Source organism: Pseudomonas sp. WC1, assembly GCF_050586565.1.
In the GTDB taxonomy this organism is placed as follows: domain Bacteria; phylum Pseudomonadota; class Gammaproteobacteria; order Pseudomonadales; family Pseudomonadaceae; genus Aquipseudomonas.
Window position 1 is genome coordinate 1 of sequence record NZ_JBOBDQ010000041.1, and the last position, 52078, is coordinate 52078.

At 66.0% G+C, this 52078-nt stretch carries 48 protein-coding genes and 1 riboswitch; of the genes, 28 read left to right on the forward strand and 20 right to left on the reverse strand.

Annotation, left to right across the window (positions count from 1 at the left end):
• Nucleotides 1-51: 51 nt before the first annotated feature.
• Nucleotides 52-402, forward strand: coding sequence for a hypothetical protein (locus ACQ4OD_RS18020; RefSeq protein WP_046855051.1), 351 nt, complete (start codon nucleotides 52-54; stop codon nucleotides 400-402).
• Between the two features lie 25 nt (nucleotides 403-427).
• Here the strand turns inward: ACQ4OD_RS18020 and ACQ4OD_RS18025 are convergent, their stop codons facing one another.
• On the reverse strand, nucleotides 428-880 hold the full coding sequence (locus ACQ4OD_RS18025; RefSeq protein ID WP_430944692.1) for an Lrp/AsnC family transcriptional regulator: 453 nt from the start codon (nucleotides 878-880) through the stop codon (nucleotides 428-430).
• Between the two features lie 110 nt (nucleotides 881-990).
• Here ACQ4OD_RS18025 and ACQ4OD_RS18030 point away from each other — a divergent pair, with 110 nt between their 5' ends.
• Both ACQ4OD_RS18030 and ACQ4OD_RS18035 read left to right on the forward strand, forming a co-directional pair.
• The gene (locus ACQ4OD_RS18030) at nucleotides 991-1605 is read left to right on the forward strand and encodes a LysE family translocator (RefSeq protein WP_139670035.1); all 615 of its coding nucleotides are present in this window, start codon (nucleotides 991-993) and stop codon (nucleotides 1603-1605) included.
• A gap of 61 nt (nucleotides 1606-1666) precedes the next feature.
• Nucleotides 1667-2134, forward strand: a complete 468-nt coding sequence (locus tag ACQ4OD_RS18035; protein WP_139670037.1) for an FAD/FMN-containing dehydrogenase — start codon at nucleotides 1667-1669, stop codon at nucleotides 2132-2134.
• An 18-nt stretch (nucleotides 2135-2152) separates the two neighbouring features.
• Here ACQ4OD_RS18035 and ACQ4OD_RS18040 read toward each other — a convergent pair whose 3' ends face one another.
• A complete protein-coding gene (locus ACQ4OD_RS18040; protein WP_430944693.1) occupies nucleotides 2153-2902 on the reverse strand; it encodes an SIR2 family NAD-dependent protein deacylase in 750 nt (249 codons plus the stop codon).
• A gap of 127 nt (nucleotides 2903-3029) precedes the next feature.
• On the opposite strand from ACQ4OD_RS18040, the gene ACQ4OD_RS18045 reads away from it, so the two are divergent.
• The 4 genes from ACQ4OD_RS18045 to ACQ4OD_RS18060 all read left to right on the forward strand — a co-directional run bounded on the left by ACQ4OD_RS18045 (nucleotide 3030) and on the right by ACQ4OD_RS18060 (nucleotide 5449).
• Nucleotides 3030-3242 carry a PLDc N-terminal domain-containing protein gene (locus ACQ4OD_RS18045; protein WP_031315336.1) on the forward strand — a complete coding sequence of 71 codons (213 nt, stop codon included), beginning with the start codon at nucleotides 3030-3032 and terminating at the stop codon, nucleotides 3240-3242.
• Between the two features lie 90 nt (nucleotides 3243-3332).
• Nucleotides 3333-3752, forward strand: coding sequence for a RidA family protein (locus tag ACQ4OD_RS18050; RefSeq protein WP_102684083.1), 420 nt, complete (start codon nucleotides 3333-3335; stop codon nucleotides 3750-3752).
• Between the two features lie 117 nt (nucleotides 3753-3869).
• On the forward strand, nucleotides 3870-4370 hold the full coding sequence (locus tag ACQ4OD_RS18055) for a GNAT family N-acetyltransferase (RefSeq protein ID WP_139670041.1): 501 nt from the start codon (nucleotides 3870-3872) through the stop codon (nucleotides 4368-4370).
• A gap of 200 nt (nucleotides 4371-4570) precedes the next feature.
• A complete protein-coding gene (locus ACQ4OD_RS18060; RefSeq protein ID WP_139670043.1) occupies nucleotides 4571-5449 on the forward strand; it encodes a DMT family transporter in 879 nt (292 codons plus the stop codon).
• A gap of 7 nt (nucleotides 5450-5456) precedes the next feature.
• Here the strand turns inward: ACQ4OD_RS18060 and ACQ4OD_RS18065 are convergent, their stop codons facing one another.
• On the reverse strand, nucleotides 5457-6371 hold the full coding sequence (locus ACQ4OD_RS18065; protein ID WP_102684086.1) for an AraC family transcriptional regulator: 915 nt from the start codon (nucleotides 6369-6371) through the stop codon (nucleotides 5457-5459).
• A 102-nt stretch (nucleotides 6372-6473) separates the two neighbouring features.
• On the opposite strand from ACQ4OD_RS18065, the gene ACQ4OD_RS18070 reads away from it, so the two are divergent.
• From ACQ4OD_RS18070 to ACQ4OD_RS18090, 5 genes are read left to right on the forward strand one after another with little or no spacing between them, the layout of a single operon-like run.
• The gene (locus ACQ4OD_RS18070) at nucleotides 6474-7034 is read left to right on the forward strand and encodes a carboxymuconolactone decarboxylase family protein (RefSeq protein ID WP_102684087.1); all 561 of its coding nucleotides are present in this window, start codon (nucleotides 6474-6476) and stop codon (nucleotides 7032-7034) included.
• A 48-nt stretch (nucleotides 7035-7082) separates the two neighbouring features.
• Nucleotides 7083-8147 (forward strand): acyl-CoA dehydrogenase family protein, encoded by a 1065-nt coding sequence (locus tag ACQ4OD_RS18075; protein WP_430944694.1) that lies wholly within the window; start codon nucleotides 7083-7085, stop codon nucleotides 8145-8147.
• Nucleotides 8144-8965, forward strand: coding sequence for an ABC transporter ATP-binding protein (locus ACQ4OD_RS18080; protein WP_430944695.1), 822 nt, complete (start codon nucleotides 8144-8146; stop codon nucleotides 8963-8965). Before ACQ4OD_RS18075 ends, ACQ4OD_RS18080 begins: the two co-directional genes overlap by 4 nt.
• On the forward strand, nucleotides 8952-10157 hold the full coding sequence (locus tag ACQ4OD_RS18085) for an ABC transporter substrate-binding protein (protein ID WP_102684090.1): 1206 nt from the start codon (nucleotides 8952-8954) through the stop codon (nucleotides 10155-10157). The genes ACQ4OD_RS18080 and ACQ4OD_RS18085 overlap by 14 nt, the downstream gene beginning before the upstream one ends.
• A complete protein-coding gene (locus ACQ4OD_RS18090) occupies nucleotides 10157-10912 on the forward strand; it encodes an ABC transporter permease (protein WP_102684091.1) in 756 nt (251 codons plus the stop codon). The genes ACQ4OD_RS18085 and ACQ4OD_RS18090 overlap by 1 nt, the downstream gene beginning before the upstream one ends.
• 66 nt (nucleotides 10913-10978) lie before the next feature.
• Here the strand turns inward: ACQ4OD_RS18090 and ACQ4OD_RS18095 are convergent, their stop codons facing one another.
• From ACQ4OD_RS18095 to ACQ4OD_RS18105, 3 genes are all read right to left on the reverse strand, one after another.
• Nucleotides 10979-13147: a TonB-dependent siderophore receptor gene (locus tag ACQ4OD_RS18095; protein WP_430944696.1), complete on the reverse strand. Its 2169-nt coding sequence runs from the start codon at nucleotides 13145-13147 to the stop codon at nucleotides 10979-10981.
• Nucleotides 13148-13297: 150 nt separating this feature from the next.
• A complete protein-coding gene (locus ACQ4OD_RS18100) occupies nucleotides 13298-14140 on the reverse strand; it encodes a TIGR03915 family putative DNA repair protein (protein ID WP_139670053.1) in 843 nt (280 codons plus the stop codon).
• A complete protein-coding gene (locus tag ACQ4OD_RS18105; RefSeq protein WP_430944697.1) occupies nucleotides 14137-15357 on the reverse strand; it encodes a putative DNA modification/repair radical SAM protein in 1221 nt (406 codons plus the stop codon). Before ACQ4OD_RS18105 ends, ACQ4OD_RS18100 begins: the two co-directional genes overlap by 4 nt.
• A gap of 213 nt (nucleotides 15358-15570) precedes the next feature.
• On the opposite strand from ACQ4OD_RS18105, the gene ACQ4OD_RS18110 reads away from it, so the two are divergent.
• The 3 genes from ACQ4OD_RS18110 to ACQ4OD_RS18120 all read left to right on the forward strand — a co-directional run bounded on the left by ACQ4OD_RS18110 (nucleotide 15571) and on the right by ACQ4OD_RS18120 (nucleotide 21293).
• On the forward strand, nucleotides 15571-16785 hold the full coding sequence (locus ACQ4OD_RS18110) for a TolC family protein (protein ID WP_198753971.1): 1215 nt from the start codon (nucleotides 15571-15573) through the stop codon (nucleotides 16783-16785).
• A gap of 119 nt (nucleotides 16786-16904) precedes the next feature.
• Nucleotides 16905-18131 (forward strand): efflux RND transporter periplasmic adaptor subunit, encoded by a 1227-nt coding sequence (locus ACQ4OD_RS18115; protein WP_139670059.1) that lies wholly within the window; start codon nucleotides 16905-16907, stop codon nucleotides 18129-18131.
• 15 nt (nucleotides 18132-18146) lie between these two features.
• The gene (locus tag ACQ4OD_RS18120) at nucleotides 18147-21293 is read left to right on the forward strand and encodes a CusA/CzcA family heavy metal efflux RND transporter (protein ID WP_198753973.1); all 3147 of its coding nucleotides are present in this window, start codon (nucleotides 18147-18149) and stop codon (nucleotides 21291-21293) included.
• A 72-nt stretch (nucleotides 21294-21365) separates the two neighbouring features.
• On the opposite strand, the gene ACQ4OD_RS18125 is transcribed toward ACQ4OD_RS18120, so the two are convergent.
• From ACQ4OD_RS18125 to ACQ4OD_RS18150, 6 genes are all read right to left on the reverse strand, one after another.
• Nucleotides 21366-21854, reverse strand: a complete 489-nt coding sequence (locus ACQ4OD_RS18125) for an HvfX family Cu-binding RiPP maturation protein (protein WP_139670063.1) — start codon at nucleotides 21852-21854, stop codon at nucleotides 21366-21368.
• 15 nt (nucleotides 21855-21869) lie between these two features.
• On the reverse strand, nucleotides 21870-22493 hold the full coding sequence (locus ACQ4OD_RS18130; RefSeq protein WP_430944698.1) for a ferric reductase-like transmembrane domain-containing protein: 624 nt from the start codon (nucleotides 22491-22493) through the stop codon (nucleotides 21870-21872).
• 126 nt (nucleotides 22494-22619) lie between these two features.
• Entirely contained in the window at nucleotides 22620-23285 is a 666-nt protein-coding gene (locus tag ACQ4OD_RS18135; RefSeq protein WP_430944711.1) for a sel1 repeat family protein, read from the reverse strand.
• Between the two features lie 167 nt (nucleotides 23286-23452).
• On the reverse strand, nucleotides 23453-24553 hold the full coding sequence (locus ACQ4OD_RS18140) for a hypothetical protein (RefSeq protein ID WP_430944699.1): 1101 nt from the start codon (nucleotides 24551-24553) through the stop codon (nucleotides 23453-23455).
• 26 nt (nucleotides 24554-24579) lie between these two features.
• Nucleotides 24580-25212, reverse strand: coding sequence for a LysE family translocator (locus tag ACQ4OD_RS18145; RefSeq protein ID WP_139670069.1), 633 nt, complete (start codon nucleotides 25210-25212; stop codon nucleotides 24580-24582).
• A gap of 2 nt (nucleotides 25213-25214) precedes the next feature.
• Nucleotides 25215-25991 carry a YqcI/YcgG family protein gene (locus ACQ4OD_RS18150; protein WP_102684103.1) on the reverse strand — a complete coding sequence of 259 codons (777 nt, stop codon included), beginning with the start codon at nucleotides 25989-25991 and terminating at the stop codon, nucleotides 25215-25217.
• 170 nt (nucleotides 25992-26161) lie between these two features.
• On the opposite strand from ACQ4OD_RS18150, the gene ACQ4OD_RS18155 reads away from it, so the two are divergent.
• Nucleotides 26162-27082 (forward strand): LysR substrate-binding domain-containing protein, encoded by a 921-nt coding sequence (locus ACQ4OD_RS18155; protein ID WP_102684104.1) that lies wholly within the window; start codon nucleotides 26162-26164, stop codon nucleotides 27080-27082.
• Here the strand turns inward: ACQ4OD_RS18155 and ACQ4OD_RS18160 are convergent.
• Nucleotides 27063-27974: a LysR family transcriptional regulator gene (locus ACQ4OD_RS18160; protein WP_139670071.1), complete on the reverse strand. Its 912-nt coding sequence runs from the start codon at nucleotides 27972-27974 to the stop codon at nucleotides 27063-27065. The genes ACQ4OD_RS18155 and ACQ4OD_RS18160 overlap by 20 nt on opposite strands.
• A gap of 114 nt (nucleotides 27975-28088) precedes the next feature.
• Between ACQ4OD_RS18160 and ACQ4OD_RS18165 the strand changes: the two genes are divergently transcribed.
• The 7 genes from ACQ4OD_RS18165 to ACQ4OD_RS18195 all read left to right on the forward strand — a co-directional run bounded on the left by ACQ4OD_RS18165 (nucleotide 28089) and on the right by ACQ4OD_RS18195 (nucleotide 39302).
• Nucleotides 28089-29294 (forward strand): MFS transporter, encoded by a 1206-nt coding sequence (locus ACQ4OD_RS18165; RefSeq protein ID WP_430944700.1) that lies wholly within the window; start codon nucleotides 28089-28091, stop codon nucleotides 29292-29294.
• Between the two features lie 93 nt (nucleotides 29295-29387).
• Nucleotides 29388-31748, forward strand: a complete 2361-nt coding sequence (locus tag ACQ4OD_RS18170) for a DNA polymerase II (protein WP_430944701.1) — start codon at nucleotides 29388-29390, stop codon at nucleotides 31746-31748.
• A gap of 77 nt (nucleotides 31749-31825) precedes the next feature.
• A complete protein-coding gene (locus ACQ4OD_RS18175; protein ID WP_430944702.1) occupies nucleotides 31826-36265 on the forward strand; it encodes an NEL-type E3 ubiquitin ligase domain-containing protein in 4440 nt (1479 codons plus the stop codon).
• A gap of 187 nt (nucleotides 36266-36452) precedes the next feature.
• Nucleotides 36453-37013 (forward strand): DUF4174 domain-containing protein, encoded by a 561-nt coding sequence (locus ACQ4OD_RS18180; RefSeq protein WP_139670079.1) that lies wholly within the window; start codon nucleotides 36453-36455, stop codon nucleotides 37011-37013.
• A gap of 167 nt (nucleotides 37014-37180) precedes the next feature.
• Nucleotides 37181-37669, forward strand: coding sequence for an HvfA family oxazolone/thioamide-modified RiPP metallophore (locus ACQ4OD_RS18185; RefSeq protein WP_139670081.1), 489 nt, complete (start codon nucleotides 37181-37183; stop codon nucleotides 37667-37669).
• A gap of 96 nt (nucleotides 37670-37765) precedes the next feature.
• On the forward strand, nucleotides 37766-38587 hold the full coding sequence (locus tag ACQ4OD_RS18190; protein WP_139670083.1) for an HvfB family MNIO-type RiPP peptide maturase: 822 nt from the start codon (nucleotides 37766-37768) through the stop codon (nucleotides 38585-38587).
• A gap of 4 nt (nucleotides 38588-38591) precedes the next feature.
• A complete protein-coding gene (locus ACQ4OD_RS18195; RefSeq protein ID WP_430944703.1) occupies nucleotides 38592-39302 on the forward strand; it encodes an HvfC family RiPP maturation protein in 711 nt (236 codons plus the stop codon).
• An 18-nt stretch (nucleotides 39303-39320) separates the two neighbouring features.
• On the opposite strand, the gene ACQ4OD_RS18200 is transcribed toward ACQ4OD_RS18195, so the two are convergent.
• The 3 genes from ACQ4OD_RS18200 to ACQ4OD_RS18210 all read right to left on the reverse strand — a co-directional run bounded on the left by ACQ4OD_RS18200 (nucleotide 39321) and on the right by ACQ4OD_RS18210 (nucleotide 43969).
• Nucleotides 39321-40526, reverse strand: a complete 1206-nt coding sequence (locus ACQ4OD_RS18200; RefSeq protein WP_102684113.1) for an NAD(P)/FAD-dependent oxidoreductase — start codon at nucleotides 40524-40526, stop codon at nucleotides 39321-39323.
• A gap of 131 nt (nucleotides 40527-40657) precedes the next feature.
• On the reverse strand, nucleotides 40658-41713 hold the full coding sequence (locus ACQ4OD_RS18205) for a GlxA family transcriptional regulator (protein WP_430944704.1): 1056 nt from the start codon (nucleotides 41711-41713) through the stop codon (nucleotides 40658-40660).
• Between the two features lie 138 nt (nucleotides 41714-41851).
• Nucleotides 41852-43969 (reverse strand): TonB-dependent receptor, encoded by a 2118-nt coding sequence (locus ACQ4OD_RS18210; protein ID WP_258600429.1) that lies wholly within the window; start codon nucleotides 43967-43969, stop codon nucleotides 41852-41854.
• Nucleotides 43970-44076: 107 nt separating this feature from the next.
• Nucleotides 44077-44281, reverse strand: a riboswitch (cobalamin riboswitch).
• Nucleotides 44282-44469: 188 nt separating this feature from the next.
• Between ACQ4OD_RS18210 and ACQ4OD_RS18215 the strand changes: the two genes are divergently transcribed.
• A complete protein-coding gene (locus ACQ4OD_RS18215; RefSeq protein ID WP_198753983.1) occupies nucleotides 44470-44967 on the forward strand; it encodes a PaaI family thioesterase in 498 nt (165 codons plus the stop codon).
• On the opposite strand, the gene ACQ4OD_RS18220 is transcribed toward ACQ4OD_RS18215, so the two are convergent.
• Nucleotides 44968-45390, reverse strand: a complete 423-nt coding sequence (locus ACQ4OD_RS18220) for a hypothetical protein (RefSeq protein ID WP_198753984.1) — start codon at nucleotides 45388-45390, stop codon at nucleotides 44968-44970.
• Nucleotides 45391-45566: 176 nt separating this feature from the next.
• Here ACQ4OD_RS18220 and ACQ4OD_RS18225 point away from each other — a divergent pair, with 176 nt between their 5' ends.
• Complete coding sequence (locus ACQ4OD_RS18225) at nucleotides 45567-46088, forward strand: GNAT family N-acetyltransferase (RefSeq protein ID WP_198753985.1); 522 nt, start codon at nucleotides 45567-45569, stop codon at nucleotides 46086-46088.
• Between the two features lie 25 nt (nucleotides 46089-46113).
• Nucleotides 46114-46809 carry a glutathione S-transferase N-terminal domain-containing protein gene (locus ACQ4OD_RS18230; RefSeq protein WP_430944705.1) on the forward strand — a complete coding sequence of 232 codons (696 nt, stop codon included), beginning with the start codon at nucleotides 46114-46116 and terminating at the stop codon, nucleotides 46807-46809.
• A 102-nt stretch (nucleotides 46810-46911) separates the two neighbouring features.
• On the opposite strand, the gene ACQ4OD_RS18235 is transcribed toward ACQ4OD_RS18230, so the two are convergent.
• A complete protein-coding gene (locus ACQ4OD_RS18235) occupies nucleotides 46912-48528 on the reverse strand; it encodes an inorganic phosphate transporter (RefSeq protein WP_430944706.1) in 1617 nt (538 codons plus the stop codon).
• A gap of 128 nt (nucleotides 48529-48656) precedes the next feature.
• Here ACQ4OD_RS18235 and ACQ4OD_RS18240 point away from each other — a divergent pair, with 128 nt between their 5' ends.
• Together ACQ4OD_RS18240 and ACQ4OD_RS18245 are read left to right on the forward strand one after the other, a co-directional pair.
• A complete protein-coding gene (locus ACQ4OD_RS18240) occupies nucleotides 48657-49043 on the forward strand; it encodes a DUF488 domain-containing protein (RefSeq protein WP_430944707.1) in 387 nt (128 codons plus the stop codon).
• Nucleotides 49033-49464, forward strand: a complete 432-nt coding sequence (locus ACQ4OD_RS18245; protein WP_430944708.1) for a GNAT family N-acetyltransferase — start codon at nucleotides 49033-49035, stop codon at nucleotides 49462-49464. Before ACQ4OD_RS18240 ends, ACQ4OD_RS18245 begins: the two co-directional genes overlap by 11 nt.
• A gap of 4 nt (nucleotides 49465-49468) precedes the next feature.
• Here the strand turns inward: ACQ4OD_RS18245 and ACQ4OD_RS18250 are convergent, their stop codons facing one another.
• Both ACQ4OD_RS18250 and ACQ4OD_RS18255 read right to left on the reverse strand, forming a co-directional pair.
• Nucleotides 49469-50899: a right-handed parallel beta-helix repeat-containing protein gene (locus ACQ4OD_RS18250; protein WP_430944709.1), complete on the reverse strand. Its 1431-nt coding sequence runs from the start codon at nucleotides 50897-50899 to the stop codon at nucleotides 49469-49471.
• A 14-nt stretch (nucleotides 50900-50913) separates the two neighbouring features.
• Complete coding sequence (locus tag ACQ4OD_RS18255) at nucleotides 50914-52023, reverse strand: polysaccharide lyase (protein WP_430944710.1); 1110 nt, start codon at nucleotides 52021-52023, stop codon at nucleotides 50914-50916.
• Nucleotides 52024-52078: the final 55 nt, after the last annotated feature.

Consider the following 52078-nt stretch of genomic DNA (forward strand, 5'->3'; position numbering starts at 1 on the left):
TGTGCCCCGGCAGTGCTAGAGTCACCTTCTTTTTTGTCCCGAGGATGGAACATGCGAGCAATTCTGCCGATCACCGTGGCGCTGCTGCTGGCGGGCTGTGCATCGTCGACCATGGAAGCGGCGCGCGGCGGCGCACCCACCGCGCAGCTGGATTCACACAAGACGCCGGATCTGGTGGCACAGTGCATCCAGTTCAGCTGGCAGGAAGAGAACACCTTCGGGGTCGACGCCAGCGGCTACCTGGAGGCTCGCAAGCAAGGTGGCTTCACGGTTTATACCCGCGAAGCCGAGTCGTTCGTCGACGTTTACGCCCAGGCCGGTGGGACGCGGGTGGACTACTACGCGCAGAAGAACGACGGCATGGCCCTGCGCCGACGGGCGGCAGCCGCGACCTGCCTGTAGGCCGCGCCCGGTCAGTGGCCCGATGTCACATTGGCAGCAGCCGGTCCTGAATCACCTCCTTCATCACCAGCGTCGAACTCAGGCGCTTCACATTGGGAATGCTGGTCAGCTGTTCGTCATACAGCTTCTGGAAGGCCGGCAGGTCCCTGGCCACCACGTGCAGCAGGTAGTCGGGGTCGCCGAACAGGCGCTGGGCCTCGACGATCTGCGGGATCTCCCCCAGCGCCGCCTCGAAGTCCGCCACCGGCTGGCGGGTCACCTCGCGCAGGGTCACGAACACCAGCGCGGCGAAGTTCAAACCCAGGGCCGCCGGGGCCAGGCGGGCGTGATAACCGAGGATGGCGCCTGAGTCCTCCAGCGCCTTGAGGCGCCGGTGGCAGGGCGACAGGCTCAAGCCGACGCGGTCGGCCAGTTCGGTCACGGACAGGCGCCCGTCTTTTTGTAGCTCGGCAAGGATATTTCGATCTGTTCGATCCATGGGGAAGATTCTTCTATTGCTTGGCTTGGTCCGGGGAATATACGAAAGAAAATCCCTGGGCGATATCCGTAGTCTTTCTTTCACCGAAACCAGTGTAAGGAAGGCTCGAAATGGCCATGAGTGTACTGACGGCGTTCTGGGCCGTTTCCCTGCTGTTCGTGATCACCCCCGGCGCCGACTGGGCCTACGCCATCTCGGCCGGCATGCGCGGGCGCTGGGTAGTGCCGGCGGTGGCGGGCATGCTGTCCGGCCATCTGCTCGTCACCCTGGTGGTGGCCGCCGGAGTCGGCAGCCTGATTGCCGGGCACCCGCTGGCGCTGAGCTTGCTGACCCTTGCAGGTTGCGTGTACCTGTTGTGGCTGGGTGGCAACCTGCTGCTGAGCCCGGCCGTGCCCGAGGCCGGCGCCGGAGGTGGGCAGGACTCGGGGTCGCGCTGGGCATTCAAGGGCCTGTGCGTCAGCGGCCTCAACCCCAAGGTGTTCCTGCTGTTCCTGGCGTTGCTGCCGCAGTTCACCGACCCGCAGTCGAGCTGGCCGCTGCCCTTGCAGATCCTGCTGCTGGGGTTGGTGCACCTGAGCAGTTCGCTGGTGATCTACCTGATGGTCGGTTATGGTGCCAAGGCCGTGTTGCGCACCCGGCCTGCCGCGGCGCAGGCCGTGGGACGGTTGTCCGGCGGGGTGATGATCCTGATTGCCGTGGGGCTGATAGCCGGGCAGTTGCGTTGAGCCTGTCAAGGACGGCGGGTTGGGCTATGCTGACGGCCCTCACGATTCGGACCTGACCCTCATGAAATACGCCGCCGTACTTCTGCTCAGCCTGCTGGCGCTCGTGGCCCACGCCGCGCAACCCGGCGACACCCTCGCGCCCTGGACATTGCTCGATCAGTACGACCAGCCCTACAGCCTGGGGGCCGATACCCGGGTCCTGCTGGTCGCCCGCGACATGGACGGTGCCAAGCTGGTCAAGGCGGCCCTGGCCGAACAGCCCAAAGGCTACCTGGAGGCGCGGCATGCGGTGTTCGTCGCGGATATCCAGCGCATGCCGGCGCTGATCAGCAAGCTGTTCGCCATCCCGGCCATGCGCGACTACAGCTACCGCGTGCTGCTCGACCGCGAAGGCCGGGTCGCCAGCCGCTATGCCGGGGACGAAGGCAAGGTGCTGTGGCTGGCGCTGGATAACGGCGTGGTGGCAGCGCGCAACAGCTACGCCGATGCCGATGCCTTGAAGGCTGCGTTGGACCAGGCTGGCCGCTGAACCGGCCTGCCCGGTAGCTCAGGCGAAGGCCTGGCGCAGCAGTTGCGGCAGCACCTCACCCGCCTTGCCGGGCAACATGAACGCCCGCGGGTGCTCGCAGGGCACGGGCTGCGGATTGACATGCACCACCGTTGCCCCCGCCGCCAGTGCCATGCGAGGTATCGAGGCCGCCGGCTGTACCAGGCCTGAGGTGCCTACCGACAGCAGTACATCGCACTGCTGCGCGGCGGCGAATGCCTGCTCCAGTACAGCCTCGGGCAACATCTCGCCAAACCACACCACACCGGGGCGCAGAGGCCCGGCGCAGCAAGCGCAGCGTGGTGGTTCCATACGGCAGCCGTGAGCGGCCTCCTCGGGCAGTGCCACGGGCTCATCCGCCGGGCGCGCGCAGTCCAGGCAGCGAAAGGCATCCAGCCGCCCATGCAGGTGCAGCACGGCGCGGCTGCCGGCGCGTTCGTGCAGGTCGTCGACGTTCTGCGTTATCAGGGTCAGCTGCGGCACTTGCGCGGCCAGCGCGGCGATGGCCAGGTGGCCTGCGTTGGGCTCGGCCTTGGCGATCCCGGCGCGGCGCATCTGGTACCAGCCCCAGACCAGCGCCGGGTCGGCGCGAAAGCCCTCGGCGCTGGCCAGCTGCGCCGGATCGAAGCGCGCCCACAGGCCGGTCAGCTTGTCGCGAAACGTGGCTATGCCACTTTCCGCGGACACCCCGGCACCGGTGAACACAACCACGTGGCGGGCCTGGGCAAGCAGCATCGGATCGAATGGCATGAGGGCTCCCATGGTGCGGTGCAGGGCGGTCGGTCACTGTGCCAGTGGGTCGCGGGCCGGACAAGATCCGAGTGAACCCTCGGCGCGCGTGGCAACCCAAGCCAGTACAGCCTATAGGAGAAGACTCATGGAAATCGGAACAATCTGGTTCGTTGTCGCGCTCGTCGTCATCCTCCTGGAAATCTGGGCCATCTGGCACATCATCGGCAGTGATCGGCGCGCCGAGCGCAAGATGCTGTGGGTGGTGTTCGTCGTTTATGCACCGTTTCCGGGCTTATTGTTCTGGGCCTGGCGTGGGCCGCGCGCGGTGAAGGGCAGGGCGGTGTTGCAGGAAAAATAGGCGCCGATCAAGGTGTGGCAGGCGGGGCTTGACCTCGACTTAACCTGAGGTTTGATACTCGGCCGCTCTTTCCATCGATGGAGCGCTAACATGACCCAGCCAGCCGCCTTTGCCCTGAGCAACCCCGAAGGCCTCTACGACCCCAGCGGCAATGCCTATTCCCACGTCGCCGAGGTACGCGCCGGCAGCCGCCTGCTGTATATCGCCGGCCAGGGCGGCGAGGACCTGCAGGGCAAGTTGTCGGCACGTTTCGATGAGCAGGCGCGCCAGGCCCTGGTGAACCTGAAGATCGCCCTGGCTTCCCGTGGGGCAACGCTTGAGCACGTGTGCAAGCTCACCCTGCTGGTGGTCGACCATTCCGAGGCGCGGCTGCGCCAGTGGGTGGCTGAGGCCGAGCGTGCCTGGGGCGGCAGGATGACCCCGACCTGCACCTTGATCCCGGTCCCGCGCCTGGCGCTGGACGGCATGCTGGTGGAAGTGGACGCGGTGGCGGCCTTGCCGCAGGGGTGACAAAACCCGTATCCATCGTCGTGGCGACGCGCCGCGAGGATGGATGCGACGCCGCCCCGCTGCAAACACCTGAGCGCCCAGGTAGACTCGCGCTCCCGCATTCATCGAGCCTGTACCATGACCCTCCCCGTCGAACTGCTCCAGACCGGCCCCGAGCATGCCGACCTGGTGCGCAACCTCTACCAGTTCTACGCCTACGAGTCTTCTGGCTGGGAGCAGGAAGATGTCGAGGCGGATGGGCGCTTCTACCTCCATGAGCCACACTTCACCCGCTACTGGCAAACCCCGGGCTGGAGCGCCAGCCTGATACTGGTGGACGGTTTCATCGCCGGCTTCCTGCTCATCGAGCGCAGTGTACTGCCCGGCATCGACGCCTGGGAGCTGGCCGACCTGTTCGTGCTCAAGAAATATCGCCGCCAGGGCGTGGGCCTGGCGGTAGCGCGGCGCACGCTGTGCGAGGGTCAAGGCGACTGGTTGGTGCGGTGCTACGGCGAGGATGCCCCGGCCCTGGCGTTCTGTCAGGCGGTACTGGCCGACCTGCCACGGCCAGTGCAGGAGATTGCCCTGGATGACGAGCCGTCGCTGCGCAATTTCCTGGTGACCCCGCGATTGCACTGAAGGACTGCGGGTCGAGCGCCAGCATGCTTTGTGCCCACGCTGCCAGCGAAGATCGCTGGCGTTGACGGACATGTGCGAAAGTGGCCGATCAGCGAACGGAATGTACTGATTGGACCACAATGCTTTGTCCACCCTGTGGCTTCTCTTCTAGAATCCGCCCATGCCTGGGCGTCATGCCGGGGCAATCGCCCGAGAGCCCCATGAGTTCCAGTACACCGTTGTCCGGAGTCAACCAGCCACTGCGCGGTATCGCCCTGGTGGTCGTGGCCACCTTCCTGTTCGCCAGCCACGACGCTTTGTCGAAATTCCTCGGCGGGATCTATCCGATCATCATGGTGGTGTGGGTCCGTTACCTGGTGCACACCTTGCTGATGGCCGGGATCTTCCTGCCCAAGGCCGGCCTGGCGGTACTGCGCACCCGCCGACCGTTGTTGCAGACCTTGCGTGCGCTGAGCCTGCTCAGCACCAGCCTGCTGTTTACCGCCGGGCTGCAATACCTGCCGCTGGCGGAGGCGACCTCGGTCAACTTCCTCGCTCCGGTGCTGGTCACCGCATTGTCGGTGCCGCTGCTCGGGGAGCGGGTGAGCGCGGGGCAGTGGCTGGCGGTGGTCATGGGCTTCGTCGGCGTGCTGGTAGTGGTGCACCCGGGCGGGGCGATGTTCACCCCGGCAATCCTGTTCCCCTTCGGTTCGGCCCTGGGCTTTTGCTTCTACCAGTTGCTGACGCGCAAGCTGGCGGCCCATGACAGCCCGACCACGAGCAACTTCTACGCGGGCTTATGTAATACCCTGATCATGACAGCGCTGGTGCCGTTCTTCTGGCAGACGCCGCAGTGGCCGCATATACCGCTGATGCTGGCGCTGGGCGGTTGCGGGATGACCGCCCACCTGCTGCTGACCCAGGCGTTCCGCCACGCTGCGCCGGCGTTGCTGGCGCCGTTCAGCTATTGCCAGATCGTGTTCGCCGGGTTGCTGGGCCTGGTGGTGTTCGGGCAGGTGCCGGACGGTACGAGCCTGGTGGGCATCGCGGTGATCTGCCTCAGCGGGCTGGGGGCAGCCTGGATGCAGCGGCGGCGTTGAACGGCTCTTAACCCGCGCGTCCTTCGTGCTGTTTGCGGTATGCCCCCGGCTGCACCCCGATGGCCTTGGCGAACGCCCGGGTGAATGCCGCCACCGACTGATACCCCGCCTGCGCGCCTACCTGCTCGACGGTATTGCCAGCCTTGAGCAACTGGCAGGCATGGCGCATGCGCAGCGCCAGCAGCACTTGCCCGGGGGATTGCCCAGCCAGTTCGTTGAAGCGCTTGAAGAACGCCGAGCGCGACAGCCCCGCGCAGGCCGCCATGGCCTCCAGCGTCCAGGCCTGGCCTGGCGCCTCGATCAAGCGCTCCAGCAACCCGGCGAAGGCCGGCTGGCGGGCGAGGGCGACCAGCCCTCCCAGTGCCTGGCCGTCATGCACCTGCTGGCGCAGCACGTAGAGAAACAGCAGGTGGGTCAGGCGCTCCAGCAGCGCCTGCGAGGGTTGCGGGCGGCGGCACTCCTCGAGGATCAGCCCGAACAGCGCCCGCGCCGCGCTGCCGGCCGGATCGCTGGCGCGCAGCAGGATCCAGTCCGCCAGCCCGTCGACGATCAATGACGACAACCCCGACTGGAAGTGGAAGAAACCGCATACCAGCCCTACGCCGTCCCCGGCTTCCAGGTCCAGCGCCCGCATGCTCCGGCGCGGCTGGGCACAGGCGTTGGCGGCATCCTCGTCGCCGGACAACCGATAGGCCAGGTCACGCAAGAGGAACACCGCGTCGCCGCTTTCCAGGCGCAGCGGCTGCGCCTGGCCGTCGATGTGCAGCCAGCAATGGCCCTGCACCACCAGGTGGAAGCTGGCCCGGCCCAGGCCTTGGGTGCTGGCGTGCCAGCCGCCGCAGTAGCGGCCCACATGGAACAGGCTGGCATCGAGCTCCAGGCTCTCTAATAACCAATCGACGAGGGGGCTGGAAGAAATCATCTAATGCAAGGACTCTGGAGCAAGGAAAGGCGACTGATGAATATGGATGCTACTTCTTATAACCAACAGACTGTAGCGACCTACATCAAAGGAGACCACTCCATGTCCGCTCGCATTACTCTACACAGCCTGCAGACCGCTCCGGAAGCCGCCCGCCCGTTCCTCGAGAACGCTCAGAAGAACTCCGGCTTCATCCCCAACCTGCTGGGCATCCTGGCCAACGCCCCGGCGGCGCTGGAAACCTACGTCACCGTTTCAGCGCTCAACGGCAAGTCCGAGCTGACCCTGGCCGAGCGCGAAGTGGTGCAGCTGATCGCCGCCACCCAGCACGGTTGCGACTTTTGTGTCGCCGGCCACACCGCGGTGGCCCTGAACAAGGCCAAGCTGCCTCAGGAAGTGGTCGATGCCCTGCGTGCCCGCGGCGAACTGCCCGACGCCCGCTACGAGACCCTGGCCGCGTTCGCCCGTGAAGTGATCGCCACCCGTGGCAACGTCAGCGACGCCACCTACCAGGCCTTCCGTGAAGCCGGTTTCAGCGAAGGCAACGCGCTGGAAGTGATTCTCGGTATCAGCCTCGCAACCCTGTGCAACTTTGCTAATGTGTTCGCCCAGACGCCGCTCAACGACGAGCTCGGCAAATACCGCTGGCAGCCTTCGGCTTGACCGAGGCCTGATGCCGGCGCGCCCGGCGTTTCAAAAGGAGTTAGGGACATGCTTGACCATGCATTTCGACAATGGCTGGATGCCAATGCCGAGGCCATTGACCAGGGCCAGTGCGATCCGCACCTGGTGCTGGCGCAGATCGCCGAGTCGCAGTTGCTGCGCATCGGCGTCGACCCGGCCCTGGGTGGCACGGGTGGCGACGTCAGCGAGGCGGTCGAGGCTATCGCCGCCATCGCCAGCCGGTCGCTGGCCGCGGCCTTCGTCTGCTGGGGCCAGCGCGCCTTCATCGAATACCTGCTGCAAAGCCCCAACCGAGAGCTGTGCAAACGGCTGATGCCCGACCTGCTCAAGGGCGAACTTGCCGGGGCCACCGGCCTGTCCAATGCCATGAAGTTCCTCTCTGGCATCGAGGCCTTGCAGGTGCGTGGCCGCCTCGCGGCCGATGGCTGGAACCTCGAAGGCCGGCTGCATTGGGTGACCAACCTGCGCAAGCGCGGTTTCGTGGTGGCGGCGGCTATTGAGGATGACGCCGGCGGCGCGCCGTTCGTGGTCGCCATACCCTCCAACGCGCCGGGCCTGGAGCGTTCCGACGATCTGCAACTGATGGGCCTGCAGTCGAGCAACACCGCGGCGCTGGCGTTCCACCAGGTGCCACTGGCCCGCGACTGGCTGCTGCATGACAACGCCCGCGAGTTCCTGCCCAAGGTACGCCCGGCGTTCCTGGCGCTGCAGTGCGGCATGGCCATGGGCCTGGCCCGGCGCGCGCTGGATGAAGTGCAGGAACACCTGCAAGGCCGTGGCTCGTTCCTCGAAGAGGCCCGCCAGGTGCTCAAGGAACGCCTGGAGAATACTGTCGGCGAGCTCAAGCAGGGGCTGCTCGACGGGCGCTTCCAGGGCCAACCGGCCGCCTTGTTCAAGCTGCGCATCACCCTCGCCGAATGCGCCGCCGATGCCGTGCAGCTGGAGCTTCAGGCCAGCGGTGGCAAGGCCTACCTGACGGCCTATGGCGAAGGCTTCGCCCGGCGTTGGCGCGAGTCGGCGTTCGTGCCGATCGTCACCCCGAGCCTGGTGCAACTGCGCGCCGAACTGCAACGCCAGGCGGCCAGCGCATGACCGAGGTGCTGCTCGAAGCCAGCGACATCAGCCTGGGCTACCCGCGCGACGGTGGCTGGCAGGCGGTGCTGGAGCAGTTCGACCTGGCGCTGGCGCCCGGCGAGGTGGTGACCATCCTTGGCCCAAGCGGGGTCGGCAAGTCCAGCCTGTTGCGCGTACTGGCCGGGCTGCAGCAGCCCCGTGGCGGTAGCGTGCACCTGCGCGGCGAGCCACTGCAGGGCCCGCACCCGCGCCTTGCGGTGGCGTTCCAGGACCCAAGCCTGCTGCCCTGGCTGAGCCTGGAAAAGAACGTCGCCTTCGGCCTCGACTTCGCCCGCCAGCCCAAGCTGGCGGCGGCCGAGCGGCGTGCACGGATCGACCACGCCATCGACGCGGTGGGCCTGGCCCATGCCCGTGGGCAGTACCCGGCGCAACTGTCCGGCGGCATGGCCCAGCGCACCGCGCTGGCCCGCTGCCTGGCGCGCCAACCCGAGGTGCTGTTGCTGGACGAGCCGTTCGGCGCGCTGGACGAGGTGACCCGCGCCGACATGCAGCAACTGCTGCTGCAACTGATCGCCACCCACAACACCGCCGCCGTGCTGATCACCCACGACATCGACGAAGCCCTGCTGTTGTCCGACCGCGTGCTGCTACTGGGCAACCACCCGGCGCGCACCCTCGGTCAGTGGCACATCGACCTGCCGCAGCCGCGGGCGCAGCGGGTCGAGGAGCTGGGCGCACTGCGTATCGAAATCCTCAAAACCCTTCGGCGGGCAAGCCGCACAGCCGAACCCACCCCATCCCCCTTGCCCTCGGAGGCTGTCCATGTGCATGGATGACTGCTGTTCCACCACGTCCCGTCGCGATTTTCTCAAGTTGAGCGCCATGCTCACCGCCGCCGGCGCCGTGCCGTTGCTGTCGAGCCTGCAGGCCCGCGCCGCCGCCGAGCCGGACGCGCCGGTGCGCATCGGCTACCTGCCGATCACCGATGCCACGCCACTGCTGGTGGCGCACAACAACGGCCTGTTCGAGGCCGAGGGCATCAAGGCCGAGCGCCCGGTGTTGCTGCGCAGCTGGGCACAGGTGATCGAGGCATTCATCTCCGGGCAGGTCAACGTCATCCACCTGCTGTCGCCGATGACCGTGTGGGCGCGCTACGGCAGCAAGGTGCCAGCCAAGGTCGTGGCCTGGAACCACGTCGGCGGCTCGGGCCTGACCGTGGCCCCGGACATCACCGATATGAAGCAGCTCGGCGGCAAGACCGTGGCCATTCCGTTCTGGTACTCGATCCACAACGTGGTGCTGCAGCAGATGCTCACCGACAACGGCCTGAAGCCTGTGTCCAAGCCCGCCACCGCGCAGCTGGCGGACAACGAAGTCAACCTGCTGGTGCTGCCGCCTTCGGACATGCCGCCGGCCCTGGCCAGCAAGCGCATCGCCGGCTATATCGTCGCCGAACCGTTCAACGCCCTGGCCGAGAACCTCAAGGTCGGCCGCGTGCAGCGCTTCACCGGCGATGTCTGGCGCAACCACGCCTGCTGCGTGGTGTTCATGCACGAGCACGACCTGAACAATCGCCCGGAGTGGTCGCAGAAGGTGGTCAACGCCATCGTCAAGGCCCAGCACTGGACCCGCGAGCACCGTGCCGAGGCCGCGGCGTTGCTGTCCAAGGCCGGCCCCAACAAGTACACCCCGCACGAACCGGCGGTGCTGACCAAGGTGCTGGCGCCATCGGCCGATGACCGTGCCGGCTACATCGCCAGTGGCGCGATCCAGCACCAGCAGTGGGACGAGAAACGCATCGACTTCCAGCCTTATCCGTTCCCCAGCTACACTGAGGAGTTGGTCAAGCGCCTGAAGAACACCCTGATCGTCGGCGAGAGCGATTTCCTTGCCGCCCTCGATCCGGCCCAGACTGCCCGCGACCTGGTGGACGATCGCTTCGTGCGCAACGCCATCGCCGCGGTGGGTGGCCCGGCGGCGTTCGGCATTGCCGAGAACTTCCAGCGTAGCGAGGAGTTCGCGGTCTGATGCGCAGGCATTTCGTGCATGGCGCCCTGGGCCTGGCGGGCCTGGCGGCGCTGCTGTTGCTGTGGTGGGCGGGGGTGCGCCTGTTCGGTGCCGCCGATGGCCTGTCGGCGCGCTTCGCGCCCCAGGCCACGTTGCAAAGCCTGATCGAGCTGCTGGGGCAGGGTGAGGTCTACGGGCATATCTGGGTGAGCCTCGAGCGTATCCTCATCGGCCTGCTGCTGGCGCTGCTGATTGGTGTGCCGTTGGGCCTGCTGGTGGGCAGCTATCGCCACCTGGAGGCGGCGACCACGCCGGCATTCCAGTTCCTGCGCATGATCTCGCCGCTGTCGTGGATGCCGGTGGTGGTGATGCTGATGGGCGTGGGCGACCAGCCGATCTACTTCCTGCTGGCCTTCGCCGCGCTGTGGCCGATCTTGCTCAACACCGCCGCCGGGGTACGCCAGCTCGACCCGCGCTGGCTGCAATTGAGCCGCAGCCTCAGCGCCACGCGCTGGGAGACGTTGTGCAAGGTGATCATCCCCGGGGTGATCGGCCATGTGCTGACCGGCGTGCGCCTGGCCATCGGCATCCTGTGGATAGTGCTGGTGCCGTGCGAAATGCTCGGGGTGAGTGCCGGGCTTGGCTATTTCATCCTCGACACCCGCGACCGGCTGGCCTATTCGGAGCTGATGGCGATGGTGCTGCTGATCGGCGCACTGGGGTTCATGCTCGATGCCTTGGCGCGGGCGCTGCATCGACGTTGGGTGCATGCCTGAAGAAAGAAGGGGCGTATAGCGAATCCTGCAATCTTGGTATCAAGCGCATCCCTGCGCCTGAGCAGGTCAGAAGCTGTACTTGGCGGTCAGCATCAGGTTGCGTGGATCGCCAAAGGTGTCGCCCCCATAGTTCACCGAGCTGGAAATCGACGAGTAGTACTTCCTGTCGAACACGTTGTTGGCATTGAGCTGCAGGTCCAGGTGCTGGTTGACCGCGTAGCCGGCCATCAGGTCGGTCACCGCGTAGGCACCTTGCTCAAGGCGGTAGCGGCCGCCATCGGCCACGCTGAAGTCGTTGTACATGCGGCTCTGCCAGGTGACGCCGCCACCGACGCGCAGTTTTTCCAGCGGGCCCTGGAAGCGGTAGGTGGTGAACAGTTTTAGCTGATGCTCGGGGGTGTCGGAGGACAGCGGCTTGTTGACGTTGGCGGGGTTCTTGGCGTCCTTGATGGTGTGCACGCGGGCGTAGGTGTAGCCGGCACCGATCTGCCATTGCTCGGTCAGCGCGCCTTGCACCTCGAAGTCGATACCCTGGCTGCGCACCTCACCGGAGGCTTCGTAGCAAGTGAACTGGCCCGCTCGGCAGACGCTCTTGTCGTCCACCTCGACCGCGCGGTTTTCCTGGTCGATGCGGAACACGGCAAGGCTGGCATTGAGCGCGCCATCGAAGTATTCACCCTTGATGCCTACCTCGTAGTTCTTGCCTTCGATCGGCCGTACCGGCGTGCCGCTGCTGTCCTGGCTGTCCTGTGGCTGGAAGATATCGGTATAGCTGGCGTAGACCGAGTGGTGTTGGTCCAGCTCGTAGATCAGGCCGGCATAGCGGGTGACGTTGCGGGTCACCTTGTAGTCGCCATCGTTGCTGCCGCGCTTGTCGTAGTCGTACCAGTCCAGGCGCCCACCGAGGATCAGCTTGAGCGGGTCGGCCAGGCTCAGGCGAGTGGTGGTGTACACGCCTTCCTGGTTGATCAGGTAGCGGCTGCTGCTGGTGTGCAGGAAGTCGGGCTTGCCGCCGTCGATGGGGTAGTCCATGTCGTAGGGGCTGTAGTTGCGCTCGCTCATGTCGTAGATGCGCTTGCTGGCGCCGACCACCAGCTCGTGGGTACGACCGAACGCCTCGAACGGGCCGCTGGCGAAGGTGTCCAGGCCCAGCTGGTTCTCGTCGTGGGCCGACTGGTAGACCGTTCGGCTCAGCGGCTTGGCCAGGTCCCAGCGCGACTGGTAGGAGCCGCGGAACAGCGCGTTCTGCTCACTGTAGGTGGCGTTGACCTGCAGCTTCCAGTCATTGGCCAGGCGCTGGCGCACTTCGGCGAACAGGGTATTGATCTCCTGGTCCTTGACCTCCCAGTCGGTGGCCGGGTTGTAGGAGCGTGGCAGGTCCAGGTGATGGCCGTCGAGGGCGGTGGGGATCGCGCCCCAGAACACGTTGGTCTTGTCCTTCTGGTGGGAGAGGCCGAGGGTGAGGGTGGTGTCTTCGCTCAGGTCGGCCTCGGTGATCGCGTAGAACAGCCCGTGGTCCTCTTGCTGGCCGTCACGGAAACCGTTGGCGTCCTGGTACGAGGCCACCACGCGGCCGCGCAGGGTGCCGCTGTCGTTGAGCAGGCTGGAGGCGTCCAGTTCGCCGCGGTAGTTGTCCCAGCTGCCGGCGGCGCCGGTGAGGGTGACTTTCTGCTCCGCCAGCGGGCGCTTGCGCACCAGGTTGATCGCCGCCGAGGGCGTGCCGGAACCGGTGATCAGGCCGGTGGCGCCGCGTACCACTTCCACCCGGTCGAACATCGCCAGGTTCGGCTGCGCACCGACCACCCAGCCGGTGTAGGCGCTGGGGATGCCGTCGTACATGATGTTGTCGACGTCGAAGCCACGGGCCTTGTAGGTCTGCCGGCCTGGGCCGTTGGACTGGTTGAGGAACAGGCCCGGGGTGTACCTGGCCACGTCGTTGATGCTGGTCATGCCCTGGTCGTCCATGCGCTGGCGGGTGATCACCGTTACCGCCTGGGGCGTTTCGCGCATGGTCAGCGGCAACTTGGTGGCGGTGGACATGGCACCGGTGGTGTACGACTTCGATCCCTCGGTGGTGCTGCCCAGGCTGCTGTCGTCAATAGCCGTGGCGCCCAGCTCGATCACGGCAGGGGCCTGTTCGGCTGCCAGCGCGGGCGTGACGGTCGCCATGCAGATGGCCGTGGCCAGCAGGTTGCGGGTTGGCGCGAAACGGTGGGTCAAGGGAAGCGATGACATGCCGAGCTTTATCCTTATTGCTAGTGCTTATGAGAACGATTAGCAATAAGTATGTCGGGATTGCCCGGTCAAGAACAGGGTGGATGCATTGGAAATGATGAAATTTTCACAATTTTCTATTCGAATGGATTGTTTCTCCGGCTTTCGTGGCTACCGGTCCGCGCTACCTGGGCCAATCCGTTTACCTTGTTGTCGACCTATTTCCAGCGCTTGGCCATCGCGTTGCTTGCCGTGCCGTGCCTGGCCCACCAGCTCGGGGATCAGCGGCCCCTCGGGCAGATGACGCCAGAAGCGTCCGGGCAGATGCTGGCGTAGAGCGCCAGGGTTGAGCCGGGCAGGGTTGAAGGTGTGCCGGTAGTAGGCGAGCCACAGTTCGGCCCCGGGGTCGTCGGCGTTGCGCGCCCATTGCCGCCAGTCTTCCGGGCATTTGCGACGGTAGTCCAGTTGCGCGCCGTCGTAGCGGATGCCGTCGTGGGGCGTGGCGATCAGCCAGCGCTGGCGGCCCAGGCGTTCGGCGAAGTGCGCGCTGGCGCTGTCGAGGATGTCATGCGCGGGTTCGTGGTAGGCCACCAGGTCCAGTTGCAGCTGCTCGGCCAGCGTCTCGGGCAGTGGCACGAAGCGCACGAAGGCATGCAGATGGTGAGCCTCGCGTCCGACCTGGCGGATGCGCCGTTGCAACTCGCTGCCCAGGCGGTCGCCGGCCAGCATCGCGGTGCGATCGCCATGGGCGACGCGCCAGAGCACCTCGTACAACAGGTTCCAGCGCTGCTCGCCGCGGTAGCGCCCGGCCTGTTCCAGCTGGGCCAGCAGCGCCGCTGGCACTCGGGCGTGGAACGGGCCGGGGCCTGCGGGCAGGGGCGTGGGCACGGCCAGCAAGTCATCCATCCAGGTCTGGCCCCAGGTCACCGTGGCCGGGTCGATGCCGTGGCCGAGCAGTTGGCGGGCCTGGTCGCGCCAGGTGGCGAAGTCATCGCCGCACTCCAGCGCGATCATCCCCACAGCCCCATCTGCACGGGCGCCTGAGGTTCACGCAGGCGGGCCCGAAGCAGGCCGCTGCGCAGCTCGGCCTGGGCCGGGCGGTAGTCACTGGTGACGATGAACGGGCGGGCCTTCTCCAGCACGCAGCGCAACTGGATCAGGTCGTCGTAGCGGATGCGCCGCTCCCGGCGCAGGGCGACCAGGCGCTGCACGCTGCGCAGGCCGATACCGGGGATGCGCGCCAGCAACGCCGGTTCGGCGCGGTTGACGTCCAGCGGGAAGACCTCGCGGTTGGCCAGCGCCCAGGCCAGCTTGGGGTCGATGTCCAGGGCCAGGTTGCCGGTCTCGCCCAGCAGTTCGCCGGCCTTGTAGCCGTAACCGCGCAGGAGGAAGTCGGCCTGGTACAGGCGGTGTTCGCGCAGCAGCGGCGGCGCGGCCAGGGGCACGCTGGAGGGGCTGTCGGGGATCGGGCTGAAGGCGGAGTAATAGACCCGTTTGAGTCCATAGCCCTGGTACAGCGACTCGGCGTTGCGCAGCAAGGTGCTGTCGTCGGTGGCGTCGGCGCCGACGATGACCTGAGTGCTCTGCCCGGCGGGGGTGAAGCGTGGTGCCCGTGGTTCGCCGGCGACGGCCTGCTGGCCGTGGTGGATCACGCCCATGGCCTGGCGGATGGTGCTGGCGCGCTTTTCCGGGGCCAGGCGCTGAAGGCTGGCGTCGGTGGGCAGTTCGATGTTCACGCTCAGCCGATCGGCCAGGCGCCCGGCCTCCTCGATCAGCAGCGGGTCGGCGTCGGGGATGGTCTTGAGGTGGATGTAACCGCGAAAGGCATGCTCTTCGCGCAGCAGGCGCGCCACCCGGATCAGTTGCTCCATGGTGTAGTCGGCCGAGCGGATGATGCCTGAGCTGAGGAACAGGCCGCTGATGCAGTTGCGCCGGTAGAAATCCAGGGTCAGGCGCACCACCTCCTCGGGGCTGAAGCGTGCCCGGGGCACGTTGCTGGAGCGGCGGTTGACGCAGTACTGGCAGTCGTACAGGCAGAAGTTGGTCAGCAGCACCTTGAGCAGCGACACGCAGCGGCCATCGGGGGTGTAGCTGTGGCAGATGCCCATGCCATCGGTGGCGCCGAGGCCGTCGCGGCCGTGCGAGCTGCGCTTGGGCGCGCCGCTGCTGGCGCAGGACGCGTCGTACTTGGCGGCGTCGGCAAGGATGCCGAGTTTGGCGATGAGTTGCATGGGGTGGTCCGCTGAATACTGAATATTCATACAGTATTTCGGGATTGGTCTGATGGCAAGGGTTTCTGATTGGCCAGGCGCTGCCAAGTCCCCCGTGGAACGCCCGAGCGCTCGATTACAGAATTGTAATCTTCACGCCACTCCCCAGATAACCAAGGCTCCCTAAAGTCCCTCGCCAAAGCATTCCGCCGCTTGTCGACGAGGACTTCCGCCGTGCCCATCCCCCGCAAGATCGCCTTGCTCTGCCTGTTGCTGGCCGGCCCTGCCGGCGCCGAGGGCCTGAGCCTGGACCAGGCGCTCGACGCCGCCTTTGCCCAGAACCCGGACTTCGCCGCCATCGGCCGCGAGATCGGCATCGCCGAAGGCGAGCGCCGTCAGGCCGGGCTGATTCCCAACCCCGAGCTGTCGTGGGAGGTCGAGGACACCCGCCGTGACACCAGTACCACTACCGTGACCCTCAGCCAGGCCCTGGAGCTGGGCGGCAAGCGCGGTGCGCGGATCGAGGTCGCCGAGGCCGGCCAGGCGGTCGCCCGCCTGGAGCTCGAGCGTCAGCGCAACAGCCTGCGCGCCGATGTGATCCAGGCTTTCCATGCCGCCTTGCGGGCGCAGACCGCGCTGGAGTTGGCGCAGCAATCGCAGGCGCTGACCGAACGCGGCCTGCGGGTGGTGGAGGGGCGGGTGCGCGCGGGGCAGTCCTCGCCGGTGGAGGCCACCCGCGCCCAGGTGCAACTGGCCCAGGCCGAGGCGGCGGTGCGCCGGGCGCGAACCGAACGCACGGTGGCCAATCAAGCCCTGGCGCGGCTGACCGGCAGCGCCGAGGCCCGCTTCGACCGACTCGACGCCAGCTCGCTCTCGCCAGGCCCGGCGCCCAAGGCCGAACGCCTGCTGGCCACGGTCGAGCAGACCGCCGAATGGCGCCTGGCCGCGGCGCAGATCGAGCGTGGCGATGCCAGCCTGGGCTCCGAGAAGGCCCAGCGCATCCCCAACCTGACCGTGAGCCTGGGCAGCCAGTACAGCCGTGAGGCGCGTGAGCGGGTCAATGTGGTGGGGTTGTCCATGCCGCTGCCGCTGTTCGACCGCAACCAGGGCAACGTACTGGCCGCCGCGCGCCGCGCCGACCAGGCCCGTGACCTGCGCAACGCCGTCGAACTGCGCCTGCGCAGTGAAACCCGCAGTGCCCTGGACCAGTGGGGCACGGCCATGGGCGAGGTGCAGGCTTATGACCGCACCATCCTGCCCGCCGCCCAGCAGGCGGTGGACACCGCCACCCGAGGCTTCGAGATGGGCAAGTTCGCCTTCCTCGATGTGCTCGATGCGCAGCGCACGTTGATCGAGGCGCGCGGGCTTTACCTTGACGCGCTGGCCCAGGCGACCGATGCGCGAGCGCAGGTGGAACGCATCTACGGCGAGCTTCCGACAGGACTGTGAACGGGGGCTGCTGCGCAGCCCTATCGCCGGCGAGCCGGCTCCCACTCGGATCCGCGTCAACCCTTGTGGGAGCCGGCTCACCGGCGATCTGACAGACGACATTTCAAGCAGGAGCAACAATGACCAACCCACGCAAGCTCGCCATCCTCGCCGCCGCCCTGGCCGTTATCGGCCTCGGTGGCGCGGCCTGGACCGGCACCCTTGGCAAGGCCGGCGGTGGCCAGGCCCAACACGACGACCACGGCGAAGCCGGCCATGGCCATGACGAAGAGAAGGACGACGGACACGGCCACGGCGAGTCCGCAGGCGAGGGGCATGGCGAGGAGGAGGGCCAACTGCACCTGACTGCCGAGCAGATCCGGGCCGCCGGTGTGCAGCTGGCCACCGCCGGCCCGCGCACCTTGGGCACTGCCATCAATTTCCCTGGCGAAATCCGTTTCGACGAAGACCGCACCGCCCATGTAGTACCACGGGTTCCTGGCGTGGTCGAGTCGGTGCAGGCCGAGCTAGGCCAGGCGGTCAAGCGTGGCCAGGTGCTGGCAGTGATCGCCAGCCAGCAGATCTCTGAGCTGCGCAGCGAACAGCAGGCTGCGCAACGGCGCCTGGAGCTGGCGCGATTGACCTTCGAGCGTGAAAAACAGTTGTGGCAGGAGCGCATCAGCGCCGAGCAGGACTACCTGCTGGCCCGACAGGCGCTGCAGGAGGCCGAGATCGCCGCCGCCAACGCCGGGCAGAAGGTCGCCGCGGTGGCGCCGGCCGGCAAGGGCAACCGCTACGAACTGCGCGCACCGTTCGACGCGATGGTAGTGGAAAAGCACCTGACCGTGGGCGAGGTGGTGGACGAGACCAGCAATGCCTTCACGCTATCCGACCTGAGCCGGGTCTGGGCCACCTTCGCCGTGGCCCCGCGCGACCTGGACAAGGTGGTCAGTGGCCGTGGCGTCAGCGTCAGCGCGCCGGACCTCGGCGCCCAGGTGGAGGGCAAGGTCAACTACGTCGGCAGCCTGCTCGGCGAGCAGAACCGCGCCGCCACCGTGCGCGCCACCCTGGCCAACCCCAATGGCGCCTGGCGCCCCGGGTTGTTCGTCAATATCGCGGTTACCGTTGAGCGCTTCGACGCCGCGGTGGTGGTGCCGGAAAGCGCCCTGCAGACCTGGGAGGAGCAGACCGTGGTGTTTGCCCGCACCGATGAAGGGTTCGCGGCCCGTCCGGTCAAGCCGGGCCGGCGTGATGCCGGCCAGGTGGAGATCCGTGAAGGCCTGGCCGCCGGTACCGAAGTGGCCGCCGCCGGCAGCTTCGTCCTCAAGTCCGAGCTGGGCAAAGGCTCGGCCGAACACAGCCACTGACCGGGGACGCTTTTCATGTTCGAACGCCTGATCCAATTCGCCATCGAGCAGCGCCTGGTGGTGATGCTCGCCGTGGTGCTGATGGCCGCCGTGGGCATCCACAGCTACCAGAAGCTGCCCATCGACGCCGTGCCCGACATCACCAACGTGCAGGTGCAGATCAACACCGCCGCGCCCGGCTATTCGCCCCTGGAGACCGAGCAGCGCATCACCTTCGCCATCGAGACCGCCATGGCCGGGTTGCCGGGCCTGAAGCAGACCCGTTCGCTGTCGCGCTCGGGCTTGTCGCAGGTGACGGTGATCTTCGATGACGGCACCGATATCTTCTTCGCCCGGCAACTGGTCAACGAGCGCCTGCAGGTGGCCCGCGAACAGTTGCCCGAGGGCATCGAGGCGGCCATGGGGCCGATCTCCACCGGCCTTGGCGAGATCTTCCTGTGGACGGTCGAGGCCAAGGAGGGCGCCGTGAAGGACGACGGCACGCTCTATACCGCCACCGACCTGCGGGTGATCCAGGACTGGATCATCAAGCCGCAGCTGCGCAATGTGCCGGGCGTGGCCGAAGTCAACAGCATCGGCGGCCATGCCAAGCAGTACCTGATCGCCCCGGAACCCAAGCGCCTGGCAGCCTACAAGCTGACCCTCAACGATCTGGTCGCCGCCCTGGAGCGCAACAACGCCAACGTCGGCGCCGGTTATATCGAACGCAACGGCGAGCAATTGCTGATCCGTGCCCCGGGCCAGGTGGCTTCGGCCGAGGACATCGCCAGCATCGTCATCTCCAGCGTCGACGGCACGCCGATCCGCGTCAGCCACGTGGCCCAGGTCGGCCTGGGCCAGGAGCTGCGCTCCGGCGCCGCCACCGAGAACGGCCGGGAAGTGGTGCTGGGCACGGTATTCATGCTGATCGGCGAGAACAGCCGCACGGTGTCCCAGGCGGTGGCGGCCAAGCTCGAGGAGATCAACCGCAGCCTGCCCAAGGGGGTGGTGGCGATCACCGTGTACGATCGCACCAACCTGGTGGAAAAGGCCATCGCCACGGTGAAGAAGAACCTCATCGAAGGCGCGATCCTGGTCATCGCGGTGTTGTTCCTGTTCCTGGGCAACATCCGCGCGGCGCTGATCACCGCCATGGTCATCCCATTGTCGATGCTGTTCACCTTCACCGGCATGTTCAGCAACAAGGTCAGCGCCAACCTGATGAGCCTGGGGGCACTGGACTTCGGCATCATCGTCGACGGCGCGGTGGTGATCGTCGAGAACGCCATCCGCCGACTGGCACATGCCCAGCAGCATCATGGCCGCATGCTGACCCGTTCCGAGCGCTTCCACGAAGTGTTTGCCGCCGCCCGCGAGGCGCGCCGGCCGCTGATCTACGGGCAGTTGATCATCATGGTGGTGTACCTGCCGATCTTTGCCCTGACCGGGGTCGAGGGCAAGATGTTCCACCCCATGGCTTTCACCGTGGTGATGGCGTTGCTGGGGGCGATGATCCTCTCGGTGACCTTTGTCCCGGCGGCCCTCGCGCTGTTCGTCACCGGCAAGGTGAAGGAAGAAGAAGGCGTGGTCATGCGCGCTGCCCGCCGCCGTTACGCCCCGGTGCTGGAGTGGGTGCTGGGCCGGCGCAACCTGGCCTTTGCCGGCGCCGCGACCCTGGTGCTGCTGTCCGGCTTGCTGGCCAGCCGCATGGGCAGCGAGTTCATCCCCAGCCTCAGCGAAGGCGACTTCGCCCTGCAGGCCCTGCGCGTGCCAGGCACCAGCCTGTCGCAGTCGGTGGACATGCAGCAGCGCCTGGAGAAGACCATCATCGAGCGGGTGCCGGAGGTGGAGCGGGTGTTCGCCCGCACGGGCACCGCCGAGATCGCCTCCGACCCGATGCCGCCGAACATTTCCGACGCCTATGTGATGCTCAAGCCGCGCGAGCAGTGGCCGGACCAGGGCAAGTCGCGTGACGCGCTGATCGCCGAGGTGCAGCAGGCAGCGGCCAGCGTGCCAGGCAGCAACTACGAGCTGTCGCAGCCGATCCAGCTGCGCTTCAACGAGCTGATTTCCGGGGTACGCAGCGACGTGGCGGTTAAGGTGTTCGGCGACGACATGGAGGTGCTCAACCGCACCGCCGCGCAGATCGCCGCCAGCTTGCAGAAAGTGACAGGGGCGTCCGAGGTGAAGGTCGAGCAGACCACCGGCCTGCCGGTGCTGACCATCGATATCGACCGCGACAAGGCCGCTCGCCACGGCCTGAACGTGGGCGATGTGCAGGACGCCATCGCCATTGCCGTGGGGGGCCGTACTGCCGGTACCCTTTATGAAGGCGACCGTCGTTTCGATATGGTGGTGCGCCTGTCCGAGGCGCTGCGCACCGATGTCGATGGCTTGGCGAGCCTGCTCATCCCGGTGCCGGCCAGTGCCGCCGCAGGCGCTGCGCAGATCGGCTTCATCCCTCTGTCCCAGGTGGCCACGCTGAACCTGCAGTTGGGGCCCAACCAGGTCAGCCGAGAGGATGGCAAGCGCGTGGTGGTGGTCAGCGCCAACGTGCGCGGGCGTGACCTGGGCTCGTTCGTCGAGGAAGCTTCGCAGACCTTGATCGACCAGGTGCAGATCCCACCGGGCTACTGGACCCGCTGGGGTGGTCAGTTCGAGCAGTTGCAGTCGGCGGCCGAGCGCTTGCGCGTGGTGGTGCCGGTCTCACTGCTGCTGGTCATGGCCTTGCTGCTGATGATGTTCAACAACCTCAAGGATGGCCTGCTGGTGTTCACCGGGATTCCTTTCGCCCTCACCGGTGGCGTGCTGGCGCTGTGGCTGCGCGACATTCCGCTGTCGATCTCGGCGGGCGTGGGCTTTATCGCGCTTTCCGGTGTGGCGGTGCTCAACGGTCTGGTGATGATCGCCTTTATCCGCAACCTGCGCGAGGAAGGGCGCGGCCTGCGCGCCGCAGTCGAGGAGGGCGCCTTGACCCGCTTGCGGCCAGTGCTGATGACCGCGCTGGTGGCATCGCTCGGGTTCATCCCGATGGCTCTGGCCACTGGCACCGGTGCCGAGGTGCAGCGACCGCTGGCGACGGTGGTGATCGGCGGGATCCTGTCGTCGACGGCGCTGACCTTGCTGGTGCTGCCGGCGTTGTACCAGTGGGCCCATCGGCGCGATGAGGCCGAGACTGCGTGAACCCCTGTCGCTGGGCAAGCCCGCTCCCACGAAGGCATTCACTTCGTGGGAGCGGGCTTGCCCCGCGATGCTTTAATGACGACGCCACAGCCAGTGGTCCAGGCTCAACCTTCCAGAACCTTTCAACAGCAGTGGCAACAACGCCACCAGGTAGATCAGCGGCAGCTTGAAGTTGCCAAACCCCTGGTCGGTGATGGCATACCCCCGCCCCAGTTCCGCCAGGCTCGACCACTGGCTCGGCCAGTGCACCGCCGCGATCGCCACCACGGTCACCACCATCAGCACCGCCGAGGCCAGGCGGGTGCCGAGCCCGAGCAGCAGGAGCAGCGGGCAGAGCAGCTCGGCCCACATCGACAGTTGCCAGTTCAGGCCCGCTGGCAGCAAATCGAACGGGAACGGAAAACTGCCTTGCAGGTCGGTGAACCAGTTGGCGCCATTGAACTTCTCCAGGCCCGATTCGAAGAACTCCCAGGCCAGGAACAGGCGCAACGGCAGGTCGGCGCTCCAGCTACCGGCCCGGTCGAGGGCCATGAACGGGCGAGTCAGGGTATTTGTCAGCATGGTGATCTCCTTGTGTCAGTGCGACAGGGCAGTGGCGGCCCGGCGTGAGCGTTGGGCCTGCTTGGCGATGAGCTTGAGGGTAATGGCGGCGAACATAAGGGCGAACGCCAGCGGGTACCAACCGCCCATGGGGACGCGCTTGTAGAACGACAGGCAGAACACCGCCGCCAGCACCCAGGTGCCGGTGCTGTGCAGGCCCTTCCACAGGCGTGGACCGAGCACGCTCATCGGTGTCTTGAACGAGGTCAGGGCCAGCAACAGGATGAACAGGTAACCCACCGAGCCCGGGATGTTCGCCACGGCGCTGCGCCCGGCCCAGAACAACTCCGGGTAGCGATGCGCAAACAGGTAGATCAGCACACCATGCACGGTGTGCGAGAAGGCGAAGGCCAGGCCCAGGTAGCGCCGTTCGCGCAGCAGCTGGCGGCTGGCCTGGCCGGGTAGCAGGGTGACCAGCGTCGAAGCCAGGAAGGTCAGCAGGAACAGTGCGAAGGAGCTGCGTGCCGTGGCGCGGATGGCGCTGCGCAAGCCGTCGGCACCGAACGGATGGGTGGCGATGACCAGAGCGGTCATCAGCAGGGTCAATGCCGCGAGGGCGTGGAACAGCTTCCAGCCAGTGGGCAATGGCAATACTTTCATGGGCAAGGGTCCCGGCGTGCTTGGCGACGGCGGGGGCCGTCGCGTGGTGTGGCCGGAAGTGTGCGGGGGCGGCGTATCGGCAGTGTGTCGCGGGAGGCTGGGTTATGTATCGCTGTGTAGCGGTGCTCAGCGGGTACTGGTCAGGCGCTGCTGCGCCGCCGCGCAACCGTTGATCTCCACTGCCTTTTGCAGGTAGGCCTGGCGCTGGCGCGGGTCCAGCTCGCCCAGCAGCCGGTAGATCTCGGCCTGATAGTCACGCTGGCGCCCCCACTGCAGCTGCAGGCCTTGTGGCCTGCTGCGGTTGCACGCCAGGCGGGTGGCCGGCTGCGGATAGTAGGCGGCATACAGGGTGGCCATGCTCGGGACTGCCTCCAGGGCCTCGCGGTAGGCGGGGCTGGCATTGTAGGGTGCGCACCAGTGGGCGATAGCCAGCGCCGGTGGGGCAAAACCTTGCTTGAGGCTGGCCTCGAGCAAGGGGCAGGCAGCCTCGGCGATCTGGTTGGCGGGCAGGTAGGTGGTGTAGTACAGCGCCAGTCGGTACTGGGCCACTGGGTGGCCGAGGGCGACGGATTTCTTCAGCAGCGCCACGGCCGTGGGCAGTGTGTGCGCCATGGCCTGGCCCTGGCGGCTGAGCTCGGGGTCGCCAACGGCGGTGCGCAGCGGGCTGGCGCTGTCGTCCTGGTTGTCGGCCTGCTCCAGCAGGGGCAATGCCTGGCGGTAAAGCAGGTCGGCATGCGGGTCGATGTTCACTTCCAGGGCCTGGGTGCCGACGGCGGCCAGCAGCAACGGCATCGCCACGGCCAGGCTGGCGCGATGGCTGCGACCCTGAGGGCGGGCCGGGAACGAAGGAACGTCTGGGATGGTCATGGCAGTTACGCGGTTGCCTCGGGCAAATCAGGAGCGACGACAGCGTATTCTATCCATCCGCGCCCCTTCCCCGAAAGCCCGGCGTACGGCCATCAGACCAGCTTGATTGGTGCGACCTTGCGCAGGGCCTGTCTTTCCTGGGCCAGCCCCAGCTTGGCGGTGATCACCTTGGCCAGCGCGTTATTGCCCAGGTCGTTGAAGTGCAGGCGGTCGACGAACAGGTGTTCGCTGAAGACTGGCGAGCTGCTGAGCATGCTGTTCATGTCATAGCACGGCACCGGCTCAGCCTGGTTCTTGATACGGCGAAAGAAGGCCATGTGCAGTTGGCTGTCGAAGGTGTCGCCGAGCAGGCGATCAAAATTCGATGGCTGGCGCTCAAGTTCGCCGAGCATGGCCTGTTCGGCGCTGGGCACGACCTCGCGGCACCAGGGCAGCAGCGGCTGGAGGATGAAGGTGAGGGTGGTATGGCCGTCGGCCAGCAGGCGATCCCATTGGCGCAGGGTGCGGCCGACGCAATCGGCGGCGCGGATCAGACGCTTGTCGGGACTGGACAGCGGCTCGAGGTCCGGCCAGCGCGGTTGTCGCGAAGGCGCCAGAACCTGGCCCAGGCGTTGCCAGAGCGATTCGCGGCGTGCCTCGCCGGTAGCTTGCACCCCTTCGTTGAAGCGATTGAGAAAGTCCTGATAGGCCTGTGCCCGATGCGGATCCTGCGCGCCGGCCAGTACCTCGGCCAGGGCCTCCTGGGCCAGCGAGTTGAGGCCACTGAGCACCACCACATGACCGATCTGGCCAAAGCGGTGCTGGTGGGTGAGGAACATCAGCAGTTCCTGCGTGGCATTGAGCCCGCAACCGGTCAGGTTCAGCCAGATCTCGCCGGTCAGCATCGACAGGTACGAGGCCACGGTGTGCTCGTCGGAGCTGGCGCCGATACCCATGGCGGTGGAACCGCCTACCAGCAGGTTGACCCGCGCCGCGCCGCCGCGTTCGGCCACCGAGAAGCGCTTGCCGGCGCAATGGCTGTAGCGCATGCCTAAAGCGTCGGTGTTGATGGTGCCGGAACGGTAGCCGCGTTCATGCACGTACAACGTGTGCGGCGCCCGGCGGCTGCCCAATTGCAGGAAGCGCTGGTAGTCCTCTGCCAGGGGGTCGGGCGTGCCCATGCTGCCGGGGTTGGCGCTGTCGGTCGATGTCATGGGCGCTCCTTGGTGTGGGGGCAGGCTCAGGCGGCCAGTTCCCTGATGTTGTAGGCCAGGCCCACGGCGGCGATCAGCAGCAGGGCGACGCCCGAAGCCAAGCTGATCAGGCGGTTGCTGCGCGGCGAGGCGATCTTGCCGATTGCGAAGATGTAAAGGCTGAGCACGGCGAAATCGATGGCGATCCACAGCAGTGACAGCACCACCATGCTCTTGCCGAACGACTCGGTGATCTGGATGAACTGCGGGAAGAAGGCGATGAAGAAGATGATGTCCTTGGGGTTGGAGATACCGACCATGAAGCCCTGCAGCAAGCCGCCACGGCCCGGTTGCACAGCGGTTGCGGCCTGCGCGGCGCTCTCGGCCGGTACCTGCAGCGCTTCGCGCAGGGTGCCCAGGGCGATGTAGCCGATGAACAGGCAACCCAGCAGGCTCATGCCGCTGAGCCAGGTCTTGTCGATGGCCGCGCTGGTCAGGATGATCCAGGCGGCCGCGCCGATCAGTACCAGTGATGCCCAGTTGGTGCCGACCGCCGTGAACAGGGCTTTGCGCGAACCCGAGGCGGCGGCGGTATTGACGATCAGCGCCACCACCGGGCCGGGCGTGGCGATCAGCAGCAGGACGGTGAGGGCATAGGTGGCGGTCAGTGCGGTATTCACGTTCAGTTCTCGGTAGGGCGTTCAGCCATTGCGTGGGTGTGGAACGGGCAGCGCGCCGGGCTCGGCGAACCGGGCTCCTGCAGTTGGTACTGCTTCCATTCGAAGTTGTCGTCCTGGCCGAAGAAGCCAAGGGTCTCGGGCATGACGCCGTCGTTGTAGTGACGCACCCGCTCGCGGATGCGCGCACGGATGCGCTGGCCGCTCTCGGTGCTGGCGCTGGCCACTTCGTCGAAGCTCTCCCGCGGATTGATGACGAAGGCAATGTGCGGGCCCAGGTTGCGGCTTTTCATCAGGCGATGGGCGGGAAAGCTCATGTTGATGAACAGCGGCATGCCGGCGAAGCAGAATGACCAGCGTGCGTCATGCGGGTCCTGCGGGATCTCCTCGGGCCATGGCAGCGAGTCGCGGGCGTGGACCTCGCGCAGCACATCCCAGGCCAGCGCCTGCTGCGCCTCGAGCGAGGAGTCAGGGGCCGTTTCGAGAAACACCAGTAGCGGGTTTCCGATGCGCTGCTTGAGCGGGATCGGCTCGATGGTGGCGATGTAGTCGGCCAGGCCCAGGGCGATATCGTCGGCCAGCCGTGCGGCGCGAGCGAAGACGATATGGCAGGTGCGCGCCGTGACCGCCTTTCGCCCGAACAGGCAGGGGAAGTCAGGGTTGGCCAGGGTTTCCTTGAAGTGTTCTATGGTCTTGTGTGTCCAGTGGTGTCGGTTCTGGACATGTTCGTCGGCGAGCTCTAGCGCATCCAGGCGATAGCAGTTTCCATAACCCGTAAACATGATTTCCCCAGGTAGATCCGAAGGTAGCGTTAATAGAACTTTTTCGTCATATCCGTGCAGGTTGGTTATATATAATTGTTATTTACCGGCATTTTCGGAGATGGCCTCTGCGTTGTAAAACGCCTGGATCTATGACCTACTATTAGCTTCACTCATGCTCGGAAGGCGCCATGTCGGAACGGATTCAAGCCTTGCACGCCCTGCGGGCCTTCGAAGTGGCCTCGCGCTATGGCTCTTTCACCCGCGCAGCCCAGGAACTGGCCCTTACCCAAGGCGCGGTCAGCCATCACATCAAGACGCTTGAGGCCCTGTTTGGCTGCGACCTGTTCGAGCGTCGCGGGCCCAAGCTGCGCCTGACCGAGCACGGCCGTCTGCTGGCCCAGGAGCTCAAGGTCGGCTTCAAGATCATCGAGAATGCCTGTGCGCTGTTGCGCCAGGACCGCTATGGCGTGCGGCTCAAGGCGCCGTCCACGCTCACCGTGCGCTGGCTGCTGAGGGCCCTGGACGGCTTCAAGAAGGTCGACAACAGCTGTTCGGTGCAATTGTCGAGCGTGTGGATGGACATCGATGCGGTGGATTTCTATTCCGAGCCCTATGACTGCGCCATCCTGTTGGGTAACGGCCGCTTTGCCGCGGATGTGGAGAGCCTCAAGCTGTTCGATGAATGGCTGATCCCGGTATGCCATCCGAACTACCTCGAGCAGGCGCGGCCGGAACTTTCGGTGCTCTCCAGTTGCGAATTCCTCCACCCGTCGCCGGACCGCCGCGATTGGCGGCGCTGGCTGGCGCGCATGGACGCGCTGGACATCAGCATCGACCAGGGCCAGGTGTTCGACACTCTCGACCAAGGTATTTCAGCCGCCCAGCAGGGGCTGGGCATCTCGGTGGTCGACCTGGTGCTGGCCAGCGCCGACCTCGCTGCCGGTAACCTGGCCACGCCGTTTCCCCAGGCTGTGGCCACCGGCGACGGCTATTACATGACCTGGCTCAAGTCCAGCCCCAAGGCCCACCAGATGCACAAGTTGCGCGACTACCTGGTGGCGCAGGTGCCGCCGCTGTCGCACAAGGACATCAGCTACCTGTACGGCTGAGGTCGGTGGCTGGCAGCACTCGCTCGAGCATGAAGTCGATGAACACCCGCAGCTTGGGCGGCATCTGCCGGCCGGATGGCCACAGCAAATAGAAGCTGCCGCGCCGCTCCATGAAGGGGTCGAGCACGCTGACCAGGCTGCCGGCCGCCAGCTCCCGGCGCACGCTGAAGTCCGGCAGGCAGGTGATGCCACGGTGGTTGAGGGCGAAGCAGATGCGCGTCTCTACATGGTTGCAGACCATCGAGATGGGAATGGCGTAGTCCTGTTCGGGGTGCTCCCGGCGCAGCGGCCAGGTTTCCAGCTTGCCGCTGCTGGGGAAGCGGTAATGCAGGCAGCTGTGCCCGCCAAGCTCGCGGGGGTGCTGTGGCGTGCCGCGTTCGCGCAGGTACTCGGGGGACGCCACCAGGCGGTGCTGGAAGTGCCCGAGGAACTTGGCGTTCAGCCGTGAATCCAGCGGCTGGCCGCCGCGCATCACCACGTCGAAGCCTTCGCCGACGATATCCACCATGCGGTCGCTGAAGTCCAGGTCCAGTTCGATCTCCGGGTAGCGCGCCATGAACTCGGCCAGCGCCGGCATCACCAGCCCGGTCACCTGCGGCAGGCTCACGCGCAGGCGTCCGCGCGGCGCGCCGCTGGCCTGGGACAGCGCCTGCTCGGTGGCCTCGATCTCGGCCAGGATGCGCCGGCTGCGTTCAAGGAACAGCGTGCCCTCGGCGGTCAACGTTATGCTGCGCGTGCTGCGGTGGAACAGACGCACTCCCAGTCGCTCCTCCAGCCGGGCCACACGCTTGCCCACGGCTGACGCACTGATCCCCAGCGATTGGCCGGCGGCGACGAAGCTGCGGGCTTCGGCGACCCGGATGAAGACCATGAAGCCACTGAGGCTGTCCATGCTGTGCTCCGATTGCGGACCTTGGTGTCCTGACTGAGCGGAATTGTACCCGGCTTTTTCCGCAATACCCCAGCGGCGCAAGATGCCTGCCTGTTTGACCAACTGGAGACCATCATGCATTCACCTTCCCCGGCGGCCTGCGCCGGAGCATCCCCCGCCAGTGCCACGCGCCTGCCCCTGAGCGGCTTGCTGGCGCTGGCCTTGACCGGCTTCATCGCCATCCTCAGCGAGACCCTGCCGGCCGGCCTGCTCGACCAGATCGCCGACGGCATGCAGATCAGCCAGGCCATGGCCGGGCAATGGGTCACGGCCTACGCCTTGGGGTCTTTGCTTACGGCCGTCCCGTTGGTGACCCTGACCCAAGGCTGGTGGCGTCGCCGGGCACTGCTGCTGGCCATTGGCGGATTCATCCTGTTCAACGGGTTGACCGCGGTGTCGTCGGACAACACGCTCACCTTGCTCCTGCGTTTTTGCACCGGTGCCGCCGCCGGCCTGGCCTGGGGCCTGATCGCCGGTCATGCGCGGCGCATGGTGGCGCCGGCCCAGCAGGGCAAGGCCATGGCGGTGGCGATGCTGGGGCAGCCCATTGCCTTGTCGCTGGGCTTGCCCATCGGTACCTGGCTGGGGGCATTGATGGGATGGCGGGCCACCTTCGTGATGGTGACCCTGACCGCATTGCTGCTGGTCGCTTGGGTGGTGCGGGCGGTGCCGGACTTTCCCGGCCAGGCCACCGGCAAGCGCCCCGCGGCCCTGGCGGTGCTGCGCACCCCGGGCGTGGCGCGGGTGCTGCTGGTGATCCTGGCGTGGATCCTCGGGCATAACATTCTCTACACCTATGTCGTGCCGCTGCTGGCCGCAGCGGGCATGGCTGACGCGGTGGGCCAGGTGCTGATGACCTTCGGCCTGGCCTCGCTGGCCGGCATCGTCCTGGTCGGCCTGGGGGTCGATCGGCATCTGCGCGGGCTGGTGCTGTTGTGCCTGGCCGGCTTCGCCCTGGCGACCCTGGCCCTGGGGCAGGTGCAAGGCACACCCTGGCTGGTGCATGCCAGCGTGGCACTGTGGGGGCTGACCTACGGCGGCGCGCCGACGCTGCTGCAAACGGCCTGTGCCGATGCGGCGGGCGAGGGCGGCGACGTGGCGCAGTCGATGCTGGTGACCGTGTGGAACAGCGCCATCGCCCTGGGTGGCATCATCGGCGGGCTGTTGCTGGTGGGCGCCGGGGTAGGGGCGTTTGGCGCGGTGGTGCTGACACTGGTGGTGCTGGCATGGTTGCTGGTGCTGGGCGGACGCCGAGCCGGGTTCGCCGCCGGCGCCCGCTAGCCCGACGTCTGTATCCGCGAAGCAGCATTTCTGACGACAGGACAGTTACAATCAGCAGGTGCGAACAAAGCAGCGATTCGAGGTTCTCCCGCAGTGCAATTGCAACAAGGCTTCGTCCTGACCCGCCACTGGCATGACACGCCCGAAGGCACCTGCGTGGAGTTCTGGCTGGCCACCGACCAGGGGCCCCGGCGCGTGCGCCTGGCCCCGCAGCCCTCGGTGGCTTTCCTGCCCGCCGCCCAGGCCGAACACGCCCGCTTGCTGCTGGCAGATGAGCAGGGCGTCGAACTCAAGCCGTTGCAACTGCGCGACTTTGACCTGCGCCCGGTCATGGGCCTGTACTGCCGCCAGCACCGCCAGCTGATCGCCCTGGAAAAGCGCCTGCGCGGTGCCGGCATCGAGGTGTTCGAAGCTGATATCCGCCCGCCGGAGCGCTACCTGATGGAGCGCTTCATCACCGCGTCGGTGCGTTTCAATGGCCGCGCCGATGGCCAGGGCACCCTGCTCGATGCCCAGCTCAAGCCCGACCCCGGCTATCGCCCAGCCTTGCGCCTGGTGTCGCTGGATATCGAGACCAGCGAGCGTGGCGAGCTGTACAGCATCGCCCTGGAAGGCTGTGGCCAACGCCAGGTCTACATGCTGGGCCCGGCCAACGGCGACGCCGGCGAGGTGAATTTCGACCTGCATTACTGCCGCGACGGCGCCGAAATGATCACCTGCCTCAACCAGTGGCTGGCCCGCCACGACCCCGATGCGATCATCGGCTGGAATCTGGTGCAGTTCGACCTGCGCCTGCTGCACGAGCATGCCCAGCGCCTGAACGTGCCGCTGTGCCTGGGCCGTGACGGCGCACCGATGCACCTGCGCGAGCATGGCAGCCGCAGCCATTTCTTTGCCGAGGCGCCGGGTCGGTTGTTGATCGACGGTATCGAGGCCTTGCGTTCGGCGACCTGGAGCTTCCCCTCGTTCAGCCTGGAAAGCGTCGCGCAACAGTTGCTGGGCGAGGGCAAGGCAATCGACACGCCCTACCAGCGGATGGACGAGATCAACCGCCGCTTCGCCGAGGACAAGCCGGCCCTGGCCCGCTACAACCTCAAGGATTGCGAACTGGTCACGCGGATCTTCGCCCATACCCGGCTGCTGGAGTTTCTGCTCGAACGCTCATCGATCACCGGCCTTGCCGTGGACCGTAGTGGCGGTTCGGTGGCCGCGTTCTGCCACCTGTACATCCCGCACATGCACCGCCTTGGTTATGTCGCGCCCAACCTGGGCAGTGTCGAGGGCGAGGCCAGCCCGGGTGGCTTCGTCATGGATTCGCGGCCAGGCCTGTACGATTCGGTGTTGGTGCTCGACTACAAGAGCCTTTACCCCTCGATCATCCGCACCTTCCTCATCGACCCGGTGGGCCTGGTCGAAGGCCTGCGCCAGCCGGACGACACCTGCTCGGTGGAAGGCTTTCGCGGTGGGCGTTTCTCGCGCAGCCAGCATTGTCTGCCGGCGATCGTCGAACGTGTGTGGCAGGGCCGCGAGGCGGCCAAGCGTGATGGCAACGCGCCGCTGTCGCAGGCCCTGAAGATCATCATGAACGCCTTCTACGGTGTGCTCGGCTCAAGCGGCTGTCGCTTCTTCGATCCGCGTCTGGCCTCGTCGATCACCCTGCGCGGGCACCAGATCATGCGCCAGACCCGGGCGCTGGTCGAGGCCCGTGGTTTCGATGTGATCTACGGGGATACCGATTCTACCTTCGTCTGGCTCAAGCACGCCCATGACGAACAGTCCGCAGCGCGCATCGGCCGGGAACTGGTGGCCGAGGTCAACCAGTGGTGGCGCCAGCACCTAAGCGAAACGATGGGGTTGGAAAGCGCCTTGGAACTGCAGTTCGAAACCCATTACCAGCGTTTTTTGATGCCGACCATCCGCGGCACGGAAGAAGGCAGCAAGAAGCGTTATGCCGGCTTGGTGCAGCACGCCGACGGTGGTGACGAGATGGTGTTCAAGGGCCTGGAGTCGGTGCGTACCGATTGGTCGCCCCTGGCCCGGCAATTTCAGCAGGAGCTCTATGGGCGGGTGTTTCGCGGCCAGCCCTATCGCGACTACATACGCGATTATGTGTGGCGAACCCTGGCCGGCGAGCAAGATGAGCTGTTGATCTACCGCAAGCGCCTGCGTCGCCCCCTGGCCGACTACCAGCGCAATGTGCCGCCGCATGTGCGCGCGGCACGATTGGCTGACGAGTACAACACCCGGATGGGGCGACCACGTCAGTATCAGCGCGGCGGCTGGATCAGCTACGTGATCACCACAGCGGGCCCGCAGCCACTGGAGAATCTGCAGGCGCAGATCGACTACCAGCACTACCTCAGCCGTCAGCTTCAGCCGGTTGCGGATGCCATCTTGCCGTTCGTCAACGATAATTTCAGGGGCTTGACCGACCGCCAGTTGCCATTGTTCTGAGCGGGTGTCAGATATCTAGGCATCGACGGTGCCTGGCGTTGGCTAGTTTGATGCCTCCACGCATTCTGGAGGCAATCATGAAGGAAAGTCCCCGTCAGCAGCCGAACGCTATCGACTCCATTGCCGTCGCGCAGGCATACCAGGACCAGGTAATCGCAAAGCGTCTGCCATCTTGGGTAATACGCTTGAGCGAGCTGGAGTTCGCCTTGCTGGGCGATGCCCTGCGCCAGCTTCTGGAGTGCAACCGGCGCTTGTCGAGCGCGTTTGCGAGGGTTCGCAACATCGATGCCTTCGCCAGGCCTTTGTTGCAGCTGGCGCTCCAGCCTTATGGCCGCCCGGATGTCGGAGCCCTGTATTTTCGCCGCTGGTATGTCTACGACGCACATACTGTCAGCGTCTTTACCGGGCGTGTACCCGTTCCCGCCAGCGACTACTACGACGTGCCATTGCTTGAGGCGGCACTGCGCAATTTCACCGAGGAGGAGCGGTATCAGCAGCCGCGACGCAATGCCGTAGTCGACGGCAAGGGTATGGTTCAGACCGGACTGTCGGCGTTGTCCTTCGCTGCGGTGTGTCGCACGCTGGACCTGGGGCGCCAGTATCAGCAACACCTGGACTCGATTCTACTTGCCGACGCAGGGGGGCAAGGCATCAGGGCGTCGCTGGCGCAGTTCCTGCGCAGCAGCATGCTGGCCGATGCTCTGCGGGCCAAGGCGCTGGGAGTGCTCAGCGAGGTCGAGCTGCAATGGGTGATCGGGCTGTGTCGCGACAACCAGCCCGGCAGGCTTCAAGGCGCCCCGGTCCATGTTCGGCAACTCAAGGTCTTTGGTTGCCCCGTGCAGCGTATCGTCGTGCTGGATGTCATCGACGAGGGATTGATCTACAACTCGAGCAAACGGGTGCTGGTGTATATGCCGGGCGACCCCCAAGGGCCGTGGAGTGCCAATGACGATCTGCAGGACTATACCCGCCGCGTGCTGGGCAAGCGGTTGCGCAAGAATGACTACCGCCGCTTTTTCAGTCGTTTTGTGCGCCGACGCGACAGCCGTCGTGTGTTCACTGCGATCAGCGAGCGCCTTGACGATGTGCCGGACTGGGCGACCCGCGATCTCGATGAGCAGACCACGGGCTATCCGCCGGCGCTGTTCGAGCATCTTGCCGATGCCTGGATTGCGCAGATCAAGGACGATGCGGCGATGATCGCGCCTCCCGTGGCCCAGCTGGATCGCGAGGTCCAGGCCGAGCACGACAAGTGTCTACGCGCCGAGGGCTGGGGGTTGCTTGCCGTGGCCGGGTTGTTCGTGCCGGTGCTGGGCGCCTTGTTGGCCGCGGTGATGGTCTATGAACTGCTCCAGGAAGCGTTCCAGGCCATCGGCGATTGGCGTGACGACGAGCGTGATGCCGCCTTGGAACACTGGTTGAATGTCGGCAAGCGCTCGCTGGCCGTGGCTGCGACCGCGGCCACCGTCGGCGTGGTACGCCGCGCCTGGTCCGAAGTGGATGCCTTGGTCACCGCGCGGCTGGACGACGGCAGTGAAAAATTGTGGAACGGCGATCTTCAGCCTTACCGCAGCGAGGTCCCGCCGGGCAGCGAGGTGATGGATGGGCAGGGCATCCGTCGACAGGGTGGGCGTTGCTGGATCGAGATGCAAGGGCATTGGTATCGAGTCACCCAGGAACACGCCGACGAACCGTTCCGGCTGCTGCCCTACCAGGGATATGGCCCGCAGTTGCGTCACAACGACGCGGGGGGGTGGCGGCTCTGGCACGAGCAACCGGCCGAGTGGAACGATTCGCACATGATGGTTCGCCGGCTGGGCAAACCTTTCAGCGACCTCGACGGGCATCAGATCGATCAGCTCATGACTATTCATGGTCTACAAGAGGACCATCTGCGGGAATGGCATGTCTATGGGAGGCGCGCCAACGCATTGGTAACCGACACGGCCAACCGGATCCTGTTGGCGGGTCGCATCCAGGACCTGAGCGACCAACTGCGCGGTGGACTGCCGATCACCGACATGGCGCTGTTGCAGAGGGCGCAGGCCTTGCCCGGCGCCCAGGGCAAGGCTGGCCAGGCCCTTGCCGAACGGGTTTTGGCTCAGCGTCGCGACCTGTTGCAGCAGATGTACGAAGCGGCCTTTCCCGATACTGACGCCAGTTCGATCCTGCGCCGGGATTTTGCCGGCCTGCACCGCCTGGCAGCGGATGAGGTCTGGCACACGGCCAGTGACGATGATCGTGCAGCCCTGCTGGATACGCGGCGGGTACCGCTATGCATGGCCGAGGCGGCCAGGGACCAGGTTCTGAGCATTCGCACGGTGCGCGTGCACGAGGCGCTGACATTCGATACGCCGCAAACGCTGGATCTTGCGCAGGTCGTCCTGAATCTGCTGGCGCGCTTGCCGGGGGCATCCTCCGGCCCGGCTTGGCGTTTGTTCGACGGCGATGCCAGCCAGCCGTTGCTGGCCACGCAGGGTGATGGAGCAGTTCTGGACCTGGTCCATCGCGACGGTGTATTCAGCCGTCGTACACTCGAGGCGGCGCCTGCGGGTTCGGGCGAATTGTTCGACGTACTGAGCAGGGCCTTCAACGACGAGCAGCGTGCCGCGCTCGGCCTGGACGAGCCTTTGGCCCTGACCTTGCGGGCGAGACTCGCGACGCAGGCCATCGACCAGCGGAGCATGATTCTCGACTGGCTGGGCCGGGGCCGGCAAAGCGGCGCCTTCCTGGCCCCGCATCGGCTCGCGGATGGCCGGATCGGCTATCCCTTGAGCGGTGGCAGGTTCTGGGCCACGTTGGGTGTGCGTGCGCCGCGGGCTCTCGGGGCACGGCTGCGGGACCTGTATCCTGCGTTCAGCGACGAACAGGTGGGGCGTTGGCTTGAGGCAGCGGACGCGCAGGTGCGTCTGGATGCGCTGGAAGAGCAGTACAACGTGCTGCGCAACAACATGGACCGGTGGGTGCGGGGTGCATTCCCCTCGCTGGAATTGCTGGCCCGGCGTGCCTTTCGCAAGGACCTGATCGACTGTTGGCGTTGCCTGGTACCCGAGCTGGTCGGTGGCCTGCCGCAGATGGGGCGTTATATGCTGATTTTTGCTCATAGTCGTCTTCGGCATCTGCCGCGCATCCCTCCGTCCATCAACTTTCCCCATATCTCGGTCCTCGAGCTGCGCAACATGCGCCTGGAAACGGTTGCGGATGACTTCCTTGGGGCGTTTCCCAATTTGCGCAGCCTGGAGATCACCAATTGTCGGCTCAGGCGTCTCCCCTTGCCGGAAACGCTCACTGCGCATCTGCAGGTGCTCGACTTGTCAGGCAACCAGATTGCCCTGGATGAAGGCCAGGCTTTGGTCCTGGCCAGTTGTCGTTCGTTGGTGTACCTCAACCTTTCAGGCAACCCATTGCGCAGGAGCTTTTCGGTCTTTGGCATGCCGAGGCTCAATGCGCTGCACCTTCAAGGCTGTCAACTGGACAGCTTCCCCTATGGCATCATGGATAGCACGGAGCTGAACACGCTGGATCTCGCAGACAATGCCCTGCACGGGGTGCCCGAGGACTTTCACAGGTCGCAGGTGTGGAGGGGAGGGCGGGTAGACCTGCGTGGCAACCTGTTAGAGGCGTCATCGCAGTCGCTGAGTAGCTGGCATTGGCTGGAGGATAGCCGGGTCCCGTATCGCCTGCGTTGGATGGATGTCGCGCCAGATGACAGGCGTGAAGAGATGTCCGCCTTTTGGACGCGATTTGTAACGGATGAGGACGCCAAGGACTTGTTCGATACCCTGTCGTTACTGACAACCTCGGGCAATTTCAAGTCTGCGCCGCTGGCCAGGGATTTCGCGATCCGCCTGCTGGACATGTTCGAGCACATGGCCAAGGACCCAGTGCTCAAGCGCGAACTGTTCGATAACGCGGCCGTCACCGACTGCCAGGACAATGCAACCATTCGGTTTTCCGACCTTGAGCTGCGTGTACTGGTGTGGCGTGCACGGCACGGCGAGCTGGCGCGTCACCCTGAACGCGCCCTGCTGCATCTGGGCGGGCAGCTATGGCGGTTGAATGTACTGGACCAGGTGGCAGCGGAGCATGCCATCAGGCTAGGGGCAGGCAATGAGTCGATCGAGTTCGCCCTGGCCTATCGCATTGCGCTGCGCGGCGAGCTCGACCTGCCCATCCAGCAGGATGACATGCTGCATTTCGGGATTCCCGACCTCAGGCCTCAGGACATCCTACGGGCTAGGCATACGGTGCTTGCCGCGCAGTCAGCGACCAGCCTGGCCCAGTACCTGGCCAGACAACCGTTCTGGCAGGACTACCTGAGGGCAAATTACGCCCACCGGCTGAAGGTACCCCGAGAGATGCATGAAGCATTGCAACAGCTCATGGATCTGGGTGGCAGGGAGTCGGAAATCGAGCATCTGCATATCACCTATCAGCAGCGCGAGCATGAGCTGATGCTGCAATTGACCCGTGAGGCCATGGGCAGGGCGCGGACGATCACGCTGGACACTCCCTGAACCCTCGCGGCTTTGGGCTATGCTCTAACTGGGCTGCGATGTATCGGAAAATATCGCAGCTCGGCCATGGTAATCGGAGGTTACCTTTGCGCCGAGCACGGCTGGGGCAACTCGTTTAGGCTCCCGCGTCGGATCTTTCTCCCTGATCCATAGTCTTTAGGTTTATCGAGAAAACAAGGAGATGCGCATGCTCGTTCGGTCACTGACCCTCGCCACCTTGCTCGCCGTAGCCGGCCCTCTGTACGCCGCCGACAGCGATGCCCCGCTGGCCAAGGAACTGGGCAAGGCCAGGCCGTTGGTGGTCATTGCCCCGAGTTCAGCCGACCCGACCCTGCGTGGCCTGGAAGAGGCGCTGAAAGAGCCTGCGACCCAGGCCGGATTCAAGGAGCGTGGCCTGGTGCTGTACAGCGTCGCCAACATGATGGGCAAGCGTGAGGACAAGAACCTCGAGCAGCAGACCACCATGGCTTTGATCCGAGAGCTCAAGCTGGGGGCCAGCAAGGGCACCAAGGTGATCCTGGTTGGCAAGGACGGTGAGCGGCATGTGCTCAAGGACGACGACAGTGGCGATAAGCTCGACCCGCAGGTGATCTTCAAGGCGGTCGATGCGCTGCCGGCCAGCGAGCAGGCGGTGACCGCGCCGGAGCCCGTGGCGGCGGCGCCAGCCGAGCCCAAGGCCAAGGACAGCAAGGCCAAGCCGAGCAAGCCGGCCAAACCCGCAGCGCCGCCCAAGCCACTGGAGGACTGAACCCTCTGTCACGGCCTTCTGTGCCAGCAGGGGGCCGTTCGTGTATCTTTGTGTATCTGCGCCTCGCCCCGACCCATTGCCATACAAAACCACGCCCGGTCCGATACACCGGCGACACACCGCTGCGGCTCAATGGCTCCACTTTCCAACCACAGTGGAGCGACACCATGAAAACGACCCGTCAAACCCTCGGCCTGCTCGGCGCCACCCTGCTCGGCGGCATGGTCCTGGGCAACAGCGCCTTCGCAGTAGAACCGTTGGCCCAGGGCTACCAGCTGGCCGCTGCCAAGACCCCTGGCGAAGGCAAGTGCGGCGAGGGCAAGTGCGGTGCCAGCGGCAAGGTCACGCAAAGCGAAGGCAAATGTGGCGAGGGCAAGTGTGGCGCCAGCGCCAAGGCCGGTGCCGAGGGCAAGTGCGGTGAGGGCAAGTGCGGCGACGCCTCGTTCACCCGCACCGACAGCAACCATGATGGCAAGGTCTCGCGCGAGGAGTTCCTGGCGGTGGCCAAGGACCGGGCGGCCGACTTCGACAAGATCGACCGCAACCACGATGGCTTCATCTCCGAGCAGGAGGCCCACGATCATCTGGCGGCGATCTACAAGGCCAACGGCAAGGCGATGCCCGACGGGTTGTTCAGCCACCTGACCAGGTCCTGAAGCCTGTCGCGGGGCTAGTCCGCTCCCACCGGAATCTGCCCTGTGGGGGCGGGCGGCCCCGCGTTGCCGATCCCTGCCATACGGAACCCTCCGATCATGCCCCAACACACCTTGCACACCGGTCTTGGCCTGCGCCGCGGCCTGCTGCCCGACCTGCTGACCATGGAGGCGGGCGCGGTGGACTTCCTCGAATGCGCTCCGGAGAACTGGATCGGTGTCGGCGGCGCCTTCGGCCAGGGTCTGGCGCGCCTGGCCGAACGCTATGCCATCGCCTGCCACGGTCTGTCGTTGTCACTGGGCGGCACCGCGCCGTTGGACCTCGGCTTCCTCCAGCGCACCCGGCAGTTCCTCGACCACCACCAGGTGCGGATGTACAGCGAGCACCTGAGCTATTGCTGCGATGACGGTCACCTCTACGACCTGCTGCCGATTCCGTTCACCGACGAGGCCGTCCACCATGTGGCCGCCCGCATCCGCCAGGCCCAGGACATCCTTGGCCGGCGCATCGCCGTGGAGAACATCAGCTACTACGCCGCGCCGTACCAGGCGATGGCCGAGCTGGATTTCGTCCGCGCCGTGCTCGACGAGGCCGACTGCGACCTGCTGCTGGACGTCAACAACGTCTTCGTCAACGCCTGCAACCACCGTTACGACGCCCGGGCCTTCCTCGCCGGCCTTCCCCGCGAGCGGGTGGTGGGCATGCATGTGGCCGGTCACTATGATGAGGCGCCGGACCTGAAGGTCGACACCCACGGCGCGCCGGTCAAGGAGGATGTCTGGGCCTTGTTCGCCGACGCCTGCGAGCGCTTCGGCGCGCAACCCACCGTGCTCGAGCGCGACTTCAACTACCCGCCGCTGGCCGAGTTGCTGGCCGAGACGGCACGCATTCGCGATGTGCAGCGCGCCCATGGAGCGTAAGACCATGATCAAAACCCTGCGCAACCAGCAGTTCACCCTGGCCCGCCACCTGCGCGACCCGGTCGGCAACCCGCCGCCGCCCGGTATCGAGGCGCGGCGCCTGAAGGTCTACCGCGAATTGTTCTATGGCGCCATCGAAGGGCTGTTGGCCGGCAGTTTTCCGGTGATGCGCCGGACCCTAGGCGATGAGCACTGGCATGCGCGGGTGCGTGACTTCTACGCCCATTACCGTAGCCAGACGCCGCTGTTTACCGAAGTAGCCGAAGCCTTCATCGACTACCTGCAGGGCGTCGCGCCGGACGCTCCCTGGCAGCTGGAGCTGGCGCACTACGAATGGATCGAAGCGCAGCTGTACCTGAGCGACGCCGAGGATCCGCCGCACGACCCGGACGGCGACCTGCTGGCCGGCGAGCCGCTGCTGTCGTGCGTGGCCCGGGTTCTGGCCTACCGCTGGCCGGTGGAGCGCATCGGTCCCGAGTATCAACCCGACGAGGCGCCGGAGCAGCCCACCTTGTTGCTGGTGTACCGCGACGCCGACCTGCAGGTACGCTTCGCCCGGTTGGCGCCTTTGGCCTGGCAGCTGCTGGTGGGCTTGCCCGGTACCGGGCGCGAGCGCTTGCGGGCGCTGGGGGATCAGCACCTGCAGCAGGGGCTGCAGATGCTGCGACAGTTGCGTGAGCAGGGCATCATCGTCGGTATTCGAGATGCCCTGTAGGCGCGCGCAGATGTACCGTCAGGCCACCGGGATCAACGGATCGGCGGCCGCCAGCGCTGCCGCGCGGTCCGCTGCCGGCGGATAGATCCATACCGAATTGATCTGCTGCTTGAGCTGCTTGGCCTCGGCCTTGTCCGTCGGCGGCGAGACCGTGCGCTCCCAGCCTTCGGTGTACACCGCGCCCCAGGCGCCGAGGTCCAGGCAGGTGACGTATTTGGGCTGGCTGTAGGTCATCGGTGCCACGCCGATCAGCTCGGCGGCAGCATTGTTGCCGGCGTAGCGACCCAGCGGGATGGCATGCTGACAGGACATCACTGCGAAGTTGCCAACCTCGTCGCAGGCAGCGTAGGCCACATCGCCCGCGGCATACACCGACGAGTTACCGATGACCTTGAGGTGGCCGTCCACATGCAGGCGACCTTGTCGGTCGCGTTCACCGCTGATCTGCTCGGTCAGCGGGTTGGCCTTGAAGCCCACGGTCCAGATCACCGTGTTGGCGGCAATGCGTTCGCCGTTGTCGAGCAGCACGCCGTCGCCATCCACCGACGCCACCGTGGCGCCACAGACCCACTCGATCCCCAGCGCCGCCGATGCCTGTTCGATGGCTGGGCGGATGCCGTCGCCCAAGGCGGCGCCGATCTTCGCGCCGCGGTCGACCACGACGATGCGCGGCTTGACCTTGTCGCCAAGGATCGCCCGCAGCCGGCTGGGCAGCTCGGTGGCGGTCTCGATGCCGGTGAAGCCGCCACCGGCCACCACCACGGTGTTGCGCGCCGGGCTGTCTGGGCGGGCGGCCAGGGACTTGAGGTGTTCCTCCAGGCGGGTGGCCGAGTCGATCTTGTCGACATCGAAGGCGTGCTGGTCGAAGCCTGCCAGCGCCGGGCGGTTGAGCAGGCTGCCGCAGGCCATGATCAGGCGGTCGTAACCCAGCTTGGCCTCGATACCACCCGCTTGACGATAGGCCACCTCCTGGCTGGCCTGGTCGATGTGGTAGGCCGTGCCTTTGACGAAGCGCACGTTGACCGCGTCGAACACCGCCTGCAAGGGGGCGGCCATGGTGTGCACGTCCGGCTCGTAGAAGCGCGGGCGGATGTGTAGTTCAGCCTGGGGGGCGAGCACGGTGATCAGCACGTCGTCGCGTTTGTGCAGGTCGAGCAGGCGGGCGGCGCCGAGGGCGCTCCACAGCCCGGCGAAGCCTGCGCCAATGATCAGGATCTGTTTCATGAGGGGCTCCTGGATGCCGCGATTATCGATGTTGTCGCTGCGGCAGTGGAAAAAGGGTACGCCTTGTGGGTGAGCCTGGATTGCGGCCCGACAAGCGTGGTGCAGATGCTAAGCGCCCCCTCGGTTTGCCCCTAGGCCAAAGAACCCTGGATTTCGGCCAGCGGCACGCTGCGGGCGAAGCGCGCCCGATAGTCCCGCGGGGTCACCGCCAGGTGACGCTGGAACGCCAGGCGCATGCGCTCCTCGCTGCCGAACCCGCACTGGCGGGCGACCTGCTCGATATGCTGGTCGGAGTTTTCCAGCAAGCGGCGCGCCGCCTCCAGGCGGAACACCTCGATGGCCTTGGCCGGGGTGCGGCCGGTCTTGTGCTTGTACACCCGGGTGAAGTTGCGCAGGCTCATGCGCGCCTGTTCGGCCAGCCGCTCGACCGTCAGGCGCGGGTCGCCCAGGTGCTCGCTGAGCCATAGGTGCAGGGTCTCGAAGGCGTCGCTGTCCTCGCCCTGGGCCTTGAGTAGTTCGCTGAACTGCGCCTGGCCGCCGGGGCGCTTGAGGAATACCACCAATTCGCGGGCCACCTGCATGGCCACCTCGCGGCCGCAGTCGGCCTCGACCAGGGCCAGCGCCAGGTCGATGCCGGCGCTGACGCCAGCCGAAGTCCACACCTGATCCTGCTGCACGAAGATCGATTCGGCATCCACCTCGATGGCCGGGAAGCGTCGGTGCAGGGCATCGCACATCGCCCAGTGGGTGGCGGCCCGGCGGCCATCGAGCAGGCCGGCGGCGGCCAGCAGGAAGGTGCCGCTGCATACCGAAGCGGTACGTCGGGCGCGTTGGGCGGCCTTGGCCAGCCAGGCGACCAGTTCGGCGTGATCAGGGAGGGTGCGGACGATCTCCGGGGCTCCGGGCACGACCAGCGTGTCGAAGGGCTCGTGCAGCCAGGGCGCCAGTGGCTCGGTGGCGACGGCCAGGCCTTCAGCGGTGGGGACCAGGCCCCCTTCGAGGCTGGCGGTGACCACCCGGTAGCCGGGTAGGCCGCGCGCAGCACGGGCCTTGGTCGCGGCCCAGAACACCGTCTGCGCGCCGCTGAGGTCGAGCAGGCCCATCTGCGGGTAGGCGAGGAACAGCAAGGTGCGCGGCTGGTCAAGCGCGTGCACGGGCGCTGCGGGAATCTGCGGGATGTCGGTCATGGCGCGCTGCTTGTGGACGGGGCGTAGGCCCTAGTCGAGCAGTTGGCGCGATGATGTTCAAGCACGACGCGATGGCCGTCAGACCTGGGCTCTTGTGGGAGCGGGCCAAGCCCGCTCCCACGCTGTTACCTGGCCGATCTAGAAGCTGTAGTCCACCGTGGCGAAATACGAGCGCGGCGCGCCCAGCAGCCACTGTTCGCCGCTGTAGCTCGACTGGGCGTACTCGCGATCGAACAGGTTGTTCACCTGCAGGCCCAGGCGCACGTCGGGTAGCACCTGCCAGCCGATGTTGGCATCGACCACGGTGTAGCCCGGCACGCGTTGGTCATTGGCGGCGCTGGTATAGCGGGCGTCTACGTAGCGCAGGCCAATACCGGTGTCGACGCTTTGCCCGAAGCCTTTGCTCAGCCACAGGTTGGCGGTTCGACGTGGGACGTCCTGAGGGTGGTTGCCAGACCGGTCGTAGGAAACGCCTCGGCTGAGCTGAGTGAAGTCATCGTACTTGGCGCGCACCAGGGCAGCGTTACCCGACAGTTGCCATTGATTGCCCAGTGCCAGCTCCAGGCTTGCCTCCAGGCCATCGGAGGTCTGTTGGCCTGCCTGCTGGCTGCGCTTGGAGACCACGTCGTACACCGGCAGCTTCTTCTTGACGATGTGGTAGGCCGCCAACGTCCATTCGCCGCGTCCGTCCCAGAACCGTTGCTTGAGGCCGAATTCGGTCTGCTTGGCTTCGGTCAGTTCAAGGCGTTGCTCCGGGCGCAGGGTCAGCAGGTCACCGACACCATCCTCGCTGGTGGAGTACTGGCCGTACACTGACAGATCGTCAGTCAGCGCGTACACCAGGCCGGCGCGCCAGTTGCCGCCACGCAGGCTCTGATCTTCGCGAGTGTCCTTCACCAGGTCGTTGCGGTCGATGTGGTTCTGGTCGCGGCGTATGCCGGTGACCAGCGACAGGCGCTCGGTCAGTTGCGTGCGGTTTTCGGCGAACAGCGAGAAGGTGCTGGTTTTCGACAGCGTCTGCGGGCGCGTCGGATCGGCACTGTGGAACCCGCCGGGCGCCGGCCGCCAAGGGTCGAGCGGGTCGGTGTAGCCATCCTCATAGGGCGAGTTGCTGTCGATGTTGAAGCGGATCTTGTTGTACTCGGCGCCTACCACGGTCTTGCTGGCCAGGCCGAACAGCGAGTGATCGAAGGTGAAGCTCTGGCGGTCGCCGATCTGCTCCTGGTTGTGCTTGATCTCCAGGAAACTGCCGCGCTGGATCACACCGGCATCCCAGGCGTATTCCTCGGCATTGCGCCAGTGGCGACGGCTCTTGATGTAGTACAGCTGGTTGCTGGCGCTGATGCTGTCGCTGATGTTCCAGTCGCTGGTCAGCCGTGTCCACTCATCGTGGTAGCGCTGTTCGTCATTGCTGACGTTGTAGTTCTTGTTGCGCACGCTGCTGCGCAGATGGCCGTCGATCAGCGGCGTGCCGTAGTAGTTGGCAGGTTGCGCGTCGCCGCGTTCGTGGGACAGGGTGAAGCTCAGGTCGTCACTGGCATCGAAGCGCAGCGCGCCGGAAAACGCCAGGCTGCGCGAATCGGTGCGGTCGACCCAGCCGTTGCCCGCCTGCTGGTTCAGGGTGGCGCGGTAGCTCAGGCGCTCGCTCAGGCTGCCGCCGCTGTCCAGCCCCAGTTGCTGGCGGTCCCAGGAGCCATAGCCCAGGCGCAGGTGGTTGCGGATATCACCGCTGAAGGGCTTTTTCGGAATCACGTTGACCGTTGCCCCGGTGGCGCCTTCGCCATACAGCACCGAGGCAGGCCCACGGATCACATCGATACGCTCGACCATCCAGGGATCGACCGGGTAGGTGAGGGTGCCGGCACCGGCGTACAGGCGCGACCCGTCGAACAGGGTCATCACCGAACTCTGGCCCGTGAAACCGCGCGCCGACAAGCCGGTGCCGCCATCGCCAGGGGTACCGATGAAGGTGATGCCCGGCGAGCGGGTCACGGCATCCTGCACCGTGGTGTTGTTGCGCTGCTGAATCTGCGCGGCGGTGATGCTGCTGGTGCTCGCCGGGGTTTCCAGGGCACTGAGGTTCAGGCGTGAACCGGCCTGGGTGGGGGTGGCCAGGTCGACGGTCTGCGGGTCGCGGCTGTCGGTGATCGCCGTGGAGGGCAGGGTGAGCGCAGGGCTGGGCTGCTCGTCGGCCAGCGCCGGCAGGGACACGGCCAGGCAGGCCGCCAGGGTGTGAAGCTTGTTGATACGGGACATGTCGTTCCACTGCTGCAGGAAAGAATGGATCCCGGTGGAAAACACGCAACGGCGAAGCGCGCGCAGGCGCGCACGCGAATACCGGCCTGCGCCCGCCCACCGCGGGTTGCCAAGTGAAGCCTCAGGCCGGTCTCCGGGCTTGCGAGGGGCATGAAACCTTCACCTTCCCATGCGTGTGCACAGTGGTCTGTCGAAGGGTTCGCTCGCTTACCGTTGCGGGGGCAGCGCCGGACTTGTCGTGGTATCGACTCACCGGCTTCCCGTTTCACCTTGCGCGCGGCGGCGCAGGGCACCTGAAACTGGCGCGCATCTGACCACCGAACGGGCAGGGAGTCAATCGTCTGGATGGTCGGGCTGAGTGTGGCTGAATCGCGGTTCAGAGCGGTTGCCGTCAGGCCAGCGTTGTCTGCGGGCAGGCCTCGTGCATTGGCGCAGGCCGCGCAGGGCGATACCATCGGCAGCCAGCCTCCTTATCCAACACCAACAAGCCAAGGACGCGTATGACCGAGCAAGCCCTGTCCCTGCAACAACTCGCCGCCCCCGAAGGCATCTGCTACGGCTGCGGCTGTTCCCACCCCAGCGGCCTGCATGTGCAGAGCCACTGGGACGCCGACGGCATCCACCTGTGGTGCCGGCATACCCCCGACCCGACCTTCACCGGCTGGCCCGGCCTGGTCTACGGTGGCCTGCTGGCCATGCTGGTCGACTGCCACTCCAACTGGACCGCCATGGCCTGTCACTACCGTGCCGAAGGCCGCGAACCTGGCAGCCTGCCGCGTATCGACTGCGTCACCGGCCAGCTTGGCCTGACCTACCTCAAGCCCACGCCCATGGGCGTCGAACTGCTGCTCAAGGCCCGGGTCGAGGGTGAGCTGGGGCGCAAGACCCGGGTGATCTGCGAGGTCTGGGCCGGGGATGTACTGACGGTCACCGCCGATTCGGTATTTGTGCGGGTCGACACCGAGAAGCTCAAGCGCCAGGCGCACCAGCAAGGTTGATCAGGTATGGGCTGCGACATCGAAGTCCCAGCTTTCGATGTCGAAACCAGCATTATCCAGTTCTACGGGGAACTCGAACCGGCCGGTCAACGAACGTTTTTCATAGTCAATCGTATGAAGTTCGAATGTTCCGGCCTCGATTGCCTTGATCGTATGGCCGAAGTAGCCAAACTCGATGAGGATGTGAGGCTTTTCATCCTGATCTTCATTACTGAGAAGATAGTCGCCAGGTTGGGGGCACCAGTAGCCGGTCAGCTTCAGCCAAAGTTGCGCTTGGTCTGGTTTTACGTCGCTGACTGCTTCGATAGCAAAACCAAATCCTTCATCGAACCAATCTTGTCGATACACTTTCAGAGCGTTGGCCGAGGTGCTGTTCTGGCCATAGATTGTGATGCCGATTTCCTGAGCTGCTTCGGTGGTCATGTTCATACTCCAATAGGGTGCGAGAGTGACAACTGAAGATGGAGTTCCAGCGCAGGAGTGTCTACTGGCAAAAATGCCAGTTCAGGGCCAAGCGGTTTCACTTTTGAGGCTGATGGACAGGGGAGGGTAAGGCTGGCATTGTCGAACGTGACCCGGCTGCCCGACAGGATGTTGCCATGCCCTACCAGATTCGCCCGGCCCGTGACGAAGACTGCGTGGCCCTGAGCCTTGTCGGCCAGGCGACCTTCGCCCTGGCCAGCCCGCCCGATAGCGCGGTCAGCGCCCAGCAACACTACATCGCCCACCATCTCCAGCCCGAACATTTCCAGGCGCACCTGGAGCACCCGCACAAGCGGTTGCTGGTGGTCGAACGGGATGGCCAGGTGCTGGGCTACAGCATGCTCGACCTGGCGCCCGGCAAGCTGGGTATTGCCGAGGCCGATCAACTGGCGGAAATCTCCCGCTGCTATGTACTACCCTGCGCCCATGGCACCGGCGCCGCGCAATTGTTGCTCACCACCACCCTGGCCCAGGTCGATGGCCAGGCGCGTCTGACAGTCAATGAACTGAACGCCCGGGCGATCCGTTTCTATCAGCGCAACGGCTTTCGCAAGGTGGGAGAGGCGATCTTCCCTTGTGGCGACGAGCGGCACCGCGACTGGGTGATGCTCAGGATGGCCGAAGATCATCTAGATTGAAGGCTCCCAACGCGAAGGCACCCCCATGACCGAACTTTCCGCATTCCCCATCACCGGCAAATGGCCGGCGCGACACCCCGAGCGTCTGCAACTGTACTCGCTGGCCACGCCCAACGGGGTCAAGGTCTCGATCATGCTCGAGGAAATCGGCCTGCCCTACGAGGTGCACAAGGTCAGCTTCGAAAGCGAGGACCAGTTGAGCCCCGCGTTCATCTCCCTGAGCGCCAACAACAAGATCCCGGCGATTCTTGACCCCGATGGGCCGGGGGGCCAACCGTTGCCATTGTTCGAATCGGGGGCGATCCTGCAGTACCTGGCCGAGAAGAGCGGCCAGTTGCTGAGCCAGGACCCGGCCCAGCGCTACCAGACCCTGCAGTGGCTGATGTTCCAGATGGGCGGCATCGGGCCGATGTTCGGCCAGGTGGGGTTCTTCCATTTCTTCGCGGGCAAGGAGTACGAGGACAAGCGTCCGCGAGACCGCTACGTCAATGAGTCCAAGCGCCTGCTGGCGGTGCTCGACCGCCACCTGCAAGGGCGGGAGTGGATGGTCGATGCATACAGCATCGCCGATATCGCCATCTTCCCCTGGGTGCGTAACCTGGTGGAGCGCTACAACGCGCGGGAGTTGGTGGAGTTCGACAGGTTCAAGGACGTGCAGCGGGTGCTGGCGCGGTTCCTCGAGCGCCCGGCCGTGCAGCGTGGCCTGAAAATTCCCGCTTGATCGCGCCTCACCTCTGTAGGAGCGGCTTTAGCCGCGATGCAGGCAACGCGGAGCCTGGCACCCGCTTTGCGGGTGATCGCGGCTGAAGCCGCTCCTACAGGATCAGAAGAGCTGGTTGAGTAGCCAGTACAGACACCCCGCCAGCACCATCGCCGCCGGCAATGTCAGCACCCAGGCCATCAGCAGGTTGACCAGCGTCTTGCGTTGAATCCCCGAGCCGTTGGCCACCATGGTCCCGGCCACCCCCGAGCTCAGCACATGGGTGGTCGATACCGGCAGGCCGAACATATCCGCCGCGCCGATGGTGCACATCGCCACCACTTCGGCCGAGGCGCCCTGGGCATAGCTCAGGTGGGTCTTGCCGATCTTCTCGCCCACTGTCACCACGATGCGCCGCCAGCCGACCATGGTGCCCAGGCCCAGGGCGATGGCCACCGCCACCTTGACCCACAGCGGGATATAGCGGGTGGCGTCGTCCAGCTGGCGCTTGAACAGTTGCACATGGCGGGCGGTGTCGGCGTCGTAGCGGGCCAGCTGGTGCTTGTCGATCTGGCGGATGGCTTCGCTGGCCAGGTACATGTCGTTGCGCACGTTGGCCATGGCCTCGGCTGGCACGCGCTTGAGCGAGCCATAGCCCTTGACCTCCTCGCCGATCATGCCAGTCAGCGCGGCCAGCGCCGGCAGCAGCTCGGGGCTGGCCGCAGGGGTGGCGACGAACGCGGTCAGCACCTGGCGTGGATCGGCCGGGGCGGGCGCGGGGGCGGCCCGTACCAGCGCCTGGCGGGTGACCTCGGCGACGGCCGAGAACTGCAGGGCCTGCTCGTTGGGCATGGTCTTGTTCAGGGCATAGGCCATTGGCAGGGTGCCGACCAGGATCAGCATGATCAGGCCCATGCCTTTCTGCCCGTCATTGGAGCCGTGGGCGAAGGATACGCCGGTACAGGTGAGGATCAGCACGCCGCGGATCCACCAGGGAGGCGGCGTCTGGCTTTCTGGTGCCTGGTACAGCTCGCGGCGCTTGACCAGCGCACGCAGGGCGAGCAGCAACAAGGCGGCGCAGGCGAAGCCGATCAAGGGCGAGAAAAGCAGGGCGTAGCCAACCTTGCTGGCCTGGGCCCAGTCAACGCCGCTGGTGCCATCGCGCCCGTGCATCAGCGCGTTGGCCACCCCCACGCCGATGATCGAGCCGATCAGGGTATGCGAGGACGAGGCCGGCAGCCCCAGCCACCAGGTGCCGAGGTTCCAGATGATCGCCGCCAGCAGCAGGGCGAAGACCATGGCGAAACCGGCCGACGAGCCGACCTGCAGGATCAGCTCCACCGGCAGCAGGGCGATGATGCCGAAGGCCACCGCGCCGCTGGACAGCAGCACCCCGAGGAAATTGCACAGCCCAGACCACACCACCGCAACCGGTGCCGGCAGCGAATGGGTGTAGATCACCGTGGCGACGGCGTTGGCGGTGTCGTGGAAGCCATTGACGAACTCGAAGCCCAGGGCGATCAGCAGGGCCAGGCCCAGCAACAGGAAAGGGGTGATGGTGGTGACGACGGTGCCGCTGGCGCTGACGTCCTGCTTGAGGCTCCAGAAGGTGTAGGCCAGGCCCGCCAGCAGCAGGCCGAAGAACAAGGTGAGGGTGGCGCGTCCGGGTTTGTGGGCAAGGGGGGGGCCTGGGGTGCGCAGGCTCAGGTCTGGCTGGCTGGCCAGTGACGGGGTTGCCATGAGGGCTCCGGTTGGCGTCGGGCGGTGGTGCCGAAGGTGTCCAGCATAGAAACAATTCGTTACTGGGCCGTGACCTCGATCAATGAAGGCCCTAGGCTTGTAGGGGAACGATGTCGCAGGAGTGCCTGATGATCCGCTGCAAACGCGTCTACGAAAGCATCGATGCGCAGGATGGCCAGCGCGTGCTGGTCGATCGCCTGTGGCCACGCAACAAGCGCAAGGAAGACCTGCATGGGCAGTGGTTGCGCGAAGTGGCGCCCTCCGATGTACTGCGCAAGGCGTTTCACTCCGGTGCATTGGACTTTGCCGGCTTTGCCCAACGCTACCAGCATGAACTGGCCGCCCACCCCGAGCACTGGTATCCGTTGCTGGACCTGGCCGGTAAAGGCGATTTGACCTTGCTCTACGCCGGCAAGGATACCGAGCACAACAACGCCCAGGTCCTGGCCCGGTGGCTGGAGGATGAGCTGGAGCGCCGTGGCCCGGCCAGTTCACCGGTGTGCTATGCCCCTTGAACTGATTCCCGCCAGCGATGACTACCTGACGTTTGCCCGCGACCTTACCCGCCGCGCCATGCTGCCGTATTACCGCGAGTTCGACCTGCTGTGGATCGAGGAAGCCTTCGACGAGGCCTGGGGCTGGCGCGAACAGTGGCTGGTGGTCGAGGACGAACAGGTACTGGGTTTCTGCAGCCTCAGCCAGGATCGCCAGGCGTTGTTCATTCGCGAGTTGCACCTGTTGCCCGAGTATCGTGGCCGTGGCGTGGGCAGCTGGGTGCTGGAGGAATTGGCCACCTGGGCGGCGCAACGCCGGCTGCCATGGCTGCGGCTGATGGTGTTCGCCAGCAACCCGGCGCGGCGCCTGTACCAGCGCCGGGGCTTCGTTGAAGTGGGCATGGACGAGTGTTTCGTGCGGATGCAGCGCCCGGTCGCCTGAGCTACTACTGACGCAGCCGCACCATCCGCCCCTGGACCAGCGTCGCCTCGAGCACCTGCCCCTGCAGCGCCAGCAGGTCACCGGCCAGCAGGTTCTGCAGCAGCGCCTTGCCGTCGAAGGTATTGTTCCCCAAATCGACCTCCCGCAGTCCCTCGACCCGCACCACCGCCTTGCCCACCTGTCCCAGGCGATTGCCACTGAGCAGCAGCGGGCCCGGCATGAGCGTGGCATTGCGCAGGCTGACGGCGTACTCCGGGGTGTTGCCGATGCGATTGCCGACCAGGGCCAGGGCCGCCACCTCGCTGGCGTCCACCGCGCTGCCCTGGCTGCTGGCCAGCAGGTTGTCGTCGATCAGCAGCGGCGCCTCGGGCGTGGGCGCCAGGTTGCGCAACTGGATGCCGTTGCCCCGGCTGTCGCCGATACGGTTGCCCGCCAGCCACACGGCGCCGCGCTGGTCGCTGATTTCGATGGCGGCCTTGGCGGCGCCGAGGATCAGGTTGCCCTCGACCAGCGCCCGGGTCTGGCCGCGCAGGCGCACGCCGCTGTTGTTGTCGATGCCCCGCACCTGATTGTCATGCAGGTGCAACTGGCTGTCGCGGGCGTCGATGGCGTATTGCTGCGAACCTTCGAAGCGGCTGCCGGTGATGGTCGCCTGGCTGTGTTGCAGCTCCACCGCGCTGGACAATTCGCTGAACTGACTGCTTTCGATCAGCAGCGTGGCGGGGCGCGTACCGGCGGGTTGCTGGGTACTCAGCGCGGTGCTCAGGCCCCGGGACAGGTTGGCGTTGTAGCCCAGGCGTCGGAGCGTCGAGCCGATCACCTGGGTGTGGCTGCCGGCCCAGGCCACCACGAAGGGGCGCCAGGCGCGATCGGTGTTGCCCGGTTTGTCGCCGGCCACGCTCTCCAGTGTCGAACGCTCCAGCCCCAACCAGCCCTGGTTGATCAGCGCGGTGCCGGAAAAACTGTACAGGTAGAGATGGGCGCCCTCGAGCACCAGCCCGGCATCGGCTCCGATCATCAACGGGTAGCTGAGCAGGTAGCCGTCCTTGTAGGGCCTGAGCACCCGCGGATCGCGCAGCGCGTCATGCAGTTGCGCCAGGGTGATGCTGCCACCGCGCAGCACCACGGCCTGCGGGTGGTGCGCCTGGTAGCCGGCGATGGCGCGGAACAGGCCATTGTTGACGAACGGCTCGAACGGCCAGCTGCCGGCCTGGGACGAGAACATCGGTTGCAGGCTCACGCTGGCGCGGCCAGCGGGAGGCGCTCGACGGGCCTGTTCGAAGCTTACGGCCTGGCGGACCTGGCGACGCAGTTGGTCCAGCTGTTGCTGGTGCTGCGCCTGGGGCAGGGTGTCCATCACCGGCGCGGCCTGGGCGGTCGTCGCCAGCAGCAGGGCGGCCAGGCAGGTGAGGGAAAAGCGGCTGAACGGTGCCATGGAAACGTCCTTGATCAAGGCAGGGTGGGGTAGGCCGGCTTGAGCAGGCCACCGATCTGGCTGTAGTTGTCCACCTCGCCGTCCTCGCTGTCGTACAGCTGGCGGGCGAGGGCGTGCCCGGGCCGGCGGGCGAGGAACGGGATCAGCCAGGCCAGCTTGTACGGCGCGACTTCGGTCTGGCGCTGCCCTTTGAGCTCGGGCAGGGTGTCCGGGGCGAGCACGCTGCTTGCGGCGAAACTGGCCAGTTGGTCGAGGGTGCGCTGGTCGTCGTCGCTCCAGGCCAGGCCATTGGCGCGCGCCGATTCGCTCAGCAGCACCAGCGGCACCAGGGCGTACTGGCTGTAGTTGGCAGCCAGCCTGCTGCGCGCCACCTCCAGCGGCAGGTAGGCCTGGTCGCCCCTGCGCACGGCCTGGGCCAGGCCCCGGCGCAGGTTGCCGTCGGCCCAGCGGATGAAGTCGTCGCGGCCCACCAGCATGCCGGCGGCGGCCACCGCCCAGGCGGCCCAGTAGTCGTGGTTGTTGAAGTACACGGTGGTGGACTGGCGGCGCGGGCTGTACTCGCGCATCACCTGTTCGCCAAGCTGGCTGAACCAACGGTGCTGCACGGGAGTGAGGCGGACCTTGCCGTCGGCCGCCGCCTGGGTCAGCAGCACCGCGCCGGCCATGGCCGCCAGCGCCCACTTGCGCGCCGCCATGCCGGTGTTGCTGGCATCCGGATCGAGCAGGGCACCGGCTTGCGCCCAATGCTCCAGCCACTGCTCCTGGCAGGCCAGGGCCATGTTGGCCTCCTGGGGCTTCTTCGCCTTCTGGAAGCGCTTGCCGGCCTGGATCACGCCTGCGATGAACTGTTTGACCTGCCGGGCAATGCGCTCGCTGTCGGCGTCGGGCGCGGCGCGCAAGGTCGACTTGCTGGCATCGCGTTGATCGTACTTGCTCTGCAGGTGCAGGCTGCCGGTATAGGGTGGTGGCGGTTGCTTGCTGCAGGTCAGGCTGTGGTAGTCGGCGATCAGGGCCGACTGCGCGGTGGCGCGGGCGGGCCAGATGGTTTGCGCAGCATGGCCGGGGAGGGGCAGCAGGACGATTGCAAGTAGCAGGAGCAACCCTGGGGCCGCTTTGCGGCCCATCGCCGGCAAGCCAGCTCCCACAAAAGCGCTATGCCCACCCTTGGGGACAGCTTTT

Bases quoted from the DNA above. Each gene is read 5' to 3' on its own strand.
- ACQ4OD_RS18095 (WP_430944696.1), bottom strand. From the start codon at position 13,147: ATGTCATCGCTTCCCTTGACCCACCGTTTCGCGCCAACCCGCAACCTG.
- ACQ4OD_RS18200 (WP_102684113.1), bottom strand. From the start codon at position 40,526: ATGAAACAGATCCTGATCATTGGCGCAGGCTTCGCCGGGCTGTGGAGC.
- ACQ4OD_RS18160 (WP_139670071.1), bottom strand. From the start codon at position 27,974: ATGGACAGCCTCAGTGGCTTCATGGTCTTCATCCGGGTCGCCGAAGCC.
- ACQ4OD_RS18175 (WP_430944702.1), top strand. From the start codon at position 31,826: ATGAAGGAAAGTCCCCGTCAGCAGCCGAACGCTATCGACTCCATTGCC.
- ACQ4OD_RS18035 (WP_139670037.1), top strand. From the start codon at position 1,667: ATGAAATACGCCGCCGTACTTCTGCTCAGCCTGCTGGCGCTCGTGGCC.
- ACQ4OD_RS18210 (WP_258600429.1), bottom strand. From the start codon at position 43,969: ATGTCCCGTATCAACAAGCTTCACACCCTGGCGGCCTGCCTGGCCGTG.
- ACQ4OD_RS18125 (WP_139670063.1), bottom strand. From the start codon at position 21,854: ATGCTGACAAATACCCTGACTCGCCCGTTCATGGCCCTCGACCGGGCC.
- ACQ4OD_RS18070 (WP_102684087.1), top strand. From the start codon at position 6,474: ATGTCCGCTCGCATTACTCTACACAGCCTGCAGACCGCTCCGGAAGCC.
- ACQ4OD_RS18025 (WP_430944692.1), bottom strand. From the start codon at position 880: ATGGATCGAACAGATCGAAATATCCTTGCCGAGCTACAAAAAGACGGG.
- ACQ4OD_RS18180 (WP_139670079.1), top strand. From the start codon at position 36,453: ATGCTCGTTCGGTCACTGACCCTCGCCACCTTGCTCGCCGTAGCCGGC.
- ACQ4OD_RS18140 (WP_430944699.1), bottom strand. From the start codon at position 24,553: ATGACATCGACCGACAGCGCCAACCCCGGCAGCATGGGCACGCCCGAC.
- ACQ4OD_RS18055 (WP_139670041.1), top strand. From the start codon at position 3,870: ATGACCCTCCCCGTCGAACTGCTCCAGACCGGCCCCGAGCATGCCGAC.
- ACQ4OD_RS18120 (WP_198753973.1), top strand. From the start codon at position 18,147: ATGTTCGAACGCCTGATCCAATTCGCCATCGAGCAGCGCCTGGTGGTG.
- ACQ4OD_RS18165 (WP_430944700.1), top strand. From the start codon at position 28,089: ATGCATTCACCTTCCCCGGCGGCCTGCGCCGGAGCATCCCCCGCCAGT.
- ACQ4OD_RS18215 (WP_198753983.1), top strand. From the start codon at position 44,470: ATGACCGAGCAAGCCCTGTCCCTGCAACAACTCGCCGCCCCCGAAGGC.
- ACQ4OD_RS18150 (WP_102684103.1), bottom strand. From the start codon at position 25,991: ATGTTTACGGGTTATGGAAACTGCTATCGCCTGGATGCGCTAGAGCTC.
- ACQ4OD_RS18045 (WP_031315336.1), top strand. From the start codon at position 3,030: ATGGAAATCGGAACAATCTGGTTCGTTGTCGCGCTCGTCGTCATCCTC.
- ACQ4OD_RS18060 (WP_139670043.1), top strand. From the start codon at position 4,571: ATGAGTTCCAGTACACCGTTGTCCGGAGTCAACCAGCCACTGCGCGGT.
- ACQ4OD_RS18065 (WP_102684086.1), bottom strand. From the start codon at position 6,371: ATGATTTCTTCCAGCCCCCTCGTCGATTGGTTATTAGAGAGCCTGGAG.
- ACQ4OD_RS18030 (WP_139670035.1), top strand. From the start codon at position 991: ATGGCCATGAGTGTACTGACGGCGTTCTGGGCCGTTTCCCTGCTGTTC.
- ACQ4OD_RS18050 (WP_102684083.1), top strand. From the start codon at position 3,333: ATGACCCAGCCAGCCGCCTTTGCCCTGAGCAACCCCGAAGGCCTCTAC.
- ACQ4OD_RS18115 (WP_139670059.1), top strand. From the start codon at position 16,905: ATGACCAACCCACGCAAGCTCGCCATCCTCGCCGCCGCCCTGGCCGTT.
- ACQ4OD_RS18155 (WP_102684104.1), top strand. From the start codon at position 26,162: ATGTCGGAACGGATTCAAGCCTTGCACGCCCTGCGGGCCTTCGAAGTG.
- ACQ4OD_RS18130 (WP_430944698.1), bottom strand. From the start codon at position 22,493: ATGAAAGTATTGCCATTGCCCACTGGCTGGAAGCTGTTCCACGCCCTC.
- ACQ4OD_RS18225 (WP_198753985.1), top strand. From the start codon at position 45,567: ATGCCCTACCAGATTCGCCCGGCCCGTGACGAAGACTGCGTGGCCCTG.
- ACQ4OD_RS18245 (WP_430944708.1), top strand. From the start codon at position 49,033: ATGCCCCTTGAACTGATTCCCGCCAGCGATGACTACCTGACGTTTGCC.
- ACQ4OD_RS18220 (WP_198753984.1), bottom strand. From the start codon at position 45,390: ATGACCACCGAAGCAGCTCAGGAAATCGGCATCACAATCTATGGCCAG.
- ACQ4OD_RS18100 (WP_139670053.1), bottom strand. From the start codon at position 14,140: ATGATCGCGCTGGAGTGCGGCGATGACTTCGCCACCTGGCGCGACCAG.
- ACQ4OD_RS18020 (WP_046855051.1), top strand. From the start codon at position 52: ATGCGAGCAATTCTGCCGATCACCGTGGCGCTGCTGCTGGCGGGCTGT.
- ACQ4OD_RS18090 (WP_102684091.1), top strand. From the start codon at position 10,157: ATGCGCAGGCATTTCGTGCATGGCGCCCTGGGCCTGGCGGGCCTGGCG.
- ACQ4OD_RS18105 (WP_430944697.1), bottom strand. From the start codon at position 15,357: ATGCAACTCATCGCCAAACTCGGCATCCTTGCCGACGCCGCCAAGTAC.
- ACQ4OD_RS18240 (WP_430944707.1), top strand. From the start codon at position 48,657: ATGATCCGCTGCAAACGCGTCTACGAAAGCATCGATGCGCAGGATGGC.
- ACQ4OD_RS18040 (WP_430944693.1), bottom strand. From the start codon at position 2,902: ATGCCATTCGATCCGATGCTGCTTGCCCAGGCCCGCCACGTGGTTGTG.
- ACQ4OD_RS18075 (WP_430944694.1), top strand. From the start codon at position 7,083: ATGCTTGACCATGCATTTCGACAATGGCTGGATGCCAATGCCGAGGCC.
- ACQ4OD_RS18185 (WP_139670081.1), top strand. From the start codon at position 37,181: ATGAAAACGACCCGTCAAACCCTCGGCCTGCTCGGCGCCACCCTGCTC.
- ACQ4OD_RS18135 (WP_430944711.1), bottom strand. From the start codon at position 23,285: ATGCCGTTGCTGCTGGCCGCCGTCGGCACCCAGGCCCTGGAAGTGAAC.
- ACQ4OD_RS18250 (WP_430944709.1), bottom strand. From the start codon at position 50,899: ATGGCACCGTTCAGCCGCTTTTCCCTCACCTGCCTGGCCGCCCTGCTG.
- ACQ4OD_RS18230 (WP_430944705.1), top strand. From the start codon at position 46,114: ATGACCGAACTTTCCGCATTCCCCATCACCGGCAAATGGCCGGCGCGA.
- ACQ4OD_RS18205 (WP_430944704.1), bottom strand. From the start codon at position 41,713: ATGACCGACATCCCGCAGATTCCCGCAGCGCCCGTGCACGCGCTTGAC.
- ACQ4OD_RS18235 (WP_430944706.1), bottom strand. From the start codon at position 48,528: ATGGCAACCCCGTCACTGGCCAGCCAGCCAGACCTGAGCCTGCGCACC.
- ACQ4OD_RS18080 (WP_430944695.1), top strand. From the start codon at position 8,144: ATGACCGAGGTGCTGCTCGAAGCCAGCGACATCAGCCTGGGCTACCCG.
- ACQ4OD_RS18190 (WP_139670083.1), top strand. From the start codon at position 37,766: ATGCCCCAACACACCTTGCACACCGGTCTTGGCCTGCGCCGCGGCCTG.
- ACQ4OD_RS18195 (WP_430944703.1), top strand. From the start codon at position 38,592: ATGATCAAAACCCTGCGCAACCAGCAGTTCACCCTGGCCCGCCACCTG.
- ACQ4OD_RS18255 (WP_430944710.1), bottom strand. From the start codon at position 52,023: ATGGGCCGCAAAGCGGCCCCAGGGTTGCTCCTGCTACTTGCAATCGTC.
- ACQ4OD_RS18085 (WP_102684090.1), top strand. From the start codon at position 8,952: ATGTGCATGGATGACTGCTGTTCCACCACGTCCCGTCGCGATTTTCTC.